The following is a 55,389-nucleotide window of genomic DNA, read 5'->3' as shown; positions in this document are numbered from 1 at the left end:
GGGCAGGACGCTGTCATCGGACAAGTCATCGGTCACGACCGCGCCAATGCCGAGCTTTTCCTTGATCTTCTTCTCGATCTCGTTGGCCACGTCGTCGTTTTCCATCAGGAAGTTGCGGGCGTTCTCCTTGCCCTGGCCGAGCTGTTCGCCCTCGTAGGTGAACCAGGAGCCGGACTTACGGATGAAGCCCTGCTCCACGCCCATGTCGATCAGCGACCCCTCGCGGCTGATGCCGCGGCCGTAGAGGATGTCGAACTCGGCCTGCTTGAACGGCGGCGACACCTTGTTCTTGACGATCTTCACCCGGGTGCGGTTACCGACCGCGTTGGTGCCGTCCTTGAGCGTCTCGATCCGGCGCACGTCCATGCGCACCGACGCGTAGAACTTCAAGGCCTTTCCACCCGTGGTGGTTTCCGGGCTGCCGAACATGACCCCGATCTTCTCCCGCAGCTGGTTGATGAAGATCGCCGTGGTGCCCGAATTGTTCAGCGCGCCAGTCATTTTCCGCAGCGCCTGGCTCATCAGCCGGGCCTGCAGGCCGACGTGGCTGTCCCCCATCTCGCCCTCGAGTTCCGCGCGCGGCACCAGGGCCGCCACCGAGTCGATGACCAGGATGTCCAGCGCGCCGGAACGGATCAGCATGTCGGCGATCTCGAGGGCCTGCTCCCCCGTATCGGGCTGGCTGACCAGCAGGGAATCGGTGTCCACGCCCAGCTTCTTGGCGTAGTCGGGGTCCAGGGCGTGCTCGGCGTCGATGAACGCCGCCACACCGCCGGCGGCCTGAGCGTTGGCCACCGCGTGCAGCGCGACGGTGGTCTTACCCGACGACTCCGGGCCGTAGATCTCCACGACCCGCCCGCGCGGCAGGCCGCCGATGCCCAGCGCCACGTCCAGGGCGATGGAACCGGTCGGGATGACCGAGATCGGCTGGCGCATCTCGTCGCCGAGCCGCATCACCGAGCCTTTGCCATAGCTTTTCTCGATCTGGGCCATCGCCAGTTCGAGAGCCTTCTCGCGATCGGGGGCTTGCGCCATGATGCCTCTCCTATAGTCCAGTGTGTTCGTCTGACCGGTATCGGTCGGTTGGCGGTGACACTAGAGAAGGCCACCGACAAGTTGACTCTGGCGAACGATCCCCACAGTAGCCGAACAGGTGTTCGATCCAAGTGTGACACGCCGGGCGCGTCGCGGGTGTGGCAACATCGGGCGCCGGATCGGCCGGAGCGAGAAGGGCGGCGCGTCGATGGACATCTCTGCCCAGCTCGCCGAAATAGCCTCCTACGGCGGCTTTTTCGCGCTCACCGTGGGCCCGGACCAGGGGTCGGGCGCGCAGGCCTGGCGCCCGGTGTGGCGGTGCTACGCCGACGGCTACGCGGACCTCGTCGACGCCACCGCCCGGTATTACGGCACCCCCGATCTGCGGATCGGGGCCTCGCTGGTCCACCTCGCCCACGCCAGCCGGCTGTGGTCACCGGTGCTGGCGTGCGCGCTCGCGCACCGCGTCCTGCCCCGCCTCGACGAGCTGCAGCGCGCGGCCGACGGGGCGCGGCTGCGGCTGCCCGAACCCGTCGGGGATCCCGTCGGCGACGACCCTGCCGGCGAGCTGTACCGCGCCGTCGTCGAGCGCCACCTGCACCCGCTCGCCGCCGGCCTGCGCGTCAAATTGGCCCCGGCGCTGCTGGCCGGCAATGTGGCGTCGGCGCTGTTCGGCGCCGCCCGCGCCTTGTGCGCGGCGCGACCCGACCTGCGCCGCCGGATCGCCGCGACGACCGGCGACCTGCTGGGCACCGGGATCCTGGCGGGGTCCGGCGTCAGCACCGGCGCCCACCTGGGCTTCCGGCGACGCAGCTGCTGCCTGTTCTACCGGCTGCCCGGGCAGTCGGTGTGCGGTGACTGCGTGTTCGACCGGCCGCCGGGCCGCCGGTAGCGGGCGCGCCGCCCGTTTGCTCACCCGTCGCCCGGGTACGCGCCCGCCATGACCTCCCCCGCGACCTCCGCCACCGCGCCGTCCCTGCGCGCCCTCGCGCTGACCTGTTCGCTGAAGAAGAGCCCCACCCCCTCCAGCAGCGACCTGATCGCCGACCAGCTGCTGGCCGAGCTCGGCAAGGCCGGGGTCGAGGGAGCCAAGCAGCGGTGCGTCGACCTGGCGTTACTGCCGGGCACCGAGGCCGACATGGGGCCGGGCGACGAGTGGCCCGCGCTGCTGGACAGGATCAAGCGCGCCGACATTCTCGTCCTGTCGACACCAACCTGGGTCGGCCACATGTCCAGCGTCGCGCAGCGCGTCCTGGAGCGGCTCGACGCCGAGCTGTCCGACAAGGACAACGCCGGGCGGCCCGTCATGGTCGGAAAGGTCGCGGTGGCGGCGGTCGTGGGCAACGAGGACGGCGCCCACAAGATCGTCGCCGACCTGTTCCAGGCGCTCAACGACATCGGGTTCTCCATCGCCGCACAGGGCTGCACCTACTGGAACGGCGAAGCCATGCAGGGCACCAACTTCAACGACCTCGACGAGGTCCCCGAGGCGGTGGCCGGGGTGACCGCGACGGCGGCCCGCAACGCCGTCCACCTGGCCGGACTGCTGCGGCACCAGCCCTACCCGCCCTACGAGTGAGCCGCGGCGCTCACCACTGCTCGCGCGGGACGTCGAAATCCGCGCACAACGCCCGCCACACCTCACGCGGCTCGACACCGGCCTCGATCGCCTGGGCGGCGGTGCGCCCGTCGAATCCGCTCAGCACGTGATCGACCAGCACCGACGAACCGTACGCGGCGCCGAATCGCAACACGACCCGCTCGTTGAACTCCGTTAGCCGCACGCCAGCCAAGATACCCAGCCGGCGACCGCCGGACACCGTGCCGCGGCTTAGCGCCAGCTCGCCGGCAGATCGATGATGTGGTTGGGGCAGACCTCCTGGGCGGCCAGTGACATGACGTCGCGCGCCCGTTGCGCCGACATGCGACCGCGCAACACCATGAACGTGTACTCGGCGGGCGCGTAACCCTGCTGGGCGGCGCTCGGGTCGTCCATCAACTGGCAGGCCTGCTGCTCGTCGGCGTTGTCGGCGTGGGCCGCTTCCGCACCCCACAGCGCGGTGGCCAGCAGCCCAGCGGTGGCGACACAGCTGGTGACCCTCGTGGCCGTCCTCATCGGCACACCTCCTCCCCGCCGGTTGCGACCAGCATGCCCCACCTCACTGCGCCACGGCCAGCGCTTCGCGGCACACCTGGACGGGATCGGCGACGTCGGACGCGGTGGCGGCGGCTCGCCGCGCCGCTTGACGATAGCCCGGCGACGCCAGCACCTCGGCGACCGCGGCGACCAGCGCGTCGCCGCCCAGCGGCCGCACCAGCCGGGCGCTGCCCTGCCGCACCACCCGGTTGGCCAGCTCCCACTGATCGCCGCCGCCGGGCACCACCACCAGCGGCACCCCGGCCAGCAGCGTCTTGGCGAGCATGCCATGGCCACCACCGCAGATCACCAGGTCGGCGTGGGTCAGCAGCTCGGCCTGGCTGCCGAGCCCGACGACCGCCCAGGGCGGCACAGCCAGGTCCGCCCCGCCGAGACGCGAGACCACCAGCCGCGCGCCCCGCGGCAGCGTCTCGCCCGGCACCAACCGCTCCAGCGCGAGCTCGGCCATCCCGGCGGCGCCGGTCGCCGCGGTCGACGGCGCAACGACCAGCACGGGCCCGTCCCCCGGGGGGATCTCGAGCACCCGGTCGGTCGGCTCGAAGTGCAGCGGACCCACCACCACGGCCTCGGCCGGCCAGTCGGGCCGGGGCACTTCCAGCGCCGGCAACGTGGCGATCAGCCGCCGCAACGGCCCGGGGTCCGCGGCCGGCAGCCCGATCTCGACCCGGGCGGCCGCGCGCTGCCGCAGCCCGGCGCGCCAGGACCGGGCCGTCAGCGCGCGCATGGCGGCGTCGCGGATCCGGCCGCCGACACCGGTGCCGGGCGCCAGGCCGCTGCCGATCGGCGGCAGCCCCCGCGACGGCAGGTACAGCGGGTGCGGGTCCAGCTCGATCCACGGGATGCCCAGCAGCTCGGCGGCCATGCCGCCCGCCGCGGTGATGACGTCGGACACCACCAGGTCGGGGGCCAGCTCCGTCAGCGCCGGCGCGTTGAGCACCGCCATCCGCGCCGCGCGGCGGTGGATCCGTGCCCCGGCGTCCACGTCGTCGTCGATGGCCGCGAGCCCGTCGAGCGGGACGGCGGAGAACCCGGCGGCGCGGGCGGTGTCGAGCCATTCCTCGCCGGTGAACAGCGTCGGCTCGTCGCCGGCGGCGGCGAAGCGTTGGCACAGCGCGATCGCGGGGAAGGAATGCCCGGGATCCGGCCCGGCGACCACGGCGACGCGCACCGGCCTTACCCTGCCACAGCCGCGACGGGCCACGCAGGCCTACGCTGGCACCCATGACCGAGGTGACTGGAACGGGCACTGGAACTACCGACGCGAACACCCGCACGGTCGAGGGTTTCCTCACCGCGCTGCAGGACGCGGACTTCGACGCCGCGTCGACCGCGCTGGACGACAACCTCGTCTACCAGAACGTCGGGCTGCCGACCATCCACGGCCGGCACCGGGCGATGAAGCTGTTCCGCCAGATGGACGGGCGCGCCGCCTTCGAGGTGAAGATCCACCGCATCGCGGCCGACGGCGCGGCGGTCCTCACCGAGCGCACCGACGCCCTGATCTTCGGGCCGCTGCGGCTGCAGTTCTGGGTGTGCGGGGTGTTCGAGGTGCACGACGGCCGAATCACGTTGTGGCGCGACTATTTCGACTTCTTCGACATGTTCAAGGCCACGTTGCGGGGCCTGGCCGGGCTGGCCGTCCCGTCGCTCAAGGCGACGTTCTAGCTAGCTCGCGCCGCGCAGCTTGCCGAGTTCGTCGAAAGCCTGCGCCCACCCGACCAGGCGGTCGGTCGCCCCGGCGAGTTCGGTGCGGTAGCGCTGCGATTCCGTCAGGGCGCCGCCGTTGGCCGACGACACCAGCTGCGCGGCGGCGGTCACCATTTCGTTGTACTGGCGCACCCCGGCGCTGAGCTGGGCGGTGAAGGCGTTGATGGTGGGCACCAGGTGCGCGCGGGACGACTCGGAGTAGTGCGCCGCCCGTTCCAGCGACACCACCTCCGCGGCGGTGGCGGCCATCGCCGCCGAGGTCTTGTGGGCCGCCGCGTTGAGGTCGGCAATCTCCTCGGCCGGCAACATCGCGCCGCGCTCGATCACCCCGACCAGCGACACGAAGCCGCGCTCGGAGGCGCCCAGGGCGTACATCGCGGGCCGGGCCGCCGAGCCCGGCGGCGGCAGCCGGCGCACGTTCGCGGGCCGCGGGGACGGCAGCGGTTCCGCCCCCAGCCAGCGGTACCGGAACAGCAGCAGCGTCGCCGGGATCGCCATGAGGACCGCGACGGCGCCCGTGATCTCCAGCAGCAGGGCGAACCAGCCCCAGGCCGCAAGCAGCATCGTCACCAGCACCCAGAACACGCACCCGGCGCTGAAGATCAAACCCCACCGCAGCGCACGACGGCGGCGACGCAGCTGCCGGGCCCGCGGGTCGGTGGCGGCGCCGAGCCGGCGAAGCACCACGTCGGAGAGCTGGCCGGCGGCGTAGAAACCGCGTTGCAGCAGCGCGCGCCACGGGCCGCGCTCGCCAGCCTTCACCGCCATGTCAGGCCGTCGTTACTGGCCGAACGGCTGTTCGGTGACCGCGCCGCCGGACGTCTCGGCGGGGCGCGGGGCGGCGGCGGTGCTTCCCGCGGCGGATCCGCCGGCCGGAAGGGCCTCGCCGCGCATCGACGCGCGGATCTGCTCCAGGCGGGAGTGCCCGGCCATCTGCACGCCGGCCTGCTCGACCTCGAGCATCCGGCCCTGCACCGAGCCCTGCGCGAGCTCGGCGGCCCCGATGGCGTTGGCGTAGCGGCGCTCGATCTTGTCGCGCACCTCGTCGAGGTTGGGGACGTTGCCGGGGGCGGCGATCTCGCTCATCGAGCGCAGCGACGCGCTGACCTGCTCTTGCATCTTGGCCTGTTCGAGCTGACTGAGCAGCTTGGTGCGCTCGGCGATCTTCTGCTGCAGCACCATGGCGTTCTGTTCGACCGCCCTCTTGGCCTGCGCGGCCGCGCTGAGCGCCTGGTCGTGCAGGGTTTTAAGGTCCTCGACGCTTTGCTCGGCGGTCACCAGTTGGGCCGCGAACGCCTCGGCGGCGTTGTTGTATTCGGTGGCCTTGGCGGCGTCACCGGCGGCGTTGGCCTGATCGGCCAGGGTGAGCGCCTGGCGGGTGTTCACCTGGAGCTTCTCGACGTCGGCCAGCTGCCGGTTGAGCCGCATCTCGAGCTGACGCTGGTTGCCGATGACCTGCGCCGCCTGCTGGGTCAGCGCCTGGTGCGTGCGCTGCGCCTCCTCGATGGCCTGCTGGATCTGCACCTTGGGGTCGGCGTGCTCGTCGATCTTCGAGTTGAACAGCGCCATGAGGTACTTCCACCCCTTGACGAACGGATTGGCCATGAGTCAGCTCCACCTTCGCTTGTCGCGGGCCCCGGCGGTCCCGGGTTGGGTCCTGCGCTTCCCGCTCAATTTAATGGCTCGGCGCCGATCCACCCACCCCTGAGGGGCGGTCAGGCGATCGCCAGGGAGGACACCGGCGGAATGACGACCTTCGTCGAGGCGTCGATGCTGGTGCCGCTGGGCGCGGCGTAGGCCGCCCGCTCTTCGCTGGCCATTCGCTCGCCGGCGTCGGTCAGCACCGACGACAGCGGCACCTCCAGCGCGTCGCAGATGGCGTTGAGCAGCTCGCTCGACGGCTCCTTGCGCCCGCGCTCGACCTCCGAGAGGTAGCCGAGGCTCACCCGCGCCGTGTCGGACACTTCGCGCAGCGTGCGGCCCTGGGCCGTCCGGGCCTCCCGCAGCACGTCGCCGATGACCTCGCGCACCAATGGCGGCATCCCGCCCTCCTTCGTCCAGTCAGCCCCGCCGGCACGCACGTCAGTGCGGCAGGCGCTCACTAGGTCAACGCCGCTGAGGGTGGTCTGGTTCCCGGGGCGCGACGGTGTTTCAGGCGGTCGTCCGGCGCACCGCGCGCACGGTCGACACGACGTAGTCGATGCCGGTGATGACCGTCAGGACGATCGCCGCACCCAGTACCACCGCCGCCCCCACCCGGAACGGGCCCGGCGTTCCCGCCCACGGCAGCACGAACAGCCCGATCGCCACCACCTGCACCACGGTCTTGACCTTGCCTCCCCAGCTGGCCGGGATGACCCCGCGGCGGATGACGGCCAGCCGCAGCACGGTGACGCCGACTTCGCGGGCCAGGATCAGCACGGTCACCCACCACGGCAGCTCGCCCAGCATGGACAGCCCGATCAGGGCTGAACCGACCAACGTCTTGTCGGCGATCGGGTCCACGAACGCACCGAATTCGGTGGCCATTCCGTAGTTGCGGGCCAGCAGCCCGTCCAACCGATCTGTGATGCACGCCACCGCGAAGATCACGAAAGCCACGATCCGAAAGGCGCTTTGGTGCCCGTCACCGGCGAACAGCGCGAGCAGGAACACCGGGACCAGCACCAGCCGCAGCATGGTGAGGGTGTTGGCGAGGTTGGCGATGTGGGCGCGACCCGCGACCGGACCCGTTTGCGGCTGCCCCGACACGGCAACAGAATAGCGGTTGACCAGCAGCGCCGTTCCCGATGTCGATACTGTTACCCGTGACCGCAAGTTCGCATGGCCTCCCCGCGGTAGTCCGGCGCGCGCGCACGTCGGACGTTCCCGCGATCAAAGAGCTGGTCGACACGTACGCGGGCAAGATCCTGCTGGAGAAGAACCTCGTGACGCTCTACGAGGCCGTGCAGGAATTCTGGGTCGCCGAACACCCGGCCCGCCCGGGCACCGTCGTGGGTTGCGGGGCGCTGCACGTCATGTGGTCGGACCTCGGCGAAATCCGCACGGTGGCGGTCGATCCGGCGATGACGGGACACGGAATCGGGCACGCGATCGTGGAACGGTTGCTCGAGGTGGCGCGCGAGTTGCAGCTCAAGCGCCTGTTCGTGCTGACCTTTGAAACCGAGTTCTTCGGCAAGCATGGCTTCACCGAGATCGAGGGCACGCCCGTCACCGCCGAGGTGTTCGACGAGATGTGCCGCTCATATGACCTCGGTGTCGCCGAGTTTCTCGACCTGAGCTACGTCAAGCCGAACATCCTGGGCAATTCCCGGATGCTGCTGGTGCTGTGAGCGGGCGACCCGTCATTCTTCGCCGTCCCCGCCGGCGGCGTCGCTGCCGCCGCGGATCAGCGCCAGCGTGCCCGCCAGTTCGTCGGGCTTGACCATGACCTCGCGCGCCTTGGATCCCTCGGACGGCCCGACGATGCCGCGGGTCTCCATCAGGTCCATCAACCGGCCGGCCTTGGCAAAACCGACGCGCAGCTTGCGCTGCAGCATCGAGGTCGAGCCGAACTGGCTGGACACGACGAGCTCGACGGCCTGCAGGAAGACGTCCATGTCGTCGCCGATGTCGGGATCGACGTCGGTGCGCTCGCCGGTGGGCTTGGCCGTGGTGACGCCCTCGGTGTACTCGGGCTCGGCCTGGTCCTTGCAGGCGGCGACGACGGCCTGGATCTCCTCGTCGGTGATGAAGGCGCCCTGCAGACGGATCGGCTTGCCCGCGCCCATCGGGAGGAACAGGCCGTCGCCCATGCCGATCAGCTTCTCCGCGCCGGCCTGGTCCAGGATCACGCGGCTGTCGGTCAGCGACGACGTGGCGAATGCCAGCCGGGACGGCACGTTGGTCTTGATCAGTCCGGTGACGACGTCGACCGAGGGCCGCTGGGTGGCCAGGACCAGGTGGATGCCCGCGGCGCGGGCCTTCTGGGTGATCCGCACGATGGCGTCCTCGACGTCGCGCGGCGCGGTCATCATGAGGTCGGCCAGCTCGTCGACGATCGCCAGGATGTACGGGTAGGGCCGGTACTCGCGCTGGCTGCCCAGCGGCGCGGTGATGGCTCCGGACCGCACCTTGTCGTTGAAGTCGTCGATGTGGCGCACCCGCGACGCCTGCATGTCCTGGTAGCGCTGTTCCATCTCCTCGACCAGCCACGCCAGCGCGGCCGCGGCCTTCTTCGGCTGGGTGATGATCGGCGTGATCAGGTGCGGGATGCCCTCGTACGGCGTCAGCTCCACCATCTTCGGGTCGATCAGGATCATCCTGACCTCCTCGGGGGTGGCCCGGGTGAGCAGCGACACCAGCATGGAGTTGACGAAGCTCGACTTTCCGGACCCGGTCGAGCCCGCGACCAGCAAGTGCGGCATCTTGGCCAGGTTGGCCGAGATGAAGTCGCCCTCGATGTCCTTGCCCAATCCGATGATCAGCGGGTGGTGGTCGCGCCGGGTCGTCGGCGCGGTGAGCACGTCGGCCAGCCGGACCATCTCGCGGTCGGTGTTGGGCACCTCGATGCCCACGGCGGACTTGCCGGGGATCGGGGCCAGCATGCGCACGCTTTCGGTGGCCACCGCGTAGGCGATGTTCTTTTGCAGGGCGGTGATCTTCTCCACCTTCACGCCCGGCCCGAGCTCTACCTCGTAGCGGGTGACGGTGGGGCCGCGAGTGCAGCCGGTGACCGCGGCGTCGACCTTGAACTGGTTCAGCACCTCGCTGATGGCGTCGGCCATGGCCGTGTTGGCGGCGCTGCGCTTCTTGGGCGGGTCGCCCGCCACCAGCAGGCTCAGCGACGGCAGCGTGTACGGGCCCTCGACCACCCGGTCCAACACCTCGGTCAGCTGTTGCTTGTCGCGGCGACGGCCGCGCGCCTTCGCCGGCTCGACGGCCGGCTCCGGGACGGTGGGAGCCTCCTGGTCTCGTAGCGACTCCACCGCGGGCCATCCCAATGGCTCGGCGTCAGCCGGGCCTCGCCCGGCCAAGTCCTCGGTGGGCGCCTCGGAATCCACTGCATCGTCCGCAAACTCGCCGTCGTACTCGGCGTCGTCGTAGTCAGCGTCGTCGTAGTCGGCGTCCTCGTAGTCAGCGTCGTAGTCGTCGTCGCGATACCCCGAGCCACCGAACAGGCCGCGGACGACGTCGGGCACCTCCCGGATGGTGGTCCCCGTCAGCAGCAGCAACCCGAACATCAGGCCGATGAACAGCAGCGGCGCCGCAATCCACGGCGTCAACCCGTCGGAAAGCGGGCCGCCGATCGCGAAGCCGATGAATCCGCCGGCGCGGCGCCGCGCCTCGGGGTCCCCCGGCGAGCCCGACCACAGGTGGCGCAGGCCGAGCACCGACAGGCAGATCAGGCTGGCGCCCAGGATCAGGCGGGGGCGCGCCTCGGGGTGCGGTTCGGTGCGCATCAGCGTCACGGCCACCGCCGCGGTGAGGACCGGCAGCGCCAACACCCCCGAGCCAATGAAGGTGCGCAGCAAGGTGTCGACCCAGGCGCCGACGGGCCGGGCGGCGTCGAACCAGGAGCTCGCGGCGACCACCACGGACAACGCGAGCAGCGCCAGGGCGATGCCGTCGCGGCGGTGGCCGGGGTCGATGTCGTGGGCGCGCCCGATCGACCGCGCCGCGCCGCCGGTCCCCCGCGCCGCCATCAGCCAGGTGGCCCGCAGCGCGCGACCGCAGGTGACGCCGACGGCGACCAGCGGCGAGCGGGTACGCCGCTTGGCGGGCTTGCCGCCCTTGCGGCGCGGCGCGGGCCGGGCACCGCGTGACCCGCTGGACCGCGGTGTGGCCTTTGACCTGCTCGTTCGGGTTGCGGAGCGGGCAGCGGTCTTACTGGGCATGACGGCCAGGGTAGTCGCAACGGCATCATCTACACCACCCGCCACACTGGTAACGATCGGCTTGTGTGGCACGCGTCGGACCTGGCGTGGGCTCGCGTGAGTAGGGTGACATCCGGCGAAAGAAGTCATGTCCGTCACCCCAGGAGGCCCAAGCATGCCCGTCGTCGTCGTCGCCACCCTCACCGTCAAGCCCGAGTCCGTCGACACCGTCCGCGAAATCCTCACCCGCGCGGTCGAAGAGGTGCACGAGGAGCCGGGGTGCCAGCTGTACTCGCTGCACGAATCGGGCGAGACCTTCATCTTCGTCGAGCAGTGGGCCGACCCCGAGGCCCTCAAGACGCACAGCACCGCCCCCGCGGTCGGCAAGATGTTCGGCGCGGTCGGCGAGCACCTGGCGGGAGCGCCGGACATCAAGATGCTGCAGCCGGTCGTGGCGGGCGACCCGGACAAGGGCCAATTGCGGCCCTGATGACTCCCTCGTCCGCGGGGCCCCTGTCGGGCAAGGTCGCCTTCGTCACCGGCGCCGCCCGCGGCCAGGGCCGCGCGCACGCACTACGCCTGGCCGCCGACGGCGCCGACATCATCGCCGTCGACCTGTGCGAACAGATCGGCAGCGTGCCCTACCCGCTGGCCACCGAGGAGGACCTGGCGGCCACCGTCAAGCTCGTCGAGGATTCCGGCGCCCGCATCGTCGCGGCCCGCGGCGACGTGCGGGACCGCGACTCGCTGGCCACGGCGTTGCGGGCGGGCCTCGACGAGTTCGGCCGCCTCGACATTGTGGTGGCCAACGCCGGGATCGCCCCCATGCACTCCGGTGAGGACGGCTGGCGCGACGTCATCGATGTCAACCTCACCGGCGTCTACCACACGATCGAGGTGGCGATACCCACGCTGGTCGAGCAGGGCACCGGCGGGTCGATCGTCCTGATCAGTTCCAGCGCCGGGCTGGCCGGCGTCGGCAGCCCCGACGCCGGCTCCGTCGGCTACGCCGCCGCCAAGCACGGCGTGGTCGGGTTGATGCGGGTCTACGCCAATCTGCTTGCCCGACAGTATATTCGGGTCAACTCGGTTCACCCGTCCGGTGTCGACACCCCGATGATCAACAACGAGTTCACCCGGGACTGGCTGGCCAAGATGGCCGCCGAGACGGACACACCGGGGGCCATGGGCAACGCCATGCCCGTCGCGGTGCTGCAGGCCGAAGACATCGCGAACGCGGTGGCCTGGCTGGTCTCCGATCAAGCCCGCTACGTCACCGGTGTCGCGCTGCCGGTGGATGCCGGATTCTTGAACAAGTAGCGGCCATGGCACGAAACCCGGTAGCTCGCACCGCCTTTGGGCCCATGGTGTTGGCGGCCGTCGAGCAGAACGAGCCGGCGGGCCGGCGCCTGCTCGACGATGACCTCGCCGAGTTGTTCCTGCCGGCGCCGCTGCGCTGGCTGGTCGCCGCGGCGCGGTTCACCCCCGTGCGTCGCCTGATGATCCGCGGCTCGGAGTTCACCGGTCCCGGGCTGTGGGCGACGCTGGCGTGCCGCAAGCGCTTCATCTCCGACAAACTCACCGAGGCGCTCGAGGAGGGCGTCAACGCCGTGGTGATCCTGGGCGCCGGGTTGGATACCCGCGCCTACCTGCTGACCCGCCGCGTCCGGATCCCCGTGTTCGAGGTCGACCTGCCGGTCAACGTCGCCAGAAAGTTGCGGACGGTCCGGCGGGTGCTGGGCCAGCCGCCGCTGTCGGTGCGCCTGGTGGCGCTGAACCTCGAGCGCGACGACCTGCTGACCGCGCTCGCCGAGCACGGGTACCGCACCGATTACCGGGTGTTCTTCATCTGCGAGGGCGTCACGCAGTACCTGAGCGAGCAGACCGTTCGGCGGACGCTGGAGGGCTTGCGCGCGGCCGCGCCGGGGAGCCGCCTCGTATTCACCTACGTGCGGCGCGATTTCATCGACGGCACCAACCGCTACGGGACGCGGACGCTGTACCGCACCGTGCGGCAGCGACAACAGTTGTGGCGCTTCGGCTTACAGCCCGACGAGGTTGCTGCCTTCATCGGCGGCTACGGGTGGCGGCTGATCGAGCGGGCCGGCCCCGACGAACTCGCGGCGCGCTACCTCGCGCCCGCCGGCCGCACGCTCACGGCGTCGCAACTGGAGTGGTTGGCGTACGCGGAGAAGGTGTAGCCCGGCGCCTAGACCTCGATGACGGTCGGCACGATCATCGGCTGCCGCCGGTAGGTTTCACCGACCCACTTGCCGACGGTGCGCCGCACGGCCTGCGCGATCCGGGTGGGGTCGGTGATCTGTTCGGACAGCAGCGATTCCAGCTCCGCCTCGACGCGCCGCAGCGCGGGCTCCAGGGCCTTGGGGTCCTCGGAGAACCCCCGCGAATGCAGCTGCGGCGCGGTCACCGGGCGGCCGGTGCCGCGCTGGACCACCACCGTCACCGCGACGAAGCCCGACGACAGGATGAGCCGCTCCCCCAGCGTGATGTCGCCGACGTCGCCGTCGACCAAGCCGTCGACGAACATCTTCCCGACCGGCACGGCACCCGCGATGGACGCCACCCCAGCCCGCAAGTCGACGCTGACGCCGTTCTCCGCCAACAGGATCGACTCCTCCGGCACGCCGGTGCGCGCCGCGAGCTTGGCGTTGGCCCGCAGCATCCGCCAGGTTCCGTGCACCGGCATCACGTTGCGGGGCCGCACACCGTTGTAGAGGAACAACAGCTCGCCGGCGTAGGCGTGCCCCGAAACGTGCACGCGCGCTTGGGCGTTCGTGACGACGCGGGCACCGATCTTGGCGAGCTCGTCGATGACGCCGTAGACCGCCTCCTCGTTGCCCGGGATCAGCGACGAGGCCAGGACCACGAGGTCGCCGGAGGTCAGCGTGATGCTGCGGTGCTCACCGCGGGACATCCGCGACAGCGCCGACATCGGCTCGCCCTGGGTGCCGGTGGTGATCAGCACCACCCGTTCGGGTGGCATCATCTCGGCGGCGCCGATGTCGATGACGTCCGAATCCGCCACCCGCAGAAAACCCAGTTCACGGGCGATGCCCATGTTGCGCACCATCGACCGTCCGACGAACGACACCCGCCGGCCCAGGGCCACCGCCGCGTCGATGATCTGCTGCACGCGGTCGACGTTGGACGCAAAGCACGCCACGATGACGCGCCCGTCGGCGCCGCGGATCAGCCGGTGCAGCGTCGGGCCCACTTCGCTTTCCGACGGCCCGACCCCGGGAACCTCGGCGTTGGTGGAGTCACACAGGAACAGATCCACCCCGGCGTCGCCGAGGCGGGACATGCCCGGCAGGTCGGTGGGCCGGCCGTCGAGCGGCAGCTGATCGAGCTTGATGTCGCCGGTGTGCAGGAGGGTTCCCGCGCCGGTGTGTACGGCGATCGCCAACGCGTCGGGGATGGAGTGGTTGACGGCGAAGTACTGGCATTCGAAGACACCGTGCGTGCTTCGTTGCCCCTCGGCGACCTCGACGAACGCCGGCTTGAGGCGGTGTTCCCGGCACTTGGCGGCGACCAACGCCAGCGTGAACTTCGACCCGACGACCGGGATGTCCGGGCGCAGCTTGAGCAGGAAGGGGATGCCGCCGATGTGATCCTCGTGGGCGTGGGTGAGCACCAGCGCCTCGATGTCGTCGAGCCGGTGTTCGATGTGGCGGATGTCCGGGAGGATCAGATCGACACCCGGCTCGTCGTGGGTGGGGAACATCACCCCGCAGTCGATGATCAACAGACGGCCCAGGTGCTCCAGGACCGTCATGTTGCGGCCGATCTCGCTGATCCCGCCCAGCGCGGTGACCCGCAACCCACCGGCGGCCAACGGACCTGGTGGAGCGAGGTCTACATCCACTGGCGAGCCACCCTTTGGTTCGTTTCCCGGCTCATCCGAGTACCGAGGCCGCGCGCATGTCCGCGGCGAGCGCCTCGATCTGCTCGGTGGTCGCCGGCATCTGCGGCAGTCGGGGATCACCGACGTCGACGCCTTGCAGGCGCAGGCCGGCCTTCGACATCGTCACCCCGCCCAGCCGGGCCATCGCGTTGCACAGCGGGGCGACGGCGGCGTTGACCTTGCGGGCGGTGGCGACGTCACCGGAACCGAAGGCGGACAACAGTTGCCGAAGCTGGCCCGCGGCCACGTGGGAGATCACGCTGATGAAACCGGTGGCGCCCATGGCCAGCCAAGGCAGGTTCAGCGCGTCGTCTCCGGAGTAGTAGACCAACCCGGTCTCGGCGATGATCTGCCCGCCGCTGTGCAGGTCGGCCTTGGCGTCCTTGACGCCCACGATGTTCGGGTGCGCCGCCAGCGCCCGGATGGTGTCCGGCTCGATCGGAACGACGGACCGCCCGGGGATGTCGTAGAGCAGCACCGGCAGGTCCGTCGCGTCGGCGACGGCGGTGAAATGCGCGAACAGACCGGTCTGGGGCGGTTTCGAGTAGTACGGGGTGACCACCAGCAGGCCGTGGGCGCCCTCGGCCGCGGCCGCCGTGGCGAGCCGCACGCTGTGCGCGGTGTCGTAGCTGCCGGCGCCGGCGATGACCCGCGCGCGGTCGCCGACGGCCTCCAGCACGGCGCGGAGCAGTTCGCGCTTCTCGTCGTCGGTGGTGGTCGGGGACTCGCCGGTGGTGCCGGATACCACCAGGCCGTCGCAGCCCGCGTCCACCAGATGATTGGCCAGGTGCGCCGCCGCTGCGGTATCGACCGAGCCGTCGGGGCCGAATGGAGTCACCATCGCGGTCAAGACGGTTCCCAACCGCGCCGGGGCGTCAAATCCGACGGTGCTCACGGTGTTCAGGTTACCTGGCGGCGGCAAGGTGTTTAGCACCCACGCGGGCACCGCGCGGGAGTCAGGCTTCGGTGGCCAGTGGACTGGTCGCGACCTCGGTGCCGTCGGCCAGGGTCGAGATCTCGAAGTCCGCGAACACCGCCGGCGCGGCGCCGGTCAGCTGCCGCAGGCACTCGATGGCCAGCCGGCGGATCTCGAGGTCGGCGTGCTCGCTGGCCCGCATGGCGATGAAGTGCCGCCACGCGCGGTAGTTGCCCGTCACGACGATGCGGGTCTCGGTGGCGTTGGGCAGCACCGCGCGGGCGGCCTGGCGGGCCTGCTTGCGGCGCAGCACCGCGGTGGCCTGGTCGGCGAACTTGGCCTCCAGCTTGGCGAGCAGCGCGGCGTAGGTGGCGCGGCTGGCGTCGGCGGCCGCGGTGAGGATCTCGACGAGCTCGGGATCGTCCTCCATGCCGGGCGGGACGACGACGCGCGAGTCGTTCTCCGGCACGTAGCGCTGCGAGAGCTGGGAGTAGGAGAAGTGGCGGTGCCGGATGAGCTCGTGCGTGCACGACCGCGAGATGCCGGTGATGTAGAAGGAGACGCTGGCGTGTTCGAGCACCGAGAAGTGCCCGACGTCGATGATGTGTTTGATGTATCCGGCGTTGCTTGCGGTGCGCGGATTCGGCTTGGACCAGCTCTGGTAGCAGGCCCGGCCCGCGAACTCGACGAGCGCCGGGCCGCCGTCGGCGTCGGTGTCCCACGGCACGTCCGGCGGCGCCACGAACTCGGTTTTGGCGATCAGCTGCACCCGCAGCGGCGCGGTCTCGGCCACGGGCTCACCCTAGCCGGGCGGCCTCCGGGATCCCCAACTCAGCCGGACCCCCTCGCGTCCGCGGCGCCGACGCGCCGCGATCAGCCGGCGCGCTTGGCGGCGGCGCGAAGCTCCGCGGCGAGATCGCCGCGGTCGGCCACGCTGACCCCGCCCAACCCGAGCCATGACGCCATGGATTCCAGCTCGCCGGCCAGCGCCTCGGCGACGCGGGGCCGCGACACCTCGGGTTCGCCGAACGCACCCATGACGCGCAGCGAGTCGGCCGCCCGATCCGCCTTGAGGTCGACCCGGGCCACCAGCTGCCCGTCCATCAGCAGCGGCCAGACGTAGTAGCCGTATTGGCGCTTGGCGGCCGGGGTGTAGATCTCGATGCGGTAGTGGAAGTCGAACAGCCGCTCGACGCGGGGACGGAAGAAGATCAGCGGATCGAACGGGCACAACAGCGCGGTGCCCCGGTCGCGGCGGGGCACCGTCCGGCCGGCCCGCAGGTACGCCGGCGCGGGCCACCCGTCGACGCTGACCTGTTCGACCTCTCCGGCCGACACGAGGTCGGCGAGTGCGGGCTTGACCTGGCGGGCCGAGAGCCGGAAGTAGTCGCGGATGTCGGCCTCGGTGCCCACGCCGAGCGCGGTCGCGGCGCGCAGCACCAATTGGCGCACCGCCTCGTCGTCGTCGACCTGGCGGGCCAGCACGTCAGCGGGCAGCACACGCTCGGACAGGTCGTAGTGCCGCGCGAACCCGACCCGGGTGGCGGTGGTGAGCACGCCGGCCGCGAACAGCGCCTCGGCGACCCACTTGGTGTCGCTGCGGGTCCACCACGTGCCTTTCTTCCGGCGCGGCTCGGCGGCCAGGTGGGCTTCGATCTGCCCGGCGGTGCTGGGCCCCAATTCGGCGACGGCGGCCACCACATCGTCGACGAGCTGTGGATTCTCCTTGACGATGTGGGTGCCCCACCGGCCGTGCCGGTACTGGCGCATCCGCCAGCGCAGCAGCGGCCAGTCGTCGACGGTAACCAACGCGGCCTCGTGCACCCAGTATTCGGCCAGCAGCCGCGCCGAGCGCGGACCCCAGGCCGCGCGGTCCAGGACGTCGCGGTCGTAGGGGCCGAGCCGGCTGAACACCGGCGCGTAGTGCGCGCGAACGGCCACCGACACCGAATCCAGTTGCAGCACCTGGATGCGCGCCATCAACCGTTTCAAGTGCGCGCGCGTGACCGGACCGGTCGGCTTGGCATCGGTAAAGCCTTGCGCCGCAACGGCTATCCGCCGCGCCTGGGCGACGGACAGCCGCTGAGTCGACACGCCGCTGAGACTACCGTTGCTCAGGACGGGTTCAGCGACGCCGCGAGCGCACTCACCGCGCGCCGACCTTCTGCCCCGACGCGGCCGCGCCGTTCGCCGGCTCGCCCTGTCGTTCCTGGTACGCCGATTCCAGGGCGGCCGGCACCGGCTCCAGGTCGCGGTAGACGACCATCAGCTTTTCGAGCACCGCGATGCGCTGCGCAGTGGCCTCTTCGACCGCCCGCCGAGCCTCCTCGCGGTCCCGGTCGGCCTTCTGCTTCGCCTCGGCAAGAAGCTGTTCGCGGGCCTGCTGCGCGTCGTTGCGCAGGGCGGCCAATTCGGCCTCCAGCTGTTTGCGGGTCTCCTCGTATTCGGCCTCCAAGGCCTCGCGTTGCGCGGCCATGTCCGCCAGCACCTCGTCGCGCTTGCGTTCGGCCGCCTCGGCCTCGGCCTCGGCCGCCGCGATCAGCGCCTCCGCCTCGGCCCGCGCCTCGGCTTGCATCTCGGCGATTTCGTCGACCGCGCGCCGCAGCATCTTGGCCATCCGTTGCTGTACCGCGTGCGGCGAGGGCGAGGTGTCCGTCAGGACGGCGACCTCCTTGCGCAACGCGGCCGCTTCCTCGCCGGATTCCTGTAACCGGGCCCGCAGGCTTTCGACATCGTCGATCAACAGCCGTTGTTTGGCCGTCAGCGTCTCGACGTGCGCGTCGACCGCGGCTTGGTCGTAGCCCATGAACTTGCGAGAAAACGTCTTGGCAGGTTCGGATATCACTGATCGTTCTCCTTCCGGATAACGCCTGCTAGACGTGTTGGTGATCGACCCCCGTGTCCGAGTATGTCAGGTGTGGGCGGCCGGGTTCGCAGGCCGACGGTAGCTGTGGAAGCGATACCGCAGCCCGCAGCGGCTGGTGAGCCACTCCCCCGTCTCGCCCAGCCAGGAGTCGTCGAGCACGGGCGCCAGCGCGTCGTCGTCGTCGCGCGGCAGTTCGATGTCGACCTCGGTGACCTCGCACCGGCTGGCGTGCGGCAGGGCGAGCACGTAGACCTGCTCGCCGCCGATCACCCAGGTGTCGGTGCCACCGCCCTGGGCGGCCGCCAGCGCCGCGTCCAGCGAGTCGACCACTTGGGCCCCCGCTGCGGCGAAGTCATCCCGGCGCGACAACACGATGTTTTCGCGGCCGGGCAGCGGCCGCACCCTGGCCGGCAACGACTCCCAGGTGCGCCGGCCCATCACCACCGGGTGCCCCAGGGTCACCTCCTTGAAGCGGACGAGGTCCTCGGGCACGTCCCAGGGGATGCCGCCACCGCGACCGATGACGCCAGACGTCGACTGGGCCCACACCAGGCCCACCGAGGACGTCATACGGCGACGGGAGCTTTGATTGCCGGGTGCGGATCGTAGTTGGTGACGACGACGTCCTCGTAGGTGTAGTCGAAGATCGAATCTCGTTGCGCCAGAACTAGATTCGGGTACGGTCGCGGTTCGCGGGTGAGCTGCAACCGCACCTGCTCGACGTGGTTGTCGTAGATGTGGCAGTCACCGCCGGTCCACACGAATTCGCCGACGGCCAAGCCTGATTGGGCGGCCATCATGTGGGTGAGCAGCGCGTAGCTGGCGATGTTGAACGGCACGCCAAGGAAGAGGTCGGCGCTGCGCTGGTAGAGCTGGCAGCTCAACCGCCCGTCGGCGACGTAGAACTGGAAGAACGCGTGGCACGGCGGCAGCGCCATCTGCGGGATTTCGCCGACGTTCCACGCCGAGACGATGATGCGCCGTGAGTCGGGGTCGGTGCGCAGCAACTCGAGTGCCGCGCTGATCTGGTCGACGTGCTCGCCCGTCGGCGTCGGCCAAGACCGCCATTGCACGCCGTAGACGGGGCCGAGATCGCCTGTGGGGCTTGCCCATTCGTCCCAAATGGTGACGCCGTGGCGTTGCAGCCATTCGACGTTGGAATCACCGCGCAGAAACCACAGCAACTCGTAGACCACCGATTTGAGGTGCACCTTTTTGGTGGTGAGCAGCGGGAAGCCGGCCGACAGGTCGTAGCGCAGTTGCTGGCCGAACAGGCTGCGGGTGCCGGTGCCGGTGCGGTCGGATTTGGCCGTGCCCCGTTCGAGCACCAGGCGCAGCAGGTCCTCGTAGGGCGTAGGAATCGGCACGCGGTCAGCTTAGCGGCGATCGCAAGCGCGGCGAAGCCGGCGCGCGTGGGGGCACCTCCCGCTTGCGGGGGCGGGTCGACGCCCTCCAATTCCGCGGCGAAACGACGCGGTGCATTGGTCGGCGATCGTGCGGAGTAGAACGAGTGGATGCCCAACGTCATCGACACCATCACCACCCCCGACGGCATCTGCACGGTGCACCTGTTCACCCCGGGCGGCCCGGAATCGCAGGTCCCGTGGCCCGGCGTCATCATGTACCCGGACGCGGGCGGCGTGCGCGACACCTTCCAGCAGATGGCGGCCAAACTGGCCGACTACGGCTACACCGTGCTGCTCCCGGACGTGTACTACCGCGATCCCGACTGGGCCCCGTTCGACATGGCGACGGTATTTGCCGACGAGCAGGAGCGCAAGCGGCTTTTCCGCCTGATCGGCAGCGTCACCCCGGATCGGATGGCAAGCGACGCTTCGGTTTTCTTCGATTATCTTGCCGCCCGCCCGGAGGTGAGCGGTGAACGATTCGGCGTGTGCGGCTATTGCATGGGCGGGCGCACGTCGCTGGTGGTGGCGGGCCGGGTCCCGGATCGGGTCGCCGCGGCGGCGTCCTTCCACGGCGGCGGCCTGGTGACCGACACCGACGACAGCCCGCACCTGCTGGCGGACCGGATCAGCGCCACGATTTACGTGGGCGGTGCGCAGGACGACGCGTCGTTCACGCCCGATCACGCCGAGCAGCTGGACAAGGCGCTGACGGCGGCCGGCGTGCCGCACACCATTGAGTGGTACGCGGCGGGCCACGGCTTCGCGGTCCCCGACAACGGCCCCTACGACGCCGCCGCGGCCGAGCGGCATTGGCAGGCTATGACGGACGTCTTCGGCTCGGCGCTGCCTCGCTAGGCGGGTTCGACCGCGGGTCGGCGGTGTCGGTGGACGCGGATTTACGCCGGGTCACCTCGTCGACCAGCAGCGCCGCGGCCAGCGCCGCACCGTCGCTGCGCACGGCCGACGCCACGGCGCGCGCCCGTGCCCGCGCCTCGGGCGTCAGGACCGCCCGCAGCGGCACCGACAGGGACTCGACGCTGGGAATGGGGCCGTCGTGCGCGGCGCCGATTCCCAGGCGGGTCACCCGGCCGGCCCAGTAGGGCTGATCGGCGCCCTGCGGGATCAGCACCTGCGGCGCCCCGGCCCGCGCGGCCGTGGTGGTGGTGCCGGCACCGCCGTGGTGCACGACGGCCGCCACCCGCGCGAAGAGCGCCTGCTGGTTGACCTCGCCGACCGCGAAGCAGTCGTCTGAGTCGTCGACCGGGGCCAGGTCTGCCCACCCCTGGGCGAGTACCACACGGCGGCCCTGCGCGCGGACCGCCTCGATGGCCACCTGGGCGACGTCCCGCGAGGCGCGCATGGGCATGCTGCCGAATCCGACGTAGACGGGCGCTTCGCCGGCGTCGAGGAACGCCGTCAAGTCCGGGGCCAGCGGACGCCGGTCGGGCAACAACCACGCGCCGGTCTGCACCACCTCGATGTCGCTGGGCCGCTGCCACGGCCCCAGCGTCGGGTCGACCGCCAGCCACGGCCGGCCGGTGATCCCGTAGTCACGCACGTTGTCCACCGGCGGCAGCCCGATCGCCGCCCGGTGACCGTTGAGCACGGCGCCGAACAGCGTCTGCATGGACTGCGCGTCGACCTGCCAGAGCACCCGGTGGTCGATCAGCCCCACCGGGAACGCGCCGTTGGCGTAGGCGGGCGGCGGGAAGTGCGGCGACGGCAAGATGGTCGGCTGGTAGCTGGCGTAGACGTAGTCGGCGCCGATTGCCTCGGCCACCGACCGCACGGCCGCCGAGACGGGCGGAAAGCCGGTAGACACCAGCGCGTCGCATCCCGCGGCCGCGGTCGCCACCGTGTCGAATTGCACGGCGATCAGCCCGTCGAGGTGCCGGCGCAGGTCCTCCTCCGACGGCAACGGGCCCGTCTTCATCGCGCGCAGCGGCTCCCCGAAGGGTGCCAGCGGGACACCGACATCGCCCAGCAGGGTCGCGAACTCCTCGTCCGGCGGCGCGCAGACCAGCACCTCGACGCCGCGGGCCTGCAGCTGCAGCGCGAGTCCCGCCAGCGGCTCGACGCCCCCGCGGGAGTCGTAGGTCGAGAGCAGGACACGCAATTCGGCGACTCACTTCCGCAGGTTGATCGGCCGACCTTAGCGTCGGCGTCCCTGCGGGATTACCCCCGCGAGGCCGGGACTTCTCACCGAACGGCGAAACCAGAGGTCCGGCGCCGCGCAACCTAAGAATCATCGCGACCACAACGCTGGCCCGCGATCATGACCCCGCAGTCGTCAACGGGCGCTGCAGGCGATCGTCACTGCGAACCGCCGGGCCGCGCCTGGAATCCCTGCGCGGCGCCGAGCAGCAGGCCGCCGTCGATCACCATGGTTTCGCCGGTGATCCAGCTGGCCGCGTCCGACACCAGGAACGCCACCGCGGCGGCCACGTCCGCGGGCTCGCCGATGCGTCCCAGCGCGATCGACGACGCGAGCGGGTCCTCATTGTCCTTCCACAGCGCCTCGGCGAGCCGGGTGCGGACGACGCCCGGTGCGATGGCGTTGACCCGCACCCCCGGTGAAAGTTCCAGGGCCAGTTGCTTGGTGGCGTGGATCAGCGCCGCTTTGGTCGCGTTGTACATGCCCATTCCCGGCGACTGATGCAGCCCGCCGATGGAGGCCGTGTTGACGATGGCCCCGCCGTGCTCGCCCATCCACGCCTTCACGGCGAGCGAGGTCCACAACAGCGGCGCCCACAAGTTGACGTCGAAGATCTTGCTGAACCGGGCGTGGTCCTGGTCGATCAGGGCGCCGAACGCCGGGTTGGTGCCGGCGTTGTTGACCAGGATGTCCAGGCTGCCGAACCGCTCCAAGGCGATGTCGACGCAGCGGCGGGCGGCCTCCTCGTCGACGGCGTGCGCTCCGACGCCCAGGGCCTGCCCGTCCACCTGCGCCGCGGCCTCGTCGGCCGCTTCCTGCTTGCGGGCGGTGAGGACGACGCTGGCGCCCGCGGCGGCGAGTTGCTGAGCGATGGCGAGGCCGATTCCACGCGAGGCGCCCGTGATGATCGCGGTGCGGCCGGTCAAATCCAATGAGGTCATAGAGTGCGCCTTCTCTCGCGTAAATCGGTTAACTGACGATGTTTGTCCCGAAGTTTTAGTGGTATGCGACACGCATGTTAGCGAAATTAACCTTTGCGAAAACCCTTGCTGCCGCCGGGGCAGCCGCCGCCGCGATCGCCGCAGCTCCGGCCGCGACCGCTGACGTCATCGCGGCCGGCCCGGGGTCCGTGTCGGGCGCGCCGACCCACGTCGTGTTCAAGGACGACCCGGGCGGCGGCGGTTGCGACGGGAACGGCAACTGCGGTGGCGGCGGCCAATTCAACGGCCCGGGCGGCGGACCCGGCGGGCAGGGCTGCGTCCCCGGCGTCGGCTGCGGCGGTGGCGGCCAGAACGCCGGGCCGGGCGGAATCCCGGGCGGCAGCGGATGCCTTCCCGGTGTCGGCTGCGGCTCCGGCCACGCCTGAGCCCCTCACCTGCTCGCTGCGCCCGCGCCTCTCGGCAGCCTGGCGATCCAGGCCCGGGAGGCGGCGGGGTCGATGACGTCGTCCAGTTCGAACGTGGTGGCCGCGCGTAACGCCTTGCCGTGGTCGTAGGCGGCCGCTACCAGGCGCTCGAAGAGCTGCTGGCGTTCGCCCGGATCGGTGACGGCGGCGAGTTCCTTGCTGAAGCCGAGCCGCACGGCGCCCTCGAGGCCCATTCCCCCGATCTCGCCGGTCGGCCACGCGACGGTGAATCGCGGCGCCCGGAAGGACCCGCCGGCCATCGCCATCGCGCCGAGCCCGTAGGCCTTGCGCAAGATGATCATGCCCAACGGCACCGTCAGCTGCGCGCCGACCACGAACAGATGGCCGAACCGGCGCACCGCGGCCTCCTTCTCCGCCTCGGGCCCCACCATGAAGCCGGGCGTGTCGCACAGCGCGATGATCGGCAACCGGAACGACTCGCACAGCGCGAGGAAGTCGCCCGCCTTGTCGGCGGCCTCGGCGTCGATGGCGCCGCCCAGGTGGTGGGTGCTGTTGGCGATCAGCCCGTAGGCCACGCCTTCCACCCGGACCAGCGCGGTGACGATCCCGACGCCGTAGTCCGCCCGCAGCACCAGCGCGGAACCGACGTCGACGATCGACTCGATCGCGCGGTGCACGTCGTAGGCGCGTAATCTGTTCTCCGGCACAACGTTTCGCGCCAACCGCGGGTCCGGCGTCTCCCACTCGTCCAAACTGCCCTGAAAGTACGACAGGTACTGCTTGGCCAGCGCCACCGCGTGGCCTTCGTCGCGGGCGACGAGGCCGACCACGCCGTTGCGGCGCTGCACGGCGATCGGCCCGATCGCCTCCGGTGGGTACACGCCCAGCCCGCCGCCCTCGATCATCGCCGGCCCACCCATGCCGATGTTGGCATCCGGAGTCGCGATGATGACGTCGCAGACACCGGCCAGAGCGGCGTTACCGGCGAAGCACCGGCCGGAGACGACGGACACCAGCGGCACCCGGCCGCGCAGACCGGCGAGCATGCGGAAGGTCGGGACGTCCAGGCCGGCGGCGCCGCCGGCGTCGGTGTCGCCCGGGCGGCCCCCACCGCCCTCGGCGAAAAGCACCACTGAGCACCGCTCGCGGGCCGCCAGGTCGAAGACTCGGTCGGTTTTGGCGTGGTTGCGCATGCCCTGCGTGCCCGCCAGCACCGTGTAGTCGTACGACACGACCACGGCACGGGAGGCGTCCCGCCCGAACCGCTCAGCGCCGATCGTCGCGACACCCGCGACCAGCCCGTCGGCCGGGGTGTTGGCGATCAGGTCATCTTCGCTGCGGCGGCTGCGCTGGGCCGCGATCGCCAACGCGCCGTACTCGACGAAGCTTCCGGGGTCGACGAGGTCGTCGATGTTCTCCCGCGCGGTGCGACGGCCCCGCTCGTGCCGCTTCGCGACGGCGGCCGGGCGGCCCTGGTCGAGGGTGAGCAGGTGGCGGTGCGCCACCTCGTCGAGGTCCGCGCGCGGGCGGTCGAGATCCGCTGAGGCGGTTGCCGATTCATCTTGACCGCCGGTCTGCGCGGGGGTGAAGACGAGCAGCGGGTCACCGGTGCCGACGACCTGCCCGGCGGCCACCAGGTTACGTGCGGTGCGCAACGCCTCGGGCGCGGTGAGGACGTGCTGCATCTTCATCGCCTCGAGCACCACCAGCTGCCCGCCGGCCGGGCAGTCGAGGCCTTCGGGCACCACCTCCACCACGGTGCCCGCGAGTTGCGCCCGCAGCACGCGTTCACCCGGGTAGAGATCGACCGCCGCGGCGGGCGGATCGTGCCGCTGCGAGAGCGCCGCCGTCGCGAGCTCCGGGAGTGCATCTTCGAGGAAACCCGTGGTGACCCAACCGGCTTCGAGCCGCGCGTCGGCCAGCAGCGCGCGCAGCATTGCGATGTTGGTGGCAACGCCCTCGATCTCGAACTCGGTCAGCGCGGTGCGCGCCTTGCGCAGGGCCGCCGGCCACGACGGCTGCCGCACGTGGGTGACCACCTTGGCCAGTAACGAGTCGTAGCGGGGGCTGATCGCCAGACCCGCCTTGCCGTAGGTGTCGACGCGCACGCCGGGGCCGGCCGGCGGGGCGAACGCCGTGATGGTGCCCGCGGCGGGCGCCACCGTGAAGTCGGGGCGCAGGGTTTCCGCGTTGACCCTGGCCTGCACGGCGATGCCGCGCTGCGCGGCCGGCTCGCCCAGGACCTCGGTGCCGTCGGAGGCGATGCCGGCGGGCAAGCCGAGCCGGTAGTAGGAGGTGCCCTTGGCGATCGCCAGCTGGACGGCGACCAGGTCGAAGCCGGTGGTCTCCTCGGTGACCGTGTGCTCGACCTGGATGCGCGGATTGACTTCGAGGAACACGAATTCGTCGCCCGTGACCAGGAATTCGACGGTGGCGAGGCCGTGCAGACCCACCCGCGCACACAGCCGAGCCGCCGCTTGATGCAGCGCGCGCCGCACGTCATCCGAGAGGCCTTGTGCCGGCGCGATTTCGACCAGCTTCTGATAGCGGCGCTGCACGCTGCAATCGCGGTCACCCAGCGCCAGCGCGTGGGTCTGATGGCCGGCAGGGCCCGCCACGATCTGCACCTCGATGTGCCGCGCGTCGTCGAGCAGCGCCTCGGCGAACAGCGCCGAGTCCCCGAAGCCCGTCTCGGCCTCCGCGGCGCACAGGCGGTAGGCGTCGTCGACCTCGCCGACGTCGTCGACCCGGCGCATTCCCCGGCCGCCTCCTCCGGCGAGCGCCTTGATCATGATGGCGCCGGGCCGGGCGACGAGGAACTCCTTGATGTCGGCGACACTGCTGGGCCCGTCCGTGGCGGGCAGCGTGGGGACGCCGGCCGCGGCCGCGGCCCGGCGCGCGGTGGTCTTGTTGCCGAAGACGTCGAGCACCCGCGCGTCCGGTCCGACGAACGTGTGGCCCGCGGCGGCGCAGGCCGATGCGAATCTTGCGTTCTCGCTGAGGAATCCGTAACCGGGATGGATGAAGTCGGCGCGGCAGGACGTGGCGGCGCCGAGGACCGCGCTGTGGTCCAGGTATGCGCCGGGGCCGGCGCCGGCCAGCCCGATCGCCTCGTCGGCCGCGTGCACGTGCGGGCTCGCCGCGTCGTCCTCGGCGTAGACGGCCACCGTGTGCATCCCGAGTTCAGTCGCGGTCCGGATGATTCGCAGCGCAATCTCGCCGCGGTTGGCGACCAGCACGGTGGGGCTCATCGCAGCGGCTCGCCCCAGCGCACCTGCGCGCGCAGCGCCGCCTTGAGCACCTTGCCGCCGGCGTTGCGCGGCAGTGCGGCGTCGGCCAGGCAAACATATTGCGGCACTTTGTAATCGGCGAGCTGTCCGCGGCAGTGTTCGAGCACCGCGGGCACGTCGATCGGCGCGCCGCCGCCGAACAACACCGCGCCCACCTTCTCCCCCATGACGTCATCGGGCACGCCCAGCACGCACGCGTCGGCGACGCCGGGAGCGGACAGCAGTGCGGCCTCGACCTCGACGCTGGACACGTTCTCGCCGCCGCGGTTGATGATGTCCTTGAGCCGGTCCACCAGGTGCACCCTGCCTGCGTCGTCGACGCGGACCACGTCGCCGGTGTGCAGCCACCCGTCGACCAGGGTGGCCGCGGTGGCCTCCGGGCGGTTCCAATACCCGGTCATCACGTTGACGCCCTTCGCGAGCAACTCGCCGACGCGAGGGTCGTCGCCGAGCGGGGCGACCGCCAGGTCCACCGAGGGCACCGCGTATCCGACGGAGTCGGCGTGATCGACCGCGTCGGAGTCGGGCAGCACGGTCAGCAGCGAGGCCGTCTCGGTCATCCCGTAGCCGTTGAAGACTGTGGCGTCCGGGAACGCCGCCTGCACCGACCGCACCAGCGAGGGGGCGATTGGCGCTCCGCCGTAGCCCACCCACCGCACGCCGGACACGTCGGCGTCGGCAAAAGAGCTGTGTCGCAACATCAGCGAGTAGACGGCGGGCACGGTCACCAAGACCGAGATCCGCTCGGCAGCCAGCGCGGTGATCACCGCGTCCAGATCCAGGGTGGGCATGATGACCGCCGTACCGCCCAGGCGGGTCGCCACCAGAAGCTGCGTGTTGCAACCGGTCACGTGAAACAGCGGCACCGAGATCAGCGTGCGCATCGCCTCGCCGAGGTCCCTCGGCTGGTCCAGGCAGCGAATCGAATTCTCGGTGTTGGTCAAGAAGGCCGCGTGCGTGGTCGGCACCCCCTTGGGGTGACCGGTGGTGCCGGACGTATAGAACAGCGCCGCGATGTCGGTGGGCGCGAGCCCGTCGCTCACATAGGGGTTCCCGTCGGGCAGTGCGGAGTCCGGGCCCAGGTCGACCCGCGCGCCGCAATCGGACAGCACGAAGTCCACCTCCGGCCGCGCGGAGCGCGTATTGACCGCTACCGCAACGCCACCGGCCATCACCGTGCCCCAGAACGCCACCGCCCACCTGGTTCCCGCCGGGTAGCGCAGCGCCACCCGGTCGCCGGGGCCCACGCCGGCCGCGCGCAGCCCCCCGGCGACGCGGGCGGCGCGCTCCCACAGCTGCCGGTAGGTGAGCCGGTCGGCGCCGAGCTCCACCACCGCCTCGCTGTCGGGGCGGCGCTCGACCTGTCCGGCGAGCATCTCGAGCAACGTGGCGGGCAGCTCGTCGTAGCGCGGGACACCGTCGGCCACGCGAGACACTCCCGTCGTGGCGAACGGATTGTGCGTGCGCGGGATTTCGATTACTGCAGGCATGCCCGGTCCCTAATGATCCCGTGTCCTATCGTGTTAGCGGTGACGATCGAGGACTCCGCCATCATGCCCGAGGCGTTCTTCGCTGTCGACGGCGACTCCTACCTGCCGGGCCCGCTGACGCAAGGCCCGTGGGGACCCACGATGGGCGGGCAGATCGTCGGTGGCCTGCTGGGCTGGGGCATCGAACGGGTGGGCGCGGTTCCGGATTTCCAGCCCGCCCGCCTCACGGTGGACCTGCTGCGTCCGGCGTTGCTCGAGCCGGTTCGACTGCAGACGTCGGTGCAGCGGGAAGGCCGGCGCATCAAGCTGATCGACGGCGCGTTGCTGCAGCGGGGAACGGTCGTCGCGCGGGCCAGCGCGCTGTTTCTGCGGCGCGGTGAGCATCCCGACGGGCGCGTGTGGTCGACGCCCGCCACGATGCCGCCACCGCCGCTAGACACCGGCGACATGGAAACCGACACACCGTTTCTGATCTGGACGTACGGCGCCACCGCCGCGGGCCACCCCGGCATCGCCGCCGGCGAGTGGGAGCAGTCGCACGCGCAGAAGTTCGCCTGGGCACGCCTCTTTCGCCCGATGGTGCACGGCCACCCCTTGACCCCGTTCACGCGGCTGGCGTTCGCCGGTGACATCACCAGCTCGCTGACCCATTGGGGCACCGGAGGATTGCGCTACATCAACGCTGACTACACCGTCACCGCGAGCCGGCTGCCCGACGGCGAATACCTCGGCCTGGCGGCGAACAGCCACTACGGCACGGCCGGGGTGGCCACGGGCGCCGCGACGCTGTTCGATTGCCGCGGCCCGCTCGGGACCAGTTCCGCGTTGGCCTTGGCTCAGCCCGCCGAGGCGTTCCAGCCGACGCACAATTGAGCTCACTGCATGAGCTGCGCGGCAACGGTCGCGCCCAGATTCCAGCATGCCTCGACGTCGTCTTTGCCGGGCTTTCCCGAAACGATCACCGGCGCAACGGCTTTGACCCAGCCCAGGCCCGTGGTGATCTGGTCGACGGCCCGCTCGGCCCCCTCGGTGCCCTGGTTGCCGTGCAGGTACAACCCGAACGGCCGCCCCCTGGTCGCGTCGAGCAGCTGATAGTAGGACTCGTCGAACGCGTGCTTGAGCGCGCCGGAGATGTAGCCCAGGTTGGCCGGGGTGCCCAGCACGTAGCCGTCGGCGGCCAGCATCTCGACCGGGGAGACAGTCAGCGCCGGTCGCCGCACCACGTCGACACCTTCGATCTCGGGGTCCGTCGCGCCGGCCAGCACCGCCTCGAACATCTCCTGGCAGTGCGGCGACGGTGTGTGGTGGACGATCAACAGCGTTTTGCTCATCGGCCACCCTGCAAATGCACTGCCGTCCTCATGGCTTCCCGCGCCCGCCGGCGGTCCCCCGCGTAATCGTAGGCCCGCGCCAGCCGATACCAGCGGCGCCAGTCGTCGGGGTGATCTTCGACCTCGGTGCGGACGGTGGCGAACAGCGCGTCGGCCGCGTCGCGCTCGATGCGGCCCGACGGCCGCCGGGGCAGGGCACTGACATCCAATTCCATTCCCTCGCTGGCGATCTCGCGCGCCAATCGTTGATGGGCGAACCCTGAGCGCAGCGTTGCCAGCATCGCCCAGAGCCCCAGGAATGGCATGACCAACACGGCCAGGCCGAGCCCCACCGCCGCGCCCCGACCCGAGCCGATCAGGGCCAGGGCCATCCGGCCGAGCAGGACGAAATAGGCCAGCATCGCCGCGCACATCAGGGCGATGAGCACCTGGGTGCGGCGCAGGCGGGCGTTGTCGCTCATGTCATGTCGCGCCCAGGTCGAGCAGGGGCTCGAGTCCCACCGTCAGCCCGGGGCGCTCGGTGATGCGGCGCACCGCGAGCAGCACGCCGGGCACGAACGAGGTGCGGTCCAGGCTGTCGTGGCGGATGGTCAGCGTCTCCCCCTCGGTGCCGAACAGGATCTCCTGATGGGCGACCAGCCCCGCGAGGCGCACCGCGTGCACGGGCACGCCGTCGACGTCGGCGCCGCGGGCACCCGGCAGGCCGGTGCTGGTGGCGTCGGGGTTGGGCGGCAGTCCCTTCCGGGCCTCGGCGATCAGCTTGGCGGTGCGCGTCGCGGTGCCCGACGGGGCGTCGGCCTTCTGCGGGTGGTGTAGCTCGATGACCTCCACCGAGTCGAAGAAGCGGGCCGCCTGCTGGGCGAAGTGCATGGACAGCACCGCCCCGATCGCGAAGTTGGGCGCGATCAACACCGCGGTGTCGGGGCTGTCGGCCAGCCAGGACCGCACCTGGCCCAGCCGCTCCGCGGTGAACCCGGTGGTGCCGACCACCGCGTGAATATTGTTGTGAATCAAGAACTCCAGGTTCCCCATCACCACGTCGGGGTGGGTGAAGTCGATGACCGCCTCGGTGTCGCTTTCGGTCAGCAGATCCAGCGAATCGCCGGCATCCACCTCGGCCGAGAGGGTCAGGTCGTCGGCGGCCCGCACGCCCGCCACCATCGCCGATCCGACTTTGCCCTTCGCCCCCAGCACGCCTACTCGCATGACGTTCACCCTAGCTTTGTCCACAGTGCCGGTTTCATCCACAGGTTGCGCGCGGGCCGTGGCCGTGGACCGGCGCCGTCGATAGTCTTTCGAACATGTATTCGATGACAGGCGCGCCAAGTGTCGGCGGCGCGGGTGGGCCGGCCCAGGGGCGCGGCCCCCATGACCGGTTACCGGGTGAACCGCCCGGCGAACCCGCGCAACGGCAGGTCCGCACTGGTGAGGAGCCCGGGCGGCGCCGCCACCACCGACTTGATCGAGGCCAGCGCCGGCATCCCGGTCACCGTCATGCCGATGGAGGCGAAGTTGTCGGGGTTCGACAGATCGACGCCCGGCGCGGGGAAGATCATGTGTTTGTTGTAGATGCAGGGGTCGCCCTTGATCTGAGTGATGTAGCAGCCCTTGATATTCCAGCTGGGGTCGGTGTGGGGCGTCATCTGCCACTCGAGGTGGGTCTCCACGCGCGGCACCCCGTCCACGAGGCCCTGGTATTTGATGTAGTTGCCGCCGAGCGACCCCTTCGGCAGGGTGTACCAGCCCAGGTCGACGTCCTTGGTGCACGCGCCCAGCTCGTAGCTGAACTTGACCTCGTCGAGCGGCAGGTCGAAGCAGTCGGCCATCATCAACACGCTGTCGGCGAAGACGCGGGTGTACTTCTCCAGCTTCGACGGAATCTCCGGGTCGTCGACGGGCCGGCCGTAGCCCACCTCGATCCAGGTGTCCTTGGAGTGGTGACAGGAGACGTCGACGGACTCGATGGTGGTGATGTTTTCGATGTCGGCCACGTCGGCCGAGCAGACGACGCCGAGGATCTGGTTGAGACCCGGGTTCATGCCGGTGCCGTAAAACGTCGACCCGCCCCTGTGGCACGCGTCGGCCAACAGCTGGGTCACCGGCTTGCCCGACGGGTGCGGGTGGTTCTTGTCGCGGTGCCAGCCGGTGATCCAGTCGGCCGTGGTGACGATGTTGATCCCGGTCTCGAGAACGCTGACGTAAAGGTCCTCGTCGGGGAAGACGCCGTGGAAGGTCAGCACGTCCGGTTTGGCCGCGATGATCTCCTCGACGCTGCCCGTGGCCAGCACGCCGTTGGGCGCCGTACCGGCCAGCTCACCCGCGTCCTTGCCGATCTTCTCTGGCGAATAACAGTGCACGCCAACAAGTTCCAGGTCCGGTTGGGTGGCGATTCGCTTGATCATCTCCGATCCGACGTTTCCGGTGGCCACTTGGAAGACGCGGATGGGGCCGGCGGGTGCGGGCATCGGTGGGTCAGCCTCTCTGTAACGCTGCGTAGACATCGGCGGCGCTGCCGCCGATGCCGTCTGGATAGAACTGCTTGGCCCACTGGCGGATCGCCGTGAAGCCTTCGTATTCGCCGGTGGCCAGCGCGGGCGGGTCGGAATACCGTTGGTGCTGCCAGATTTCGATGTCCTGGGCGAACTGCCGAATCACCTCGTCGCCGAACTCGACGGCCTTGCGCTGCGCGCGCGCCGGATCCTTGCCCGGCGTGCGGCCGATGTACACCATGAACCGGACGTCGGAGGTGCGCTCGTCGACCGGGGTGATGGCCGAGATGGTGCGGTTGTCGATCATGCCCCAGCTTTTGGTCACCGCGATGCCCAAGCCGCCGTTGATCGCCTCCACGCCACTGTTGACGTCCTCGATCCGCTGCCCGTCGTCGCCCTCGAAGGTGATGGTGAAGTCGACGAAGGACACCGGCTCGGCGAAGTCGTGGCGGGTGAACACCGGCACGATCGGCGTGTTGTGGACGTATTTGAAGTGGGCGAAGTCCACCCCGTTCTCCAGGACGTACTGCGGGTGCATCTCCAGGCGTTCGCGGTAGAGCCGTTGCTGCGGGTAGTAGTCGGCCGCGCTGCTGCCGTCACCGAACGCGCCGAAGACGTCGGGCGCCTCGAAGAACGGGTCGCGGCGCTCGACGTCGTGCCAGATGTAGATCGACTGGTTGCGCTCGACCACCGGATAGGTGCGGATCCGGCGGCCGCGATTGGGGCGGTCCTGATAGGGGATGCACACGTTGCGGCCCTGCTGATTCCACTGCCAGCCGTGGAATGGGCACTGCAACACCTCGCCGACGACCTTGCCGCCATACCCAAGGTGCGCGCCGAGGTGTTCGCAATAGGCGTTCATGACCGTCAGCTGACCGGATTCGGCCCGCCAGGCGACCATTTCCTCGTCGAAGTACTTCATCCTGTGCACGTCGCCGACGCCGATCTCGTCGGACCAGGCGACCTGGAACCAGCCGGTCGGCTTCATCGACAGCGGCGGCTTGGCCATTACGCGCCTCCCTCCACGCGCTCACATCATAGGCCGCGCTCACCCAATATAAAAGTACCCTCTATGAAACTTGTTCGCCCGCGTGCGCTCAGCCGATAAGATCGCCCAATGACTCGGCAGGCAAGCGGAGCCGGTATCGCCGGCCGGCGCCCTAACCGGCGCGGCCACGCGACCCGCGAGAGCATGCTCGAGGCCGCGCTGCGCTCGTTGGCCTCGGGTGAGCCGGGCTCGGTGTCGGCGAACCGGATCGCCAAGGACATCGGCGCCACCTGGGGCGCGGTGCAATACCAATTCGGCGACACCGACGGCTTCTGGGCGGCCGTGCTGCACCGCACCGCCGAGCGGCGCGCCGCCACCTTCTCGACGCTGTCGACGCCGGTGTCGGCGGACGCGCCGCTGCGCGAACGGGTCGGCGCCATCGTCGAGACGCTGTATCGCGGCCTGGCGTCGGCGGATTCGCGCGCGATCGAGAACCTGCGCGCGGCGCTCCCACGCGACCCCAAGGAGCTCGAACGCCTCTACCCGCGCACGGCCGCCGAGCTGTTCTCGTGGGGCAAGAGTTGGCTGGAAACCTGCCAGCACGCGTTCGCCGGCCTGGACGTCGACCCGGACCGGGTGCGGGAGGTCGCCGCGCTCATCCCCGGCGCGATGCGCGGATTGGTGTCCGAACGCCAACTGGGCTCCTACGCCGACCTGGACATGGCACGCCGCGGGTTGACCAACGCGTTGGCGGCCTACCTGGAACGGTCGCGCCCGGCGTGACGCGGTCGGCCACACCGGATGGCATGGGCGACATCGTCATTCGCGAGGCGACACCCGCCGACTTCAGCGACGTGGCGGCGATGCACTATCCCGTGTGGCGGGACTCCTGGGCCGGTGTGCTGCCGGCGAACGTGCTCGATGTGCTCACCTCGCCGCAGCGCTGGGCCGTGCTGCTGTATCCGCGAGACCTGAACCGGCCGGGGTGGAGCATGTGGCTCGCCGAGGCAGGCGGCACGCCGCTGGGCATGACGATCTTCGGGCCCGACCCGGAGGACCCCGAGCGTGTCGAGCTCGACGCGCTATACATTGCGGCCACCCGCCAGCGCGACGGGCTGGGCACGCGGCTGCTCGAGCGGGTGCTGAGTTTCGCCGCGGGCCGCGACGTCGTGCTGTGGTGCGCTAAGACCAACGCCCGGGCGCGGCGGTTCTACGAAAAGAACGACTTCCGCCCCGACGGGCGCACCCTGGACTGGGAGCCGGTGCCCGGCCTGACGGTCCCCCACCTGGGCTATCGGCTCACGCGTCGATGACGACGCGACCGCCGTCGGCGCGCGACACGCACACCAGCATCCCGTCATCGGCGGGCGCCCGACCCCGGTGGTCAACTTGTCCCGCAAGCACTTTCACCTTGCAGGTACCGCAGAATCCCTGCCGGCAGGAGTACGGCGTCGTCGGGTCCCGGTCGAGCATTACGTCCAGCGCGGACCGGTCGGCCGGCACGGCAAGCACCTGCCGCGAACGCCCGAGTTCCACCTCGAATGGCACCCCGTCGACCACCGGCGGCGGGCTGAACCGCTCGTAATGCAAGGGAGCCGAAGCGTATTCGTCGCGAGCGGCGCGCACGGCGTCGAGCATCGCGCTCGGCCCGCACACATAGACGGCCGTCGCGGGCCCGGCGCCCGCCAGCAGCTCCTGCACGCCGGCGATGCGGCCGTGCTCGTCGTCGGCCCACACCGTGACCCGATCGGGCGCGATGGCCACTACCTCGTCGAGCAGCGGCATGTACTCGCGGCTGCGCCCGGCATAGACGGCGCGCCATTCGATGCCGCGCTGGGCGGCCACCCGCAGCATCGGCAGGATGGGGGTCACCCCGATGCCGCCGATGACGAACAGCACGTCACGTTCGGTCGAGCCGAGGTAGAAGGCGTTGCGCGGCCCCTCGAATTCGCACGTGTCCCCCACGGCGAAGTCGTGCATCTCGGCGGAGCCGCCGGCGCCGTCGGCGATCCGGCGGACGGCGACGCGGTAGTCGGTGCGCCGCCCGGGCGGCCCGCACAGCGAGTACTGCCGGCGCCGGCCGGACGGCAGCCGAATGTCGATGTGCCCGCCGGGCGTCCACGCCGGCAGCAACCCGCCGCTCGCGTCCGCCAAGGTCAACGCGACGACGTCGGGCGCGACCAGCTCGCGCCGGGTGATCACCGCGGTGTGCGTGCGCTGGACCGGTTGCACCCGCGACGGGTCCCAGCGCGACACGCTGGCGAAGCCCTCGAACAGCGCGCGAATGCCCCACAGGACGGTGCCGAGGCGATCGTGTTCGCGGCGGCCATACAGGTCCGGCGGCCTGCTGTCCCAAATGCTTTGCGTCACGGCGCGTCTCACTTCTGCCGGATATCGAGGCGCGCCAGCAAGCGGATGGACGTCGGGCTGACGCGCCGCATGATGTAGCCCAACCGCGACTCCGCGGCGATCGGCAAGACGGCCGGGCTGGTCCGGATGGCTTTCACGATCGCCTTGGCGGTCGCCTCGGGGGTGTAATTGCGGCGCCGGTACGCCTTGTCGGCCTTCTGCCGGGCCCGCTCCTGCTGCTCGTCGGTCAGCCCGGCGTAGACCGTGCTCTTGGCGATGTTGGTGTTGACGAAGCCCGGGCACACCGCCGTCACACCGATGCCCTCGTCGGCGAAGTCGGCGCGCAGCGATTCGCTGAGCGCCAAGACGGCCGCCTTAGTGGTGCCGTAGGCCACCATGGATTTCGACGGCAGGAACGCCGCCGCGGACGCGACGTTGATGATGGTTCCGCCCTGCCCCCGCTCCACCATCTGCGCCCCGAACGCCCGGGCACCGGAGATGACGCCGCGCAGGTTGACCCCGATGATGTCCTCCCAGTTGGCCGCGCTGGTCTCCAGGAACCGCCCGGCCATGCCGATCCCGGCGTTGTTGACCAGGATGTCGACCACACCGTGCTCGCGGAGCACCTGCGCGGCAAGCTCGTTCATCGCCGCGTCGTCGCGCACGTCGACGCCGTACACGGCGGCCTGCGCGCAGGCGGCGCGCACGGCGTCCGCGGTCTCTTCGGCGGCGGCCACGTCCCGGTCGGCGATGACGACCGTGTGTGCCCCGCGCCGCGCCAACTCCACCGCGGTGGCCCGGCCGATGCCCGCGCCGGCCCCGGTGACCAGGGCGAGCTTGCCGCGCACGTCGCGTCGCCCGCCCCGCACCTCGGTGGGCCGGGGGTGTGCCAATGCCGTTGCGCCGCCGGTGTTTTGCTCGACCCACTCAGCGGTCAGCCGGGCGATGACGTCCGGTCGCGACGTCACCACCCAGTGCCCGCCCTCGATCCCCAGCACCCGACCACCGCCGTTGACCGCGCCCGCGAACTGCTGCAACGCGGGCGTGACGAACAGGTCGCGGCGCGGCACCAGGGTCTGGACGGCGACGGTAGTCGCCGGGAGTGGCGCGTCGGCCGCCAGGAGGGATGCGGGCATGTTCTGGCGGTACAGGTTCAGACCATTGGTGTAATCGGCGATCTTGCGCAGCGTGTCGTGGCGCTGGCTGCGTGTGCTCGAGCGGCCGATGCGTTCCAGCGCGGCGACCACTAGGACGCCGAGGTGCGACCAGAACGCCAGCTCGGGCAGCAGCGGCATCAGGAAGAACCCGATGTAGCTCGACGCCAGCAGCTGCCGGGCCACCCGGGCCAGGCTCCGCGGCGTGCGCGCCGAACGCAGAAACGCCCGCGCGTACCGCAGGTGGGGCCCGGAGATGGAGGTGAACGACGCCACCTTGTCCATCACCGACTCGTCGGTCATCGCCGCCCAGGCCTGGATCGAGCCCCAGTCGTGGGCCAGCACGTGGACCGGCCCGACGGCGAGGCTGTCGATCACGGCGGCGAGGTCGGCGATCAGCTGCGGGAACGCGTACCCCGAACGCCTTGGCGGGCGGCCTGATTCGCCGGCCCCGCGCACGTCATAGGCGACAACGTTGTAGCGGCGGCCCAGCGCGTCGAGTTCGCGCGCCACGCCGTCCCAGACGTGGTGGTTGTCGGGCCAGCCGTGGATGGCCAGCACCGTGGGGCGGGCCGGGTCGAGGTCGGTATAGCGATGCACCGCGAGGGGGACGCTGTCGGCACCGGCGACGGTGGTGCTGGTGGTGGGGCTCGTCATCTCGGTCATGGTTCAGCGCGCCGCCCGCGCGGCGGGTGAGACGGCCAGGTAGTCGACGGCCGATTCCAGGCCGCCGAGCTGCGAGGGATGAAAACCCGGCCGGTAGTAGTCCGCGACCGCCCGGGCGAAGCGCGACGGCGCGGGCACCAGCCCGCGGCGGGCAGCCGAGAAATAGTCGCGCCAGCGGGGTTTGGCGCCGCGCGGCAGCAGGGGGTCCACCGCATACATGAATCGCACGCCGCGGATCCACAACAGCAGCATGGCGGGCGCCACCACCAATTGGGCGCGCACCTGGCGCCAGTACCCGGCGCGCAGGTGCTTCATGGTGTCGAAGGCCACCGCCTTATGCTCAACCTCTTCGGCGCCGTGCCAGCGCAGCATGTCCAGCATCACGGGGTCGGTGCCGATGGCGTCGTGCGCCGGCGAGTCCAGGATCCACTCCCCCAACACGGCGGTGTAGTGCTCGATCGCGGACACCAGCGCAATCTGCTCGAGCAGCCAGGCCTGCCGGCGCCGCTCGCTCGACCGCGGGCGTTGCCCCAGCAGCGTCTCGAACAGCCACCTGATCTGCCCGGTGTAGGGCGTGACGTCGACGCCGCGCGCCTCGAAGTGGGCCAGGACCTTGCCGTGCGCCTGCGAGTGCACCGATTCCTGACCGATGAAGCCCTGGACGTCGAGGCGCAACTGCTCGTCTTTGATCAGGGGCAGCGCCCGCTTGAACACCTCGACGAAGAACTCCTCGCCCGCCGGCAGCAGCAGGTGCAAGACGTTGAGGACGTGCGTGGCAAACGGCTCCCCCGGCACGTAGTGAAACGGCAGCGCCGCCCAGTCGAAGTCCACATCCCGCGCCTCGAGCACCAGGCGCTCGTGAGATGACGCGTCGTGCGGACCGGCGGCCCGGTCGTCGACGGTGAACATTGTGCCCCCTACCTCGGCACCTACCCCGAGCACGAAGCGGTACCGGTGACATCGCGCGTCGTCAGTATAGTGACGACCCCCCGATACACGAAACCGCCGGTACCGGGTTTTGCCGCCGACGTCACCCGCGGCGCAACCACGGATAACGGGGCCGCTCCCCGGCGTCCAGCAAAGGCGCTAGTGAGCCTCGGCGTGCTGCTTGAGGCGTTGCAGGGTGAGCCGGATGTGCTCGGTGTTGACGGCCGCGCGATCGGGGGTGCCGGTGGCGCGGCCCGCGATCGACCGGAACCAGGCGGGCCTGCGGTCCCAGGTGCTCTCGGTGACCAGGCAGCCGCCGTCGGCCGCGACGATGTCGTATTGCCAGCGCGCGACCGGGACCACCGTGTGCCGCACGTCGAACGCGAACAGCCGGCCGGGCTCGGCGTCGGTCACCGTGCAGGTCGTGCTCCAGCGCCGCCAGCCGTTCCTGTTGCGCCCGCTGAACACCGCCCCGGGCGTCACCGCGTCGCCCTTGCGCCACGTCATCGCCTCCGCCTCCTCGGCCAGCGAGGCCAGGGTCGGCAGGTCGGTGATGAGGCCGTACACCGCGTCGGGGCGGGCGTCGATGTGGACGGTGGCGCTCACGCACGGGTCGGTCATCGGCCGATCATAGGCAGCGGGCGCGGCCGAAGCGGGAAAAACCTGGCACCGGTTCGCGCCCGGGCTTCGATTGCGGCCCCCGCCGACTTTCTTCACACTTGAGGGGCCCGAAGGGCCTGAGGGGCAACGCGACGCAAGGGGCGCTCATGCGAGTCGGTGTGCCAACCGAGACCAAGACCAACGAGTTCAGGGTCGCCCTCACCCCGGCCGGTGTCGCCGAACTGACCCGCCACGGCCACGAGGTGCTCGTGCAGGCCGGCGCCGGCGAGGGCTCGGCCATCCCCGATCCCGAATACAAGGCGGCCGGCGCCGAACTGGCCGACACCGCCGAGCAGGTATGGGCCGAGGCGGACCTGCTGCTGAAGGTCAAGGAACCCGTGCCGGCCGAATACGGCCTGCTGCGGCGCGATCAGGTCCTGTTCACCTATCTGCACCTGGCCGCGTCGCGCGCGTGCACCGACGCGCTGTTGGCCTCGGGCACAACGGCGATCGCCTACGAGACGGTGCAGGCCGCCGACGGCACGCTGCCGCTGCTGGCCCCCATGAGCGAGGTCGCCGGACGGCTCGCCGCGCAGGTGGGCGCCTACCACCTGATGCGCACCCACGGCGGGCGCGGCGTCCTGATGGGCGGCGTCCCGGGCGTCAAGCCCGCCGACGTCGTGGTGATCGGGGCGGGGACCGCGGGCTACAACGCGGCCCGGGTGGCCGGTGGCATGGGCGGAGCCGTCACCGTGCTGGACGTCAACATCACCAGGCTTCGACAGCTCGACGCGGAATTCGGCGGGCAGGTGCGCACCCGGTACTCGTCGGCCTACGACCTGGAGGGCACCGTCAAGCGCGCCGACCTGGTGATCGGGGCCGTGTTGCTGCCCGGCCACAAAGCGCCCAACCTCGTCTCCAATGCGCTTGTCGCGCAAATGAAGCCGGGGGCCGTGCTGGTAGACATCTCCATCGACCAGGGCGGCTGCTTCGAGGACTCGCGCCCGACCACCCACGACGACCCGACGTTCGCCGTGCACGACACGCTGTTCTACTGCGTGGCCAACATGCCCAGCGCGGTCCCGAAGACCTCGACCGTGGCGCTGACCAACGCCACCATGCCCTACGTCATCGCCCTCGCCGACCGCGGCTGGCGGGCGGCCTGCCGCTCCGATCACGCGTTGGCGCAAGGGCTTTCGACGCACGACGGCGCCCTGCTGTCCGACCAGGTGGCCACCGACTTGGGGCTGCCCGCTGCCGATCCCGCCAGCGTGCTGGGCTGACCGTCAGGCGTTGGCCGCCAGCGCGGCGACGATGTCGGCCGCGGGGCCGGCGCTGGCGTGCTTGAACGCCGTACCCGCCCACAGGGGCATCCCGTTCGGGTCTTCCTGGGCCGCCGCCGCCTGCCGGATGGGCCAGGTCATCTGGTTCACCTCGGGATATCCCAACGGCGCCAGGTGGTCCAGCTGGCGGGTGAAGTCGTTCTCCAGGCCGCGCGCGTAGCGGCCCGAAAACGCCCGGGTCACAACGGTCGTCGCGAACAACGGGTTCTTCAGCGCGACGCGGTGCGCCGAATTGGTGCCGGCCTCGTCGCTGAGCAGCAGCGCGGTGCCGACCTGCGCCGCCACCGCACCGCGGCGCAGCACGGTCGCCACCTCCTCGGCGGTGCCGAGCCCGCCGGCGGCGATGATCGGGACGTCGTGCGCGTGCCGGATCCGGTCGATCAGCTGGTGCAGCGACTCGCTGCCCGGCTCCATGTCCGGCGCGAACGTACCGCGGTGCCCGCCGGCGCCGGGTCCCTGCACCACCAGGCTGTCCGCGCCGGCGGCCACCGCCACCCCGGCCTCGTAGGCCGACGTCACCGTGACCATCACGAGCAGGCCCAGCGCGCCGAGCCGGCGGATCACGTCGGGCGGCGGCACCCCGAAGGTGAACGACACCAGCTCGGGCCGCACGTCGGCCACCACCTCGAGTTTTTCCTCCCACCCGTCGTCGTCGCCGTATTGCGGATGCCCGACCTCGACGTGGTAGTGCTCGGCGATCTCCTCGAGCTCGGCGGCGTAATAGTCCAGCGCCACCCAGTCCGCGACGCTGGGCTGGGGCACGAACAGGTTCACGCCCAGCGGGCCGGTGGTGGCCTTGCGCGCCGCGGCGATGTCCTCGGCGAACTGGTCGGCATCCAGGTAGCCGCCGGCCACGAAGCCCAGGCCGCCCGCGTTGGACACCGCGGCCGCCAGCGCGGGGGTCCCGGGACCGCCGGCCATCGGCGCGCCGACGATGGGGACCATGATGTCCCAGAAACCCAGTACCATCCGGCTACTCCGCCGACGGCGAGCGCCGGCACGGCGCGAGTGTGGGGGCGGACATGTGGCGCTACTTTACCATCGCCCGAAGTTGTTGGGGCAGTGACCGTTTGGAGGTGAACGGGCCCAGCACCGCGGCCCCGTAGGGCTGGCTGAGCAGGCGCCGGGCGACCGCGTTGACCTCCTCGACCGTCACCTGGTCGATCTGCTGCAGCGTGTCCTCGATGCTGCGGTGTTTGCCGTAGTTCAGTTCGCTGCGCCCCAGCCGGCTCATCCGCGAGCTCGAGTCCTCCAGGCCCAGCACCAGCCCGCCCCGCAGGGAGCCCTTGGCGATGCGGCATTCGGCGTCGGTGATGCCGTCGCGCGCCACGGACTCCAACACCTCGCCGGTGACCTGCATGACCTCGGCGAAACGCTCGGGCTGGCAGGCGGCGTACACCGACAGCGCTCCGCTGTCGGCGAAGATGTCCACCGTCGAGTACACCGAGTAGGCCAGGCCGCGCAGCTCGCGCACCTCCTGGAACAGCCGCGAACTCAGGCCGCCGCCCAGCGCCGTGTGCAGCACCGACAACGCCCAGCGGTGTTCCCACCCGCGCCCGGGCGTGCGGACTCCCAGCGACACGTGCGCCTGCTCGGCGTCGCGCTTGCCGACCAGCAGACCCGGCCGGCCGGTCACCCGGCCCGCGCCCTTGCGCGGGGCGATCGGCTCCCGTCCGCGCACCAGGTGCGGCCCGAAGTGCCGACGCACCAACGACACCACCTCGGCGTGGTCGACGTTGCCGGCGACCGCCACCACCATCCGGTCAGGCGTGTACCGCCGGACGTGGAACGAGTGCAGCTGGGCGCGGGTCATCGCCGACACCGACTGCGCGGTGCCGATCACCGGGCGCCCTACCGGGTGGTCGCCGAACAGCGCGCCCAGGAACATGTCGCCGAGGGCGTCCTCGGGGTCGTCGTCGCGCATCGCGATCTCCTCGAGGACGACATCGCGTTCCAGCTCGACGTCGTCGGCGGCGCAGCGCCCGTTGAGCACCACGTCGGCCACCAGGTCGACGGCCAGCGCCAGGTCGCTGTCGAGCACGTGCGCGTAATAGCAGGTGTGCTCCTTGGCGGTGAAGGCGTTGAGCTCTCCCCCGACGGCGTCCATCGCCTGCGCGATGTCCACGGCGGTGCGGGTCGGCGTCGACTTGAACAGCAGGTGTTCCAGGAAGTGCGCCGCGCCGGCCACCGTGGCGCCCTCGTCGCGCGAGCCGACCCCGACCCACACCCCGACCGAGGCCGACCGCACCGACGGCAGGTATTCGGTGACCACCCGCAACCCACCCGGCAGGGTGGTGCGGCGCAGCACCGCCTGATGTCCGGGTTTGGCTGCGGCGACGCGGGCGCCCCGGCGCAGCGCGGGGTCGGCTGCCGGCTTCCTAGACTGAGCTGGCGGCATCGGCCGGTGCGGTCTCCGGGGCGGGGGCCTCGCCGCCGGCCGACTCCTCGTCGGCCACCAGGACCAGCGAGATCTTGCCGCGCTTGTCGATGTCGGCGATCTCCACGCGCAGCTTGTCCCCGACGTTCACCACGTCTTCGACCTTGGCGATGCGCTTGCCCTTGCCGAGCTTGGAGATGTGCACCAGCCCGTCGCGTCCCGGCAGCAGCGACACGAACGCGCCGAAATCGGTTGTCTTGACCACCGTTCCGAGGAACCGCTCGCCGACGGTCGGCAGCTGCGGGTTGGCGATGGCGTTGATCTTGTCGATCGCGGCCTGCGCCGACGGGCCGTCGGTGGCGCCGACGAACACGGTGCCGTCGTCCTCGATGGAGATCTGCGCGCCGGTCTCCTCGGTGATGGCGTTGATGACCTTGCCCTTGGGCCCGATGACCTCGCCGATCTTGTCGACCGGCACCTTGATGGTGGTCACCCGCGGCGCGTACGGGCTCATCTCGTCGGGGCCGTCGATGGCCTCGGCCATGACCTCGAGGATGGTCAACCGGGCGTCCTTGGCCTGCGCCAGCGCGCCCGCCAGCACCTGCGACGGGATCCCGTCGAGCTTGGTGTCGAGCTGCAACGCGGTGACGAAGTCCTTGGTGCCGGCGCACTTGAAGTCCATGTCGCCGAACGCGTCCTCGGCGCCCAGGATGTCGGTCAGCGTGACGAAGCGGCGCTCCGTCTTGCCGTCCACCTCGACGTCGTCGGAGACCAGGCCCATCGCGATGCCCGCCACCGGCGCCTTCAGCGGCACCCCGGCGTTGAGCAGCGCCAGCGTGGACGCGCAGACCGAGCCCATGGACGTCGAGCCGTTGGAGCCCAGCGCCTCGGACACCTGGCGGATGGCGTAGGGGAACTCCTCGACGCTCGGCAGCACGGGCACCAGGGCCCGCTCGGCCAGCGCGCCGTGCCCGATCTCGCGCCGCTTCGGCGAACCGACGCGGCCGGTCTCACCGGTGGAGAACGGCGGGAAGTTGTAGTGGTGCATGTAGCGCTTGGAGGTCTCGGGGCCCAGCGAGTCGATCTGCTGGGCCATCTTGACCATGTCGAGCGTGGTGACGCCCAGGATCTGGGTCTCGCCGCGCTCGAACAGGGCGCTGCCGTGCGCCCGCGGCACGACGGCCACCTCGGCGGACAGGGCGCGGATGTCGGTGATGCCGCGGCCGTCGATGCGGAAGTGGTCGGTGAGGATGCGCTGGCGGACCAGCTTCTTGGTCAGCGAGCGGAAGGCGGCGCTGACCTCCTTCTCCCGGCCCTCGTAGGTCTCGGCCAGGCGCGCCTGCACCTCGGCCTTGAGCTCGTCGGTGCGCGCGTCGCGCTCCGCCTTGCCGCCGATGGTCAGGGCCTTGGCCAGCTCGTCGGTCGCCACCGAGGCGACCGAGTAGTACACGTCCTCGGCGTAGTCGGGGAACACCGGGTAGTCGCTGGTGGGCTTCGCGGCCGCGTCGGCCAGCTCCTGCTGCGCGGCGCACAGCGCGGCGATGAACGGCTTGGCCGCCTCGAGGCCCTCGGCGACCACGGTTTCCGTCGGCGCCTGGGCGCCGCCCTCGACGAGCTCGATGACCTTTTCGGTGGCCTCGGCCTCGACCATCATGATGGCGACGTCGGGCTTGCCGTCGGAGTCGGTGCCGACGATGCGCCCGGCCACGACCATGTCGAACACGGCGCGCTCGAGTTGTTCGACGGTCGGGAACGCGACCCACTGGCCGTCGATCAGCGCCACCCGCACCCCGCCGACGGGACCCGCAAACGGCAGGCCGGCGAGCTGGGTGGACGCGGACGCGGCGTTAATCGCGACGACGTCGTAGAGGTCGTTGGGGTCCAGGCTCAGGATCGTCACGACGACCTGGATCTCGTTGCGCAGGCCCGAGACGAACGACGGGCGCAGCGGCCGGTCGATCAGGCGGCAGGTCAGGATCGCGTCGGTGGAGGGGCGGCCCTCCCGACGGAAGAACGAACCGGGGATGCGGCCCGCGGCGTACATCCGCTCCTCGACGTCGACGGTCAACGGGAAGAAGTCGAAGTGTTCCTTCGGGCTCTTGCTGGCGGTGGTCGCCGACAACAGCATGTTCTCGTCGTCGAGGTACGCGGCGACGGCGCCGGCGGCCTGCTGGGCCAGCCGGCCCGTCTCAAAACGGATGGTGCGGGTGCCGAAGCTCCCGTTGTCGATGGTGGCGGTCGCCTCGAACACGCCCTGGTCAATCTCAGCTACAGACATAGACGTCCGTACGGCCTCTCTTATCTTCGGCTGTTTCGCGTCGTCACGCGCAACCTGGAGAGAGACCGCAGAGGGTACTCACCGACCCCTGGCGGGGCCCGCGAGTCACCCTCGAAGCTTTCGTGAAGAGCCGGGTCTGTATGCGGCTACGGCCATCGATCGAAGCGGCCGACCTGCTCCAGATCCGGAGAGCCCGGCAGCCACTACCGAAGACCGTCCGATGCAGACCCAACCGCTCCCTCGGACTTGCGTAGTGACACGCTGGAACGGCACACGCGGATCTGCGTAGCCGCACCGTTTGCTCGGGCCGAACGGCCCAGAACGTCCTTACTCTACACCGGCGGCCTCGGCCCACGGCACGAGTGCGCGCATTGGGGCCAGGCCGCCCGCCTCAGCGGCGCAGGCCCAGGCGCTCGACGAGCGAGCGGTACCGCGCCACGTCGATCTGGGCGACGTACTTGAGCAGCCGGCGCCGGCGCCCGACCAGCAGCAGCAGCCCCCGCCGCGAGTGGTGGTCGTGCTTGTGCACCTTCAGGTGCTCCGTGAGGTCGGCGATCCGCTTGGTCAGCAGCGCGACCTGCGCCTCCGGCGAACCGGTGTCGGTGTCGTGCAGGCCGTAGGTGCCCAGGATCTCTTTTTTCTGCTCGGCTGTCAGCGCCACGAAACTCTCTCCATCAATGAAGTCCGCGATAAGAAGGTGTTCAGCGCGGCCACCGCGAACCGCAGCACGCGCCGATGTCGTCCGGGAGTTTAGCAGCCGGTGAGCACCGCCCCCGAATCGTCGCGCCGGGCGAGCAGCGCGATCAGTCGGTGAGCAGGCCGCGCGCCCGCTCGGTGTCCCCGCCCATCGCGACGACGAGCTCCTTGACGGAGTCGAACTTGAGTTGCCCGCGGATCCGCGCCACGAAATCCAGCGCCACGTGCTGGCCGTAGAGATCGGCGTCGGTGTCCAGCACGAACGCCTCCACCGTGCGGGTGCGACCCGAGAAGGTGGGGTTGGTGCCGACCGACACCGCGGCCTGGTAGCGCTCGCCCGGGATCACGCTTCCGGTCACCGGGCCGTGGCCCAGCACCGTGAACCAGGCGGCGTACACGCCGTCGGCGGGGATGGCCGAGTACATCGGCGGCGCCACGTTCGCCGTGGGGTAGCCGAGTTCGGCGCCGCGCCCGTGCCCCCGCACGACGACGCCCTCGACGCGGTGCGGGCGCCCCAGCGCCTCGGTGGCCGCGACGACATCGCCCGCGTCGACGCAGGAACGGATGTAGGTGGACGAGAACGTGACGGTCTCGTTGCTGTGGTGCTCGGTGAGCAACGACATCGACTCGACCGCGAATCCGAACCGGTCGCCGGCCCGGCGCAGGGTTTCGACGTTGCCGCCCGCCTTCTTGCCGAACGTGAAGTTCTCCCCGACGACCACCTCGACCACATGCAGGTTCTCGACCAGCAGCTCGTGGACGTAGCGCTCGGGCGTCAGCTTCATGAAATCGGTGGTGAACGGCATCACCAGGAAGACGTCGATGCCGAGTTCCTCGACCAGTTCGGCGCGGCGCGTCAGCGTCGTCAGTTGCGCCGGATGGCTGCCCGGATAGACAACTTCCATGGGATGCGGGTCGAAGGTCATCAACACCGCCGGCACGTTGCGGGCCCGTCCGGCCTTGACGGCGTGCGCGATCAACTCGGCGTGGCCGCGATGCACACCGTCGAAGACGCCGATGGTGAGCACGCACCTGCCCCAGTCCGTGGGTATCTCGTCTTGGCCGCGCCAGCGCTGCACGCCCGCAAGCCTACGGCGCCGGGTCGCCGTCCGGGAGACCGAAACGGCGTCGGGTGTCGTGGAGCACACCGATCGGGGTTGGGTTGCCTAAACTCTGTCGATGTGAGGGCTGACGAAGAGCATGGCGGTCTCACCGCTGTCGGCCAGGACTATCTCAAGGTGATCTGGAACGCCCAGGAGTGGTCGCACGCCAAGGTCAGCACCAAGATGCTGGCCGAGAAGATCGGGGTGTCGGCCAGCACCGCGTCGGAGTCGATCCGCAAGCTCGCGGAGCAGGGCCTCGTCGACCACGAGAAGTACGGCGCGGTGACGTTGACCGAGGCGGGCCGCCGCGCGGCGCTCGGCATGGTGCGCCGGCACCGGCTGCTGGAGACGTTCCTGGTCAACGAGCTCGGCTACGCCTGGGACGAGGTGCACGACGAGGCCGAGATCCTCGAGCACGCCGTCTCCGATCGCCTGGTGGCCCGCATCGACGCCAAGCTCGGTTTCCCGCAGCGCGACCCGCACGGCGACCCGATTCCCGCCTCGGATGGGCAGGTGCCCACCCCGACGGCGCGGCAGCTGTGGGCGTGCGACGACGGGGACGCCGGGACCGTGGCCCGCATCTCCGACGCCGATCCGCAGATGCTGCGTTACTTCGCCGACGTCGGCATCAACCTCGACTCGCGGCTGCGGGTGCTCGCCCGCCGCGAATTTGCCGGCATGATCACCGTGGCGATCGCCTCGGGCGGTGGCGCCGAGGAGACGGTGGACCTGGGCAGCCCCGCCGCCCGGGCGATCTGGGTGACGGACTGAACGTCCGACGCGCTGCCCGGCGGGCGGCTCAACGCTCGGCGCGCTGGTAGGCGGTCACCACGGCGGCGCCGCCCAGCCCGATGTTGTGTTGCAGCGCGGCGGTGACGTTGTCCACCTGGCGCTTGTCCGCGCGGCCGCGCAGCTGCCAGGTGAGTTCGGCGCACTGCGCCAGACCCGTGGCCCCCAGCGGGTGCCCCTTGGAGATCAGGCCGCCGGACGGGTTGACCACCCACCGCCCGCCGTAGGTGGTGTCGCCGTTGTCGATCAGCTTCGGCGCCTCACCCGGGGCGCACAGGCCCAGCGCCTCGTAGAGCAGCAACTCGTTGGCGGAGAAGCAGTCGTGCAGCTCGATCACCTGGAAATCGTCGGGGCCCAGCCCGGACTCGTCGTAAACCTGTTGCGCCGCTTGAACATTCATGTCATAGCCGATGAGGTTCTTGGCGCTGCCGTCGAACGTCGACGCGAAATCGGTGGTCATGGCCTGCCCGACGATCTCGACCGCCTGGGAAGCCAGGTCGTGGCTGTCGACGAACCCCTCCGAGGCCAGGATGGCCGCGCCGGAGCCGTCCGAGGTCGGCGAACACTGCAGCTTGGTCAGCGGGTCGGAGATCATCCGCGCGGCCAGAATGTCGTCGAGCGTGTAGGAATCTTGGAACTGCGCGAACGGGTTGTTCACCGAATGTTTGTGGTTCTTATAGCCGATCTTCGCGAAATGCTCTGCGGTGCTGCCGTATTGCTTCATGTGCTCACGCCCGGCGGCGCCGAACATCCACGGCGCGACGGGCATCGCGAACTCATCGATCGCGGCCATCGCCTTGACGTGCTTGCCCATCGGCGATTCGCGGTCCTGGGCGCCGCCGCCCAGCGAGCCGGGCTGCATCTTCTCGAAGCCCAGCGCGATGGCGCAGTCCACGATGCCGCCGCGGATCGCCTGGGCGGCCAGGAAGAGCGCCGTCGACCCGGTCGAGCAGTTGTTGTTGACGTTGACGACCGGGATGCCCGTCATGCCGAGCTCGTAGAGGGCCCGCTGCCCGGACGTGGAGTCACCGGCCACATAGCCGACGTAGCCCTGCTGCACCTCGCGGTAGTCGATGCCCGCGTCGCGCAGCGCGTTGGTTCCGGATTCGCGCGCCATGTCGGGATAGTCCCAGCCCTCGCGGCGGCCCGGTTTCTCAAACTTCGTCATGCCGACGCCGACCACGAACACCTTGTTGGGCATGACGCACCTCTTCGATCGTTTTTCTTGACACCTGTCTAGTCGGCAGCTTAGCCGCGCGGAGGCGCGCGCAGGAACCCCCAACCGGGCGTCACTTGCGTACGCTCAGACGAACACCGACGACGAAAGACTCATCACTATGCAGGCAGCGGTCACTCCCGAAGCCGCCAACGCCATCGCCGACATCGCGTCGCGCCACGGGCTGTCCCGCGAGGCCGTCCTGGCCATGCTGTTCGCCCTGCAGACCGGCGGCGGCACCATGGCGCAGTTCTCCATTCCCGAATTGGGCGGGTCCGGGCAGTGGATGCGCGGCGGGATGACGATGGTTGGCGACATGTTCGACAACGCGCTCAAGGCGCGGGTCGACGCCCTGTGCAACGACCTGGTGCAACTGCTCGCCACCACCACGGTGTTCCCCGCGCAGGCGCAGGCCGGCGCGGCGCAGGCGCAGGGCGGGTTCGCGCAGGCCGGCTGGTGGCCGGCCGACCTGGGCGTCCCCAGCGCCTCGGGTGCACAGAACAACGTGCGGTACGCGTTCTTCCCGGCCACCCGGCGGTTGGCGCTCCAGATCGACGGTGTGACAAGGGTTTTCGATACCGGTGAGCACCACATCGGCGGGGTGCAGCAACAGCAGGGCGGCGGGTACGGCTCGGTCAGCTTCACCAGCCAGCTCGGCACCTTCGGCGTGTCGGACCTGCGGGAGCTCGGCGCTCAGCAGGTCGCCGAGACGCCCGCGGCGGCGCCCGCCCCGACGGCGCAACCCGCCCCCGCGGCGGCGGCGGGGGATCCCGCGTCGGTCGTCGCGGCCATCGAGGCGCTGGCCGGCTTGCACGAGCGCGGCATCCTGTCCGACGACGAATTCGCGGCGAAGAAGGCCGAGCTGCTCGGCCGGTTGTGAGGGGTTAACTCGTCCCGTTCTGCATCGTCGCCGGGCGGAAGTAGGATCGCCCGACTCCTCCTCAGAACGTCCCGTTCTGCATCGTCGCCGGGCGGACCACCACCACCGATTTGGTTCCCCGGCCCTCATCCCGCAGCAACGCCATCACCCGGCCGTCGGCAGCGGTGGCGGCGTAGACGCCGGGGATGCCGGCGGGCTCGAGGGGACGGCCGTGCGCGGTCGCCTCGGCCTCCGCGGCGGACAGGTCGCGCCGCGGGAACACCAGCAGGCAGGCGTCGTCCAATGTGAGGCTCAGCCGCGGCTGCGCGGCGAGCGCCTCGAGCGGTTGCGCCCACTCCAGCGAGAACCGGCCGACGCGGGTACGGCGCAGCGAGGTGAGGTGCCCGCCCACGCCCAGCGTCGCGCCCAGGTCGCGGGCCAGCGCGCGGATGTAGGTGCCCGCCGAGCAGTCCACCTCGACGTCGAGATCGAGCAGCCCGTCCGCGCAGCGCCGAACGGCGAGCACCTCGAAGCGATCGATGCGCACCGGGCGCGCCGCGAGCTCGACGGCCTGGCCCTCGCGCGCCAGCCGATACGCGCGCTGGCCGTTGACTTTTACGGCGCTCACTGCCGACGGCACCTGCTCGATGTCGCCCCGCAATCCGGCCACGGCCGCGGCGATCGCGTCGTCGGTGACGTGCGCGGCCGAGGCCCCGCCGACCAGTTCGCCCTCGGCGTCGTCGGTGGTGGTGGCCTGGCCCAGCCGCACCGTGGCGGAATAAGACTTGGGGGCGGCGGTCAGCAGCCCGAGGATCTTGGTGGCGCGCTCGACGCCGAGCACCAGCACGCCGGTGGCCATCGGGTCCAGCGTCCCCGCGTGGCCCACTCTGCGGGTGCCGAAGATCCGCCGGCACCGGCCCACCACGTCGTGACTGGTCATCCCGGGCGGCTTGTCGACGACGACGATGCCCGGGTCACTCATAACGCGATGGCGGTCAGCACGAGGCCGCGCTCGACCGACCAGCGGCCGCGCAGCGCGGTCAGCGGCGGCCCGGACAGCGCCGCCGGGTCGATCAGGATCCGCGAGACGAAGCCGCCCGTCACCGCCTCGGGCCCGTCGGCCTCGAACGTGATGTGGGCGTCCTCGAAGCCCAGCCACCGCTTGGTCAACGGGAACCAGGCCTTGTACGTTGCCTCTTTGGCGCAGAACAGGATTCGGTCCCAGTGCAGCGTCGCCGGCAAGGCGCGGGGAATCTCGGCGCGCTCCTCGGGCAGGCTGATCGCGCCCAGCACGCCGTTGGGCAGTTCGTCGTGCGGTTCGGCGTCGATGCCCAGCGAACGCACCGCCGCCGAGCGGCCGACCACCGCCCCGCGAAAGCCCGTGCAGTGCGTCAGGCTACCCACCACACCGTCGGGCCAGCACGGTTCTCCCTTGTCGCCCTTCAGGATTGGCACCGGGGGCAGGCCCAGTTCGGCCAAAGCGAGGCGCGCGCAGTGCCGCACGGTGATGAACTCGTTGCGCCGCTTGGCCACCGACTTGGCGATCAGCGGCTCCTCTTCGGGCAACGGGACCAGGTCCGGTGGATCCGAATACAGCTCGGCGTAGGCCGGCCCGTCCGGCGTCGGCTCCGGCAACACCGACGCGAGCAGCGTCTCCCCCGTCACCGTGATTGCCGCTGCTGCAACCGGTCCCGGAATTGCGCGGCTTGCGCCTTCATCTCGGGAGTGATGGTGAAGTGGCCACCGAAGTCGTTGAGGTCCCCCGGCGCGTACTGCGGGTCGGGCAGCACCTGCCGCAGCCAGCGGGGCGGCTTGCGCCGGCGCCATTCCCGGGGGTAACCCACCGACACCTCCTCGAAGCGCACGTCGTCATACCAGGTGGTGCGCGGGATGTGCAGATGGCCGTAGACCGAGCACACGGCGTTGTAGCGGGTGTGCCAGTCGGCGGTCTTGGTGGTGCCGCACCACAGCGAGAACTCGGGGTAGAACAGCGCGTCGCACGGGTCGCGAACCAGCGGGAAGTGATTCACCAGCACCGTCGGCGTCATCCAGTCCAGTTGCTCCAGACGCGCCCGGGTGAGCTCAAGGCGCTCGCGGCACCAGGCCTCCCGCGTGGGATAGGGCTCCGAGGACAGCAGGAACTCGTCGGTGGCCACGATGTTGCGCTCCCGCGCGATCGTCAGGCCCTCGGCCTTGGTGGTCGCGCCGTCGGGCAAGAACGAATAGTCGTACAGCAGGAACATCGGGACGATGGTCGCGGGGCCGCCGCGCTCGGTCCACACCGGGAACGGATGCTCGGGCGTGATCACGCCCATCTCGTCGCAGACGTTGACCAGGTACTCGTAGCGGGCCTTGCCGAAGATCTGCACCGGGTCCCGGGTGGTGGTCCACAGCTCGTGGTTGCCCGGCACCCAGATCACCTTGGCGAACCGCTTGCGCAGCAGGTCCAGCGCCCAGCGAATCTCGTCGGTGCGCTCGGCGACGTCACCGGCGACGATCAGCCAGTCGTCTGGATGCGAGGGGTGCAGCGACTCGGTGACCGGCTTGTTGCCGAGGTGACCGGTGTGCAGGTCCGACACCGCCCACAGCGTCGGTTGTCCCCCATTGGTCGATTCCTGGCCTGCCACGACTATCCAGCCTAACGACTCGGCCGGCGGGCCCCGGCCGCACCGGGCCGCGGCGGGCCGACTCGCGGCGAAACTGGAACGAGTTCTCGTTCCCCTGTGGCGGCCCGCGGGCGACTTGTACACTCCCCGCAAAGGGCCGCCGAGGCGTGAGGGGGTGTGGTGTTCGCCAAAGTGCGTCTGCTCGGGGCGTTGAGTGCGCTGCTCACAGCGGCCGTGGGAGGGACGGTCGGCTGGCAGCAGTCTCCCCCGTCGCCCGGCGGCGACCGGCAGCCGGTCGAGCTGCGGTCGACGGCGCAGCCGCTGGAGACCACCATGAAGAGCCCCATCGTGGCGACCACGGATCCGCGCCCGTTCGACGCCTGCGAGGACATCCCGTTCGACGTGATCCAGCGGCTCGGGTTGAGCTTCACCCCGCCCGAGCACGAGGACGGCCTGCGCTGCCACTTCGACGCCGGCAACTACCAGATCGCCGTCGAGCCCATCATCTGGCGCACCTACGAGCAGTCGCTGCCCGCCGACGGCGTCGAAACGACGATCCAAGGCCACCGCGCGGCGCAGTACTGGGTGCTCAAGCCGACCTACCACAACAGCTACTGGTTCTTCTCCTGCATGATCGCGTTCAAGACCAGTTACGGCGTGCTGCAGCAGGCGTTGTACTACTCGACCGTGTACTCCAACCCCGACGTCGACTGCATGCAGACCAATCTGCAACGAGCCAACGACCTGATCCCGTACTACAAGTTCTAGGCCGTGAGTCTGACCTCGATTCGACCCGACCCGTCCGCGCTGCACACCGTGCGCCACCTCGGTGACAAGGCGCTGGGCCGCCTGCTGGGCCTGCCGCCGGTGAGCAGCGACTACTGCGTGCAGCGGGTGCGCGTGCCGATGCGCGACGGGGTCGAGCTCAGCGCCGACCACTACGCGCCGACGACCGCCACGCCCGCCGGTGTGGTGCTGGTGCGCGGACCCTACGGCCGCGCGTTTCCGTTCTCGCTGGTCTTCGGTGCGCTCTACGCGGCCCGCGGCTATCACGTGGTGCTGCAGAGCGTGCGGGGCACCTTCGGGTCGGGCGGGGACTTCGAACCGATGGCCAACGAGGCCGCCGACGGCACCGACACCGTGCAGTGGCTGCGTGAACAGCCATGGTTCCCAGGGCGATTCGCCACCATCGGGATGTCGTATCTGGGCTTCACCCAATGGGCGCTGCTGCGCGACCCGCCGCCGGAGCTGGCGGCGGCGGTCATCGCCGTGGGGCCGCACGACTTCAACGAATCGACCTGGGGCACGGGCACATTCGCGATCAACGACTTCCTGGGCTGGAGCGACATGGTGTCGCACCAGGAGGAGCCGGGGCGCATCCGGTCCGGCCTGCGCCAGCTGCGGGGCCGACGCCTGGTGGAGGAGGCGGCCGCGGCGGTGCCGGTGGGTGAGGCCGCCCGCGCGCTGCTGGGCACGGGCGCACCCTGGTTCGAAGCCTGGGTGGAACACTCCGACCCCAACGACCCCTTCTGGGACGCGTTGCGCTGCACCGAGGCGCTGGACCGCGTGCAGGCGCCCGTGCTGCTGATCGGTGGTTGGCAGGACATCTTCCTGCGCCAGACGCTGCAGCAGTACCGGCACCTGCGGGGCCGCGGCGTCGACGTCGCGCTGACCGTCGGGCCCTGGACGCACACCCAGCTCATCACCTCGGGCCTCGCCGGCTGCGTGCGCGACACCCTGGACTGGCTGGACACCCACCTGCGCGACGCCGCCCCGCGCCGGCCCAGCAGGGTCCGCGTGTGCGTGACCGGCGTGGACAAGGGTCAAGCGTGGCGCAACCTGGCCGACTGGCCACCGACCACCACCGAACGCGCGCTGTACCTGCGGCCCGGCGGGCACCTCGGTGAGACCGCGCCGGCCAATCCGAAGTCGTTGGCGGCGGCCACATTCCGCTACGATCCCGCTAACCCGACGCGCACCATCGGCGGCCCGCTGCTATCACCCAACGGCGGCTACCGCGACGACAGCTCGTTGGCGCGGCGTGACGACGTGCTGGCCTTCACCAGCGTCACCCTCACCGACGATCTGTACGTCTACGGCAATCCGGCCGTCGAGCTGGCCCACAGCTCGGACAACCCGCACGTCGACGTGTTCGTTCGGCTCAGCGAGGTCGACCCGAAGGGCCGCTCGCGCAACGTCACCGAGGGGTACCGGCGGCTGACGCCCGCCAAGAAGTCCAAGGCGACCGTCCGCATCGAACTGGACGGCGTCGCCCACCGCTTCCGCGCCGGCTCACGGGTGCGGGTGTTGATCGCGGGCAGCTGGTCGCCCCGCTACGCCCGCAACCTGGGCAGCGGGGAGCCGGTGCTGACCGGACGTGAGCTCATACCGGCCACTCATACGGTGGCCTACGGCCGTTCGCGGCTGCTGCTTCCCGTCGGCCGCGCCGACGCGTCAGCCGACGGCGTCGCGGACGCGGGCGGCCACCGCGGCTAGGGCGTCGTCGTCGAGAATCGGCGCGCCCAACGGGGCGTCGACCGTGAGGTCCACCCAACTCTTGCAGCCGCCGTGCTCGGGCGTGCGCAGGATCCGGACCGGGTCGGCGAGCGGCGTCACCGACACCACGAGCACCGCCAGCCTGTGCTTGGGGCGAAAATCCAGCCGGTCGGCACGCACCGACTCACGGGTCCAGATGTGCAGGTCCTCGATGGCGTCGAGGTTCTCGGGCTGGTTGACGGCAACCGCCGCAACAACTTTCGCGGCGGCCCGGATCACCAGGTGGTCCTCCGTGCTGTCCGCGGCGGCGGGCTGCAGCAGGTCCTGATGCTCGGGGCGGACGCGTTCGGCGTGGCTGTGCGCGACGGTCGGGAACAGCAGGAACTCGCTGGCGGCCAATTCGAAGCGCTTCTCGCCGATGCCGCCTTTGCGCAGCAGCACCCGCTGCCGGCCGTCGAGCAGGGCGTGCACGGCGGCGCTCCACTCCTTGAGGGCGGGCACCGTTGCGGTGAGGGTCATTTCGCGCCGGCCAATCGGGTCGCCCTGGCGACGACGTCTGGCCGGCGCAACGGCGGCACAGTCTTGGGTGGCTGACGGCGCGGCGGCAGCGCGCCGAGCAGGCGCGCGGTGGTGGCGCTGATCTCGGCGATCGCCGCCTCGAACGCATCGGCCTGGGCCGCCGAGGGATGCGTGATGCCGCTGACCTTGCGTACGTACTGCCGCGCCGCCGCGGAGGTGCCGGACTCCGCCACCTGGTCGGCCCCGCCATCCGGCGCGCGCCTTCGGCGAGGCGCACCTATCGTGTTAGGCATGTGCCGGAACATCACGGAACTGCGCGGTCTGCAGCCCGCGGCCACCGGGGCGGAGGTGGAGGCGGCGGCGCGGCAGTACGTACGCAAGGTCAGCGGCATCACGCATCCCTCGGCGGCCCAGGCCGATGCGTTCGAGGC

At 70.5% G+C, this 55,389-nt stretch carries 59 protein-coding genes (2 of these 59 cut by a window edge); 18 read left to right on the top strand and 41 right to left on the bottom strand.

Features of this window, described 5'->3' with window-relative positions; translation table 11 throughout:
- Nucleotides 1-17, bottom strand: partial view of a recombination regulator RecX gene (recX, locus tag A5700_RS19180; RefSeq protein WP_068074727.1) — the start only. Its footprint begins 538 nt before the window's first position; the window shows 17 of its 555 coding nt (coding positions 1-17); the start codon lies at nucleotides 15-17; its stop codon lies beyond the left edge, outside the window.
- Nucleotides 1-1,035 carry the 5' portion of a recombinase RecA gene (recA, locus tag A5700_RS19175; protein ID WP_068074724.1) on the bottom strand. The gene continues 18 nt to the left of window position 1, outside the view, so 1,035 of the gene's 1,053 nt are visible here — the first part of the coding sequence; it begins with the start codon at nucleotides 1,033-1,035; its stop codon lies beyond the left edge, outside the window. The genes recX and recA overlap by 35 nt, the downstream gene beginning before the upstream one ends.
- 208 nt (nucleotides 1,036-1,243) lie before the next feature.
- On the opposite strand from recA, the gene A5700_RS19170 reads away from it, so the two are divergent.
- Both A5700_RS19170 and A5700_RS19165 read left to right on the top strand, forming a co-directional pair.
- Complete coding sequence (locus A5700_RS19170) at nucleotides 1,244-1,927, top strand: (2Fe-2S)-binding protein (RefSeq protein ID WP_068074722.1); 684 nt, start codon at nucleotides 1,244-1,246, stop codon at nucleotides 1,925-1,927.
- 48 nt (nucleotides 1,928-1,975) lie between these two features.
- Entirely contained in the window at nucleotides 1,976-2,614 is a 639-nt protein-coding gene (locus A5700_RS19165) for a flavodoxin family protein (protein ID WP_068074719.1), read from the top strand.
- Nucleotides 2,615-2,624: 10 nt separating this feature from the next.
- On the opposite strand, the gene A5700_RS19160 is transcribed toward A5700_RS19165, so the two are convergent.
- From A5700_RS19160 to A5700_RS19150, 3 genes are read right to left on the bottom strand one after another with little or no spacing between them, the layout of a single operon-like run.
- A complete protein-coding gene (locus A5700_RS19160) occupies nucleotides 2,625-2,831 on the bottom strand; it encodes a DUF3046 domain-containing protein (RefSeq protein ID WP_156671300.1) in 207 nt (68 codons plus the stop codon).
- Nucleotides 2,832-2,866: 35 nt separating this feature from the next.
- On the bottom strand, nucleotides 2,867-3,151 hold the full coding sequence (locus tag A5700_RS19155; RefSeq protein WP_068074716.1) for a hypothetical protein: 285 nt from the start codon (nucleotides 3,149-3,151) through the stop codon (nucleotides 2,867-2,869).
- A 43-nt stretch (nucleotides 3,152-3,194) separates the two neighbouring features.
- A complete protein-coding gene (locus A5700_RS19150; RefSeq protein ID WP_068074713.1) occupies nucleotides 3,195-4,361 on the bottom strand; it encodes a glycosyltransferase in 1,167 nt (388 codons plus the stop codon).
- A 53-nt stretch (nucleotides 4,362-4,414) separates the two neighbouring features.
- Between A5700_RS19150 and A5700_RS19145 the strand changes: the two genes are divergently transcribed.
- A complete protein-coding gene (locus A5700_RS19145) occupies nucleotides 4,415-4,858 on the top strand; it encodes a limonene-1,2-epoxide hydrolase (RefSeq protein WP_068074710.1) in 444 nt (147 codons plus the stop codon).
- Here the strand turns inward: A5700_RS19145 and A5700_RS19140 are convergent, their stop codons facing one another.
- The 4 genes from A5700_RS19140 to pgsA form a co-directional block, all read right to left on the bottom strand.
- Nucleotides 4,859-5,668 carry a hypothetical protein gene (locus tag A5700_RS19140; RefSeq protein ID WP_068074707.1) on the bottom strand — a complete coding sequence of 270 codons (810 nt, stop codon included), beginning with the start codon at nucleotides 5,666-5,668 and terminating at the stop codon, nucleotides 4,859-4,861.
- A 12-nt stretch (nucleotides 5,669-5,680) separates the two neighbouring features.
- Nucleotides 5,681-6,505 carry a phage shock protein PspA gene (gene pspA, locus A5700_RS19135; RefSeq protein ID WP_068074704.1) on the bottom strand — a complete coding sequence of 275 codons (825 nt, stop codon included), beginning with the start codon at nucleotides 6,503-6,505 and terminating at the stop codon, nucleotides 5,681-5,683.
- 110 nt (nucleotides 6,506-6,615) lie between these two features.
- Nucleotides 6,616-6,942: a transcriptional regulator ClgR gene (clgR, locus tag A5700_RS19130; RefSeq protein ID WP_068074701.1), complete on the bottom strand. Its 327-nt coding sequence runs from the start codon at nucleotides 6,940-6,942 to the stop codon at nucleotides 6,616-6,618.
- 109 nt (nucleotides 6,943-7,051) lie between these two features.
- Entirely contained in the window at nucleotides 7,052-7,651 is a 600-nt protein-coding gene (pgsA, locus tag A5700_RS19125) for a CDP-diacylglycerol--glycerol-3-phosphate 3-phosphatidyltransferase (protein ID WP_082960669.1), read from the bottom strand.
- Between the two features lie 38 nt (nucleotides 7,652-7,689).
- Here pgsA and A5700_RS19120 point away from each other — a divergent pair, with 38 nt between their 5' ends.
- Entirely contained in the window at nucleotides 7,690-8,232 is a 543-nt protein-coding gene (locus tag A5700_RS19120; RefSeq protein ID WP_068074749.1) for an amino-acid N-acetyltransferase, read from the top strand.
- Nucleotides 8,233-8,244: 12 nt separating this feature from the next.
- Here the strand turns inward: A5700_RS19120 and A5700_RS19115 are convergent, their stop codons facing one another.
- A complete protein-coding gene (locus A5700_RS19115) occupies nucleotides 8,245-10,776 on the bottom strand; it encodes a DNA translocase FtsK (protein ID WP_231973928.1) in 2,532 nt (843 codons plus the stop codon).
- Between the two features lie 154 nt (nucleotides 10,777-10,930).
- On the opposite strand from A5700_RS19115, the gene A5700_RS19110 reads away from it, so the two are divergent.
- The 3 genes from A5700_RS19110 to A5700_RS19100 are packed head-to-tail and all read left to right on the top strand — an operon-like array spanning nucleotide 10,931 to nucleotide 12,956.
- Nucleotides 10,931-11,245 carry a putative quinol monooxygenase gene (locus tag A5700_RS19110; RefSeq protein ID WP_068074695.1) on the top strand — a complete coding sequence of 105 codons (315 nt, stop codon included), beginning with the start codon at nucleotides 10,931-10,933 and terminating at the stop codon, nucleotides 11,243-11,245.
- Nucleotides 11,245-12,075, top strand: a complete 831-nt coding sequence (locus tag A5700_RS19105; protein ID WP_068074692.1) for a mycofactocin-coupled SDR family oxidoreductase — start codon at nucleotides 11,245-11,247, stop codon at nucleotides 12,073-12,075. Before A5700_RS19110 ends, A5700_RS19105 begins: the two co-directional genes overlap by 1 nt.
- Nucleotides 12,076-12,080: 5 nt before the next feature.
- Nucleotides 12,081-12,956, top strand: coding sequence for an SAM-dependent methyltransferase (locus tag A5700_RS19100; protein ID WP_068074689.1), 876 nt, complete (start codon nucleotides 12,081-12,083; stop codon nucleotides 12,954-12,956).
- Between the two features lie 8 nt (nucleotides 12,957-12,964).
- On the opposite strand, the gene A5700_RS19095 is transcribed toward A5700_RS19100, so the two are convergent.
- The 7 genes from A5700_RS19095 to A5700_RS19065 form a co-directional block, all read right to left on the bottom strand.
- A complete protein-coding gene (locus A5700_RS19095) occupies nucleotides 12,965-14,641 on the bottom strand; it encodes a ribonuclease J (protein ID WP_068074686.1) in 1,677 nt (558 codons plus the stop codon).
- Nucleotides 14,642-14,672: 31 nt separating this feature from the next.
- Complete coding sequence (gene dapA, locus A5700_RS19090) at nucleotides 14,673-15,575, bottom strand: 4-hydroxy-tetrahydrodipicolinate synthase (RefSeq protein ID WP_068074745.1); 903 nt, start codon at nucleotides 15,573-15,575, stop codon at nucleotides 14,673-14,675.
- A gap of 61 nt (nucleotides 15,576-15,636) precedes the next feature.
- A complete protein-coding gene (gene thyX / locus A5700_RS19085; protein WP_068074683.1) occupies nucleotides 15,637-16,389 on the bottom strand; it encodes an FAD-dependent thymidylate synthase in 753 nt (250 codons plus the stop codon).
- Nucleotides 16,390-16,469: 80 nt separating this feature from the next.
- Nucleotides 16,470-17,690 carry a winged helix-turn-helix domain-containing protein gene (locus A5700_RS19080; protein WP_068074680.1) on the bottom strand — a complete coding sequence of 407 codons (1,221 nt, stop codon included), beginning with the start codon at nucleotides 17,688-17,690 and terminating at the stop codon, nucleotides 16,470-16,472.
- Nucleotides 17,691-17,742: 52 nt separating this feature from the next.
- Complete coding sequence (locus A5700_RS19075) at nucleotides 17,743-18,441, bottom strand: DivIVA domain-containing protein (protein WP_068074677.1); 699 nt, start codon at nucleotides 18,439-18,441, stop codon at nucleotides 17,743-17,745.
- A gap of 66 nt (nucleotides 18,442-18,507) precedes the next feature.
- Entirely contained in the window at nucleotides 18,508-19,032 is a 525-nt protein-coding gene (locus A5700_RS19070; RefSeq protein WP_068074675.1) for a dihydrofolate reductase, read from the bottom strand.
- Nucleotides 19,029-19,829: a thymidylate synthase gene (locus A5700_RS19065; protein ID WP_068074672.1), complete on the bottom strand. Its 801-nt coding sequence runs from the start codon at nucleotides 19,827-19,829 to the stop codon at nucleotides 19,029-19,031. The genes A5700_RS19070 and A5700_RS19065 overlap by 4 nt, the downstream gene beginning before the upstream one ends.
- A gap of 147 nt (nucleotides 19,830-19,976) precedes the next feature.
- Here A5700_RS19065 and A5700_RS19060 point away from each other — a divergent pair, with 147 nt between their 5' ends.
- Nucleotides 19,977-20,726, top strand: coding sequence for a dienelactone hydrolase family protein (locus tag A5700_RS19060; protein WP_068074669.1), 750 nt, complete (start codon nucleotides 19,977-19,979; stop codon nucleotides 20,724-20,726).
- On the opposite strand, the gene A5700_RS19055 is transcribed toward A5700_RS19060, so the two are convergent.
- Nucleotides 20,689-21,987, bottom strand: a complete 1,299-nt coding sequence (locus tag A5700_RS19055; RefSeq protein ID WP_068074665.1) for a glycosyltransferase — start codon at nucleotides 21,985-21,987, stop codon at nucleotides 20,689-20,691. The genes A5700_RS19060 and A5700_RS19055 overlap by 38 nt on opposite strands.
- A 197-nt stretch (nucleotides 21,988-22,184) precedes the next feature.
- A complete protein-coding gene (locus A5700_RS19050) occupies nucleotides 22,185-22,967 on the bottom strand; it encodes an SDR family oxidoreductase (protein WP_068074662.1) in 783 nt (260 codons plus the stop codon).
- A gap of 74 nt (nucleotides 22,968-23,041) precedes the next feature.
- Between A5700_RS19050 and A5700_RS19045 the strand changes: the two genes are divergently transcribed.
- Nucleotides 23,042-23,392 (top strand): PE-PGRS family protein, encoded by a 351-nt coding sequence (locus A5700_RS19045; RefSeq protein WP_068074659.1) that lies wholly within the window; start codon nucleotides 23,042-23,044, stop codon nucleotides 23,390-23,392.
- A gap of 5 nt (nucleotides 23,393-23,397) precedes the next feature.
- On the opposite strand, the gene A5700_RS19040 is transcribed toward A5700_RS19045, so the two are convergent.
- Nucleotides 23,398-26,643, bottom strand: coding sequence for a carboxyl transferase domain-containing protein (locus A5700_RS19040; protein ID WP_068074656.1), 3,246 nt, complete (start codon nucleotides 26,641-26,643; stop codon nucleotides 23,398-23,400).
- Nucleotides 26,640-28,172, bottom strand: a complete 1,533-nt coding sequence (locus A5700_RS19035; protein WP_068074653.1) for a class I adenylate-forming enzyme family protein — start codon at nucleotides 28,170-28,172, stop codon at nucleotides 26,640-26,642. The genes A5700_RS19040 and A5700_RS19035 overlap by 4 nt, the downstream gene beginning before the upstream one ends.
- A gap of 39 nt (nucleotides 28,173-28,211) precedes the next feature.
- On the opposite strand from A5700_RS19035, the gene A5700_RS19030 reads away from it, so the two are divergent.
- Nucleotides 28,212-29,045 (top strand): thioesterase family protein, encoded by an 834-nt coding sequence (locus A5700_RS19030; protein ID WP_197502952.1) that lies wholly within the window; start codon nucleotides 28,212-28,214, stop codon nucleotides 29,043-29,045.
- A 2-nt stretch (nucleotides 29,046-29,047) separates the two neighbouring features.
- Here the strand turns inward: A5700_RS19030 and A5700_RS19025 are convergent, their stop codons facing one another.
- From A5700_RS19025 to A5700_RS19005, 5 genes are all read right to left on the bottom strand, one after another.
- Nucleotides 29,048-29,503, bottom strand: coding sequence for a flavodoxin family protein (locus tag A5700_RS19025; RefSeq protein ID WP_068074649.1), 456 nt, complete (start codon nucleotides 29,501-29,503; stop codon nucleotides 29,048-29,050).
- On the bottom strand, nucleotides 29,500-29,964 hold the full coding sequence (locus A5700_RS19020) for a hypothetical protein (RefSeq protein WP_068074648.1): 465 nt from the start codon (nucleotides 29,962-29,964) through the stop codon (nucleotides 29,500-29,502). The genes A5700_RS19025 and A5700_RS19020 overlap by 4 nt, the downstream gene beginning before the upstream one ends.
- 1 nt (nucleotide 29,965) lies before the next feature.
- Nucleotides 29,966-30,709: a 4-hydroxy-tetrahydrodipicolinate reductase gene (gene dapB, locus A5700_RS19015; protein WP_068074742.1), complete on the bottom strand. Its 744-nt coding sequence runs from the start codon at nucleotides 30,707-30,709 to the stop codon at nucleotides 29,966-29,968.
- A 170-nt stretch (nucleotides 30,710-30,879) separates the two neighbouring features.
- Nucleotides 30,880-31,968 carry a dihydrodipicolinate reductase gene (locus A5700_RS19010; RefSeq protein WP_068074645.1) on the bottom strand — a complete coding sequence of 363 codons (1,089 nt, stop codon included), beginning with the start codon at nucleotides 31,966-31,968 and terminating at the stop codon, nucleotides 30,880-30,882.
- Nucleotides 31,969-31,975: 7 nt separating this feature from the next.
- Entirely contained in the window at nucleotides 31,976-33,001 is a 1,026-nt protein-coding gene (locus tag A5700_RS19005) for a Rieske 2Fe-2S domain-containing protein (RefSeq protein ID WP_068074642.1), read from the bottom strand.
- A 183-nt stretch (nucleotides 33,002-33,184) separates the two neighbouring features.
- Between A5700_RS19005 and A5700_RS19000 the strand changes: the two genes are divergently transcribed.
- A complete protein-coding gene (locus A5700_RS19000) occupies nucleotides 33,185-33,763 on the top strand; it encodes a TetR family transcriptional regulator (RefSeq protein ID WP_068285328.1) in 579 nt (192 codons plus the stop codon).
- Nucleotides 33,764-33,786: 23 nt separating this feature from the next.
- Entirely contained in the window at nucleotides 33,787-34,293 is a 507-nt protein-coding gene (locus tag A5700_RS18995; protein WP_068074637.1) for a GNAT family N-acetyltransferase, read from the top strand.
- Here A5700_RS18995 and A5700_RS18990 read toward each other — a convergent pair.
- From A5700_RS18990 to A5700_RS18975, 4 genes are all read right to left on the bottom strand, one after another.
- Nucleotides 34,280-35,350, bottom strand: coding sequence for a PDR/VanB family oxidoreductase (locus A5700_RS18990; protein WP_068074634.1), 1,071 nt, complete (start codon nucleotides 35,348-35,350; stop codon nucleotides 34,280-34,282). The two genes, A5700_RS18995 and A5700_RS18990, sit on opposite strands and share 14 nt — an antisense overlap.
- Nucleotides 35,351-35,358: 8 nt before the next feature.
- Nucleotides 35,359-37,140 (bottom strand): SDR family oxidoreductase, encoded by a 1,782-nt coding sequence (locus tag A5700_RS18985; RefSeq protein WP_068074739.1) that lies wholly within the window; start codon nucleotides 37,138-37,140, stop codon nucleotides 35,359-35,361.
- Between the two features lie 12 nt (nucleotides 37,141-37,152).
- Nucleotides 37,153-38,058, bottom strand: coding sequence for a metal-dependent hydrolase (locus tag A5700_RS18980; RefSeq protein ID WP_068074631.1), 906 nt, complete (start codon nucleotides 38,056-38,058; stop codon nucleotides 37,153-37,155).
- 177 nt (nucleotides 38,059-38,235) lie between these two features.
- Nucleotides 38,236-38,697, bottom strand: coding sequence for an SRPBCC family protein (locus tag A5700_RS18975; protein WP_068074628.1), 462 nt, complete (start codon nucleotides 38,695-38,697; stop codon nucleotides 38,236-38,238).
- Between the two features lie 146 nt (nucleotides 38,698-38,843).
- On the opposite strand from A5700_RS18975, the gene ald reads away from it, so the two are divergent.
- Nucleotides 38,844-39,959 (top strand): alanine dehydrogenase, encoded by a 1,116-nt coding sequence (gene ald / locus A5700_RS18970; protein WP_068074625.1) that lies wholly within the window; start codon nucleotides 38,844-38,846, stop codon nucleotides 39,957-39,959.
- 3 nt (nucleotides 39,960-39,962) lie between these two features.
- On the opposite strand, the gene A5700_RS18965 is transcribed toward ald, so the two are convergent.
- From A5700_RS18965 to A5700_RS18945, 5 genes are all read right to left on the bottom strand, one after another.
- Nucleotides 39,963-40,988, bottom strand: a complete 1,026-nt coding sequence (locus tag A5700_RS18965) for a nitronate monooxygenase (RefSeq protein ID WP_068074622.1) — start codon at nucleotides 40,986-40,988, stop codon at nucleotides 39,963-39,965.
- A gap of 61 nt (nucleotides 40,989-41,049) precedes the next feature.
- Nucleotides 41,050-42,417 (bottom strand): pitrilysin family protein, encoded by a 1,368-nt coding sequence (locus A5700_RS18960; RefSeq protein ID WP_068074619.1) that lies wholly within the window; start codon nucleotides 42,415-42,417, stop codon nucleotides 41,050-41,052.
- Complete coding sequence (locus A5700_RS18955) at nucleotides 42,398-44,674, bottom strand: polyribonucleotide nucleotidyltransferase (RefSeq protein WP_068074616.1); 2,277 nt, start codon at nucleotides 44,672-44,674, stop codon at nucleotides 42,398-42,400. The genes A5700_RS18960 and A5700_RS18955 overlap by 20 nt, the downstream gene beginning before the upstream one ends.
- A 391-nt stretch (nucleotides 44,675-45,065) precedes the next feature.
- Nucleotides 45,066-45,335, bottom strand: a complete 270-nt coding sequence (gene rpsO / locus A5700_RS18950) for a 30S ribosomal protein S15 (protein ID WP_066950523.1) — start codon at nucleotides 45,333-45,335, stop codon at nucleotides 45,066-45,068.
- A gap of 142 nt (nucleotides 45,336-45,477) precedes the next feature.
- The gene (locus A5700_RS18945) at nucleotides 45,478-46,449 is read right to left on the bottom strand and encodes a bifunctional riboflavin kinase/FAD synthetase (RefSeq protein WP_068074612.1); all 972 of its coding nucleotides are present in this window, start codon (nucleotides 46,447-46,449) and stop codon (nucleotides 45,478-45,480) included.
- A 102-nt stretch (nucleotides 46,450-46,551) separates the two neighbouring features.
- Between A5700_RS18945 and mntR the strand changes: the two genes are divergently transcribed.
- Entirely contained in the window at nucleotides 46,552-47,244 is a 693-nt protein-coding gene (mntR, locus tag A5700_RS18940; RefSeq protein WP_068074609.1) for a manganese-binding transcriptional regulator MntR, read from the top strand.
- 28 nt (nucleotides 47,245-47,272) lie between these two features.
- On the opposite strand, the gene A5700_RS18935 is transcribed toward mntR, so the two are convergent.
- Entirely contained in the window at nucleotides 47,273-48,463 is a 1,191-nt protein-coding gene (locus tag A5700_RS18935; RefSeq protein WP_068074607.1) for a lipid-transfer protein, read from the bottom strand.
- A 136-nt stretch (nucleotides 48,464-48,599) separates the two neighbouring features.
- On the opposite strand from A5700_RS18935, the gene A5700_RS18930 reads away from it, so the two are divergent.
- Nucleotides 48,600-49,358, top strand: a complete 759-nt coding sequence (locus A5700_RS18930) for an SHOCT domain-containing protein (protein ID WP_068074603.1) — start codon at nucleotides 48,600-48,602, stop codon at nucleotides 49,356-49,358.
- Nucleotides 49,359-49,419: 61 nt separating this feature from the next.
- Here the strand turns inward: A5700_RS18930 and truB are convergent, their stop codons facing one another.
- The 3 genes from truB to A5700_RS18915 are packed head-to-tail and all read right to left on the bottom strand — an operon-like array spanning nucleotide 49,420 to nucleotide 51,964.
- Nucleotides 49,420-50,319 carry a tRNA pseudouridine(55) synthase TruB gene (truB, locus tag A5700_RS18925; RefSeq protein ID WP_068074600.1) on the bottom strand — a complete coding sequence of 300 codons (900 nt, stop codon included), beginning with the start codon at nucleotides 50,317-50,319 and terminating at the stop codon, nucleotides 49,420-49,422.
- Nucleotides 50,316-51,002: a 4'-phosphopantetheinyl transferase gene (locus tag A5700_RS18920; protein WP_068074597.1), complete on the bottom strand. Its 687-nt coding sequence runs from the start codon at nucleotides 51,000-51,002 to the stop codon at nucleotides 50,316-50,318. Before A5700_RS18920 ends, truB begins: the two co-directional genes overlap by 4 nt.
- Nucleotides 50,999-51,964 carry a metallophosphoesterase gene (locus A5700_RS18915; RefSeq protein WP_068074594.1) on the bottom strand — a complete coding sequence of 322 codons (966 nt, stop codon included), beginning with the start codon at nucleotides 51,962-51,964 and terminating at the stop codon, nucleotides 50,999-51,001. The genes A5700_RS18920 and A5700_RS18915 overlap by 4 nt, the downstream gene beginning before the upstream one ends.
- Before the next feature lie 159 nt (nucleotides 51,965-52,123).
- Here A5700_RS18915 and A5700_RS18910 point away from each other — a divergent pair, with 159 nt between their 5' ends.
- Entirely contained in the window at nucleotides 52,124-52,711 is a 588-nt protein-coding gene (locus A5700_RS18910; RefSeq protein ID WP_068074736.1) for a DUF3558 domain-containing protein, read from the top strand.
- Nucleotides 52,712-52,714: 3 nt separating this feature from the next.
- Nucleotides 52,715-54,439, top strand: a complete 1,725-nt coding sequence (locus tag A5700_RS18905) for a CocE/NonD family hydrolase (RefSeq protein WP_068074591.1) — start codon at nucleotides 52,715-52,717, stop codon at nucleotides 54,437-54,439.
- On the opposite strand, the gene A5700_RS18900 is transcribed toward A5700_RS18905, so the two are convergent.
- Nucleotides 54,398-54,958 carry a DUF1802 family protein gene (locus tag A5700_RS18900; protein ID WP_068074588.1) on the bottom strand — a complete coding sequence of 187 codons (561 nt, stop codon included), beginning with the start codon at nucleotides 54,956-54,958 and terminating at the stop codon, nucleotides 54,398-54,400. The genes A5700_RS18905 and A5700_RS18900 overlap by 42 nt on opposite strands.
- The gene (locus tag A5700_RS18895; protein WP_369828289.1) at nucleotides 54,955-55,191 is read right to left on the bottom strand and encodes a DUF2277 family protein; all 237 of its coding nucleotides are present in this window, start codon (nucleotides 55,189-55,191) and stop codon (nucleotides 54,955-54,957) included. Before A5700_RS18895 ends, A5700_RS18900 begins: the two co-directional genes overlap by 4 nt.
- Nucleotides 55,192-55,249: 58 nt before the next feature.
- Between A5700_RS18895 and A5700_RS25510 the strand changes: the two genes are divergently transcribed.
- Nucleotides 55,250-55,389: DUF2277 domain-containing protein (locus tag A5700_RS25510; protein ID WP_156671298.1), on the top strand; the 140-nt coding region annotated here is incomplete at its 3' end.

The organism is Mycobacterium sp. E1214 (genome assembly GCF_001666755.1).
Taxonomy (GTDB): Bacteria; Actinomycetota; Actinomycetes; order Mycobacteriales; family Mycobacteriaceae; genus Mycobacterium.
Note: the sequence above shows the minus strand (reverse complement) of the source record. Positions and strands in the feature narration are given on the sequence as shown.

Excerpts from the sequence above, each read along its gene's own strand:
- A5700_RS19170 (WP_068074722.1), top strand. The coding sequence starts at position 1,244 with ATGGACATCTCTGCCCAGCTCGCCGAAATAGCCTCCTACGGCGGCTTT.
- A5700_RS19165 (WP_068074719.1), top strand. The coding sequence starts at position 1,976 with ATGACCTCCCCCGCGACCTCCGCCACCGCGCCGTCCCTGCGCGCCCTC.
- A5700_RS19155 (WP_068074716.1), bottom strand. The coding sequence starts at position 3,151 with ATGAGGACGGCCACGAGGGTCACCAGCTGTGTCGCCACCGCTGGGCTG.
- A5700_RS19145 (WP_068074710.1), top strand. The coding sequence starts at position 4,415 with ATGACCGAGGTGACTGGAACGGGCACTGGAACTACCGACGCGAACACC.
- A5700_RS19140 (WP_068074707.1), bottom strand. The coding sequence starts at position 5,668 with ATGGCGGTGAAGGCTGGCGAGCGCGGCCCGTGGCGCGCGCTGCTGCAA.
- pspA (WP_068074704.1), bottom strand. The coding sequence starts at position 6,505 with ATGGCCAATCCGTTCGTCAAGGGGTGGAAGTACCTCATGGCGCTGTTC.
- clgR (WP_068074701.1), bottom strand. The coding sequence starts at position 6,942 with ATGCCGCCATTGGTGCGCGAGGTCATCGGCGACGTGCTGCGGGAGGCC.
- A5700_RS19120 (WP_068074749.1), top strand. The coding sequence starts at position 7,690 with ATGTCGATACTGTTACCCGTGACCGCAAGTTCGCATGGCCTCCCCGCG.
- A5700_RS19115 (WP_231973928.1), bottom strand. The coding sequence starts at position 10,776 with ATGCCCAGTAAGACCGCTGCCCGCTCCGCAACCCGAACGAGCAGGTCA.
- A5700_RS19110 (WP_068074695.1), top strand. The coding sequence starts at position 10,931 with ATGCCCGTCGTCGTCGTCGCCACCCTCACCGTCAAGCCCGAGTCCGTC.
- A5700_RS19105 (WP_068074692.1), top strand. The coding sequence starts at position 11,245 with ATGACTCCCTCGTCCGCGGGGCCCCTGTCGGGCAAGGTCGCCTTCGTC.
- A5700_RS19100 (WP_068074689.1), top strand. The coding sequence starts at position 12,081 with ATGGCACGAAACCCGGTAGCTCGCACCGCCTTTGGGCCCATGGTGTTG.
- A5700_RS19070 (WP_068074675.1), bottom strand. The coding sequence starts at position 19,032 with ATGACGTCCTCGGTGGGCCTGGTGTGGGCCCAGTCGACGTCTGGCGTC.
- A5700_RS19060 (WP_068074669.1), top strand. The coding sequence starts at position 19,977 with ATGCCCAACGTCATCGACACCATCACCACCCCCGACGGCATCTGCACG.
- A5700_RS19050 (WP_068074662.1), bottom strand. The coding sequence starts at position 22,967 with ATGACCTCATTGGATTTGACCGGCCGCACCGCGATCATCACGGGCGCC.
- A5700_RS19045 (WP_068074659.1), top strand. The coding sequence starts at position 23,042 with ATGTTAGCGAAATTAACCTTTGCGAAAACCCTTGCTGCCGCCGGGGCA.
- A5700_RS19040 (WP_068074656.1), bottom strand. The coding sequence starts at position 26,643 with ATGAGCCCCACCGTGCTGGTCGCCAACCGCGGCGAGATTGCGCTGCGA.
- A5700_RS19035 (WP_068074653.1), bottom strand. The coding sequence starts at position 28,172 with ATGCCTGCAGTAATCGAAATCCCGCGCACGCACAATCCGTTCGCCACG.
- A5700_RS19025 (WP_068074649.1), bottom strand. The coding sequence starts at position 29,503 with ATGAGCAAAACGCTGTTGATCGTCCACCACACACCGTCGCCGCACTGC.
- A5700_RS19020 (WP_068074648.1), bottom strand. The coding sequence starts at position 29,964 with ATGAGCGACAACGCCCGCCTGCGCCGCACCCAGGTGCTCATCGCCCTG.
- dapB (WP_068074742.1), bottom strand. The coding sequence starts at position 30,709 with ATGCGAGTAGGCGTGCTGGGGGCGAAGGGCAAAGTCGGATCGGCGATG.
- A5700_RS19010 (WP_068074645.1), bottom strand. The coding sequence starts at position 31,968 with ATGCCCGCACCCGCCGGCCCCATCCGCGTCTTCCAAGTGGCCACCGGA.
- A5700_RS19005 (WP_068074642.1), bottom strand. The coding sequence starts at position 33,001 with ATGGCCAAGCCGCCGCTGTCGATGAAGCCGACCGGCTGGTTCCAGGTC.
- A5700_RS19000 (WP_068285328.1), top strand. The coding sequence starts at position 33,185 with ATGCTCGAGGCCGCGCTGCGCTCGTTGGCCTCGGGTGAGCCGGGCTCG.
- A5700_RS18995 (WP_068074637.1), top strand. The coding sequence starts at position 33,787 with ATGGGCGACATCGTCATTCGCGAGGCGACACCCGCCGACTTCAGCGAC.
- A5700_RS18985 (WP_068074739.1), bottom strand. The coding sequence starts at position 37,140 with ATGACGAGCCCCACCACCAGCACCACCGTCGCCGGTGCCGACAGCGTC.
- A5700_RS18980 (WP_068074631.1), bottom strand. The coding sequence starts at position 38,058 with ATGTTCACCGTCGACGACCGGGCCGCCGGTCCGCACGACGCGTCATCT.
- A5700_RS18975 (WP_068074628.1), bottom strand. The coding sequence starts at position 38,697 with ATGACCGACCCGTGCGTGAGCGCCACCGTCCACATCGACGCCCGCCCC.
- ald (WP_068074625.1), top strand. The coding sequence starts at position 38,844 with ATGCGAGTCGGTGTGCCAACCGAGACCAAGACCAACGAGTTCAGGGTC.
- A5700_RS18965 (WP_068074622.1), bottom strand. The coding sequence starts at position 40,988 with ATGGTACTGGGTTTCTGGGACATCATGGTCCCCATCGTCGGCGCGCCG.
- A5700_RS18960 (WP_068074619.1), bottom strand. The coding sequence starts at position 42,417 with ATGCCGCCAGCTCAGTCTAGGAAGCCGGCAGCCGACCCCGCGCTGCGC.
- A5700_RS18955 (WP_068074616.1), bottom strand. The coding sequence starts at position 44,674 with ATGTCTGTAGCTGAGATTGACCAGGGCGTGTTCGAGGCGACCGCCACC.
- A5700_RS18935 (WP_068074607.1), bottom strand. The coding sequence starts at position 48,463 with ATGCCCAACAAGGTGTTCGTGGTCGGCGTCGGCATGACGAAGTTTGAG.
- A5700_RS18930 (WP_068074603.1), top strand. The coding sequence starts at position 48,600 with ATGCAGGCAGCGGTCACTCCCGAAGCCGCCAACGCCATCGCCGACATC.
- truB (WP_068074600.1), bottom strand. The coding sequence starts at position 50,319 with ATGAGTGACCCGGGCATCGTCGTCGTCGACAAGCCGCCCGGGATGACC.
- A5700_RS18900 (WP_068074588.1), bottom strand. The coding sequence starts at position 54,958 with ATGACCCTCACCGCAACGGTGCCCGCCCTCAAGGAGTGGAGCGCCGCC.